Origin of the sequence: Streptomyces sp. NPDC008139 (assembly GCF_042957025.1) — a bacterium.
Taxonomy (GTDB): domain Bacteria; phylum Actinomycetota; class Actinomycetes; order Streptomycetales; family Streptomycetaceae; genus Actinacidiphila.
The window spans coordinates 1-57,671 of sequence record NZ_JBIBHM010000021.1 but is presented as its reverse complement, the minus strand read 5'-3'; the positions used below and the strand labels follow the sequence as shown (position 1 = coordinate 57,671).

The window sequence follows — 57,671 nt, the reverse complement described above, 5'->3', positions numbered from 1 at the left end:
AGGCCCGCCGTCTGCAGCTCCAGTCCAGCATCATCGGAATGCACGGCACGGTTGGCGGTCACGCCGACGAGGCGGTGACCGAGCACGCGGCGATCTACCAGGCGATCCGGGACGGAGACGCCGAGGCCGCGGCCGCGGCCGCCATCGTGCACCTGGACAAGACGCTCGAGGACTACCGGCGTGAGATTCAGCGCCGGGTTTTCGGCTGATCCTTCGGGCGGCCCCTCGGGACCTCTTGCGCACCCTTTGTGGAGCAGGGCCCCAACACCGGAACACCGGTGTTGGGGCGCTGCGGTACATGTTCCCCGGCGACACCGTGGTGCCGTGTCCGGCCGTTCGAGGGCCGGAAACTCAAGGGGGCTCCGGGGTTACGACGCGCTGAGCTTCCAGTGCTGGTTGGCGCCGCCGGTGGAGTCCCAGACCTGGACCTGGGTGCCGTTGGCGGTCTGTCCCCCGGGGGTTTCCAGCGCGCGGCCGGAAGCGACGTTGACCAGGGTGTAGGAGCCATCGCTGTTGCTGGTCGCGCGCCAGTGCTGGTTGGCACCACCGTTGGAGTCCCAGATCTCGATCCGGGTGCCGTTCGCGGTCTGGCCACCGGGCTCGTCCAGCACCCGGCCGCTGACAGCGTTGGTGAAGGTGTAGGTGCCGTCGGAGTTGGCATTGGCGCGCCAGCGCTGGTTGGAACCGCTGTTGGAGTCCCAGATCTCCAGCAGCGTCCCATTGGCGGTCTGGCCACCGGGCTCGTCCAGCACCCGGCCGGTCGCCAGGTTCGACAATGTGTACACCGTGCCCGAGACGATGCCGCCCGAGCTGCTCCCACCGCCACCGAGGGTGTTGAGTGTTGTGGTGTAAGCGGGTTTGGGGTTGCCGTTGGTGTCGAAGAGGAGGGGGTTGTCGCTGCTGCGCCAGGAGTCGCTGTCGCGGATGCCCCATACGGTGATGCCGGTGCAGCGGGCGACGTGCATGCAGGCGTTGACGGTGTTGGCGTAGTTGGTGGGGGATGCCTGGGCGATGTCGAGTTCGGTGAGCTGGACGTCGACGCCGAGGGCGGCGAAGTTGGTCAGTGTGGTCTGGAAGCTGGCGGGCGGGCCGCCGGTGCCGAAGTGGCTCTGGAAGCCCACGCAGTCGATGGGGACGCCGCGGGCTTTGAAGTCCTTGACCATGGTGTAGACGCCCTGGGTCTTGGCGTCGGTCCAGTTCTCGATGTTGTAGTCGTTGTAGCAGAGCTTGGCGGAGGGGTCGGCGGTGCGGGCGGTGCGGAAGGCGTGTTCGATGAAGCCGTTGCCGAGCTTGTCCTGGAACGGGGAGCTGCGGTGCTGGCCGCTGCCGCCGTCGGCGAATGCTTCGTTGACCACGTCCCAGGCGTAGATCTTGCCCTTGAAGTGGGTCATTTCCTGGGTGATGTGGTTGTCCATCGCGGACTGCAGGTCGGACGCGGACAGGTTGGAGACCCAGCCGGGCAGTTGTGAGTGCCATACCAGGGTGTGGCCGCGCATCTTCTGGCCGTGGGCGGTGGCGTGGGAGACGATCTGGTCGGCGGGTCCGAAGTTGAAGTTGCCGCGGGAGGGCTCGGTGGTGTCCCACTTCATCTCGTTCTCCGGGGTGATCATGGTGAACTCCCGGTCGAGGATCGTGGAGTACGTCTGGTCACCGAGCCGGCCCGCGGCCACCGCCGTACCGAAATACCGGCCCGATCCAGCCGCCGCCGCACCCAACGAACCCGCCGCAGACGCGTGAGCGGAGGGGGTCGCGGCGACGGCCGCGGCGAGCAGCGCGCCCGCGGCCACGCCGGCGCACGCCGAGGCTCGGCGGCTGCGCAACTTGTCAATGAGCGAGAACATGAAGGATCGCTCTCCTTGTGTGGGGGGACACGGCGCCGGGTTGAGGACGCCGTGAGGCGGTACAGCGGCGCTATGCGGACTCACCCGGGCGTCACAGGCCGTGGGGGGCCTAGGCCAGGGTCGATCCGCCGATACGCCGGAGCCCCGCAGGTTGATGCGGTGTGTCCGCTCCAGCTCTGTGAGCGGTCACATCACGCCCGATTGTGGCAGCGTGCGCTTGCGTGTCAACCCCTCCCGCCCGCTTGACCGTTCCGCTCCCCAGCCGCGTACGGCTTGAACTCCGCATCGGCCGGAGGTCGTTCGACACCACCGCTCGGCGCCGCGACCGGGAGCAACGCCGTCAATGAATCGATTCGACACACAGCACCATTTCGACATGCTCATCACTGGCAGTCGAGGACAAGATCTCCCGCACTCCGGGGATGAAGGACGGGGCTGACAACTGCCGTGCTCCGCCCGGGATCCCCCGTCCGGCGAAGCGGTGTCACACCCCCACTCGGCCCCACGGATCGCGGTTGCAGCGCGGCGGAACCGGAGGGTGGATGCGAATCGATTCTCTGTCGGCCCGGTCTAGCAGGTCGGCGGCATTCGCAGGATGCCGGAGGTCCGCAACTCGATCCCGCACCCTTGACAGGCGGCGGAGTTGAGAGCAGCGTCTCACCGAAACCTCTCCGCATCCCCCGCGTAACGCAGCCCCCTGAGCCCCAGAAATGTTAGCGATCACATCACAGCAAATGGGCTGCGCGGCCGACATTCAGGGAGATTGTATGCAAAACCGAAGCACATCGGGTGATCAGGCGCCCGGTCACGGCGGCATCCATCGGCTGCTGTCGAGGGTGGGACGCCGCGCCAGGTCGGAGGCCGTACCGGAAGACGCGACGGTCGCGCCGCCCGCCCGCGCATCCCAGGGCCGCCTCAAACTGTTCGTCCGGGCCGGAGCGGCCGCGGTGCTCGTCGCCGGCGCACTCGCGGGCGCCGCAGCCACGGCTGGTTCGGCGGGTGCTGCGGGGTCGGGTCCGTGTGACATATACCAGTCGGGTGGCACGCCGTGTGTGGCCGCGCACAGCACGACGCGCGCGCTGTACTCCTCGTACAACGGACCGCTCTACCAGGTGCGGCGCAGCTCGGACAACACGACGCGCGACATCGGCCTGCTGAGCGCGGGCGGGTACGCCGACGCCTCGGCGCAGGACTCGTTCTGCGCCGGCACGACGTGTGTGATCACGGTGATCTACGACCAGTCCGGCCGGAACAACAACCTCACCCAGGCACCCGGAGGCGGCGCGGCCGGCGGTCCCGACAACCTCGCCAATGCCACCGCGGCGCCGACCACCGTGGGTGGGCACAAGGCGTACGGCGTGTTCGTGGCGCCCGGGACCGGTTACCGCAACAACCACACCAACGGCATCGCCACCGGTGACAACCCCGAGGGCATGTACGCCATCTTCGACGGCACCCACTACAACGGCGGCTGCTGCTTCGACTACGGCAACGCCGAGACCGACAGCAACGACGATGGCAACGGCACGATGGAGGCCATCTACTTCGGCAACATCAAGGTCTGGGGGTACGGCGCCGGCAACGGCCCGTGGATCATGGCGGACCTGGAGAACGGCCTGTTCTCCGGCGTCAACCAGCACTACAACGCCAACGACCCCACGATCAGCTACCGCTACACCACCGCCATCATCAAGGGCGGCCCCAACCACTGGGCCATCCGCGGCGGCAACGCCCAGTCCGGGAATCTGTCCACCTTCTACGACGGTGCAAGGCCCAACGTCTCGGGCTACAACCCCATGCGCAAGCAGGGCGCCATCATCCTCGGTACCGGCGGCGACAACAGCAAGGGCGCACAAGGCACCTTCTACGAAGGCGTCATGACGTCCGGCTATCCGTCGGACGCCACGGAGAACGCGGTCCAGGCGAACATCACCTCTGTCGGCTACGGCTCGGGGAGCAGTAACCCGGGTACCACTGGGGCGCTGCACGCCGTGGGTGCGGGCAAGTGCCTGGACGTGCCGAACTCCTCGACCACCGCAGGAACGCAACTGCAGATCTGGGACTGCAACGGCCAGGGCAACCAGACCTGGACCCGTACCTCCTCCAACCAGCTCACCGTCTACTCCGGCAGCAGCCAACTGTGCCTGGACGCCTACAACAACCAGACCACCGCCGGCACCAAAGTCGTCACCTGGCCGTGCAACGGCGGCGCCAACCAGCAATGGCAGGTGAACTCCAACGGAACCGTCACCAGCGCCCAGTCCGGCCTCTGCCTCGACGTCACCGGAGCCTCCACCACCAACGGCGCCCTGGCCGAGCTCTGGACCTGCAACAACCAGACCAACCAGCAATGGACCCTCAACTGACGTCCGAGGAAGGCAGACGATGACGTCCACCCCTCCCGTGCGCACCGGCCGGGGCCGGCCGGCGCGCACGGCTCTGACCGTGGCTCTGGTCGCGGGCGCGGTCATGGCCGCGCCCGCGGTGACCGCGCACGCCGCGACCATGACCACCCTGTACGTCTCCCCGAGCGGTAGCGGTACGGCCTGCACGTCCTCCCAGCCGTGCGGCCCGGCCCAGGCCAAGTCCTCCGTGGAGGCCATCAACCAGAACATGACCGGCGACATCGTCGTCCAATTGGCCGGCGGCACCTACCGCATGTCGGCCCCGATGGTGCTCGGCGCCGCCGATTCGGGCAGCAACGGTCACAGTGTGATCTGGCAGTCCGCACCCGGTCAGAGCCCGGTCCTGTCGGGCGGTCAGCAAGTGACCGGCTGGTCGGTCCAGGACCAGGCGGCGAACATCTACAGCGCACCGATCCCCACCGGCACCGACTCCCGGCAGTTGTACGTCGACGGCGCGCTCGCGCCCCGGGCGTCGGTCACCATCTCGCGCAGTGATGTCAAGGTCACCACCGGCGGGATGACCATCGTGAATCCGGCGCTGAACTATCTGGCGAGCCTGCCCCAGCAGAACCGCATCGAATTGGAGAGCCAGAACTCCTTCACCGACCGGTACGCCCCGGTGCAGAGCATCAGCGGCAGCACCATCACGATGCAGCAGCCCGCCTGGCAGAACAACAACTGGGGCTACGACACGATCGCCAGCCCCTTCGCCGGGGGACAACTACTGCTGGAGAACTCCTACTCCTTCCTCAAGACCGCCGGGCAGTGGTACCTCGACCCCCAGGCGGGCCGGGTGTATTACAAGGCGCCCTCCGGCTGGAACTCCGCCGCGCACGACATCGAACTGCCGCACCTGAGCTCTCTGTTGCAGATCGGCGGCAGCTACAGCAGCCCCGCTCACGACATCGCCTTCCAGGGCATCGGCTTCCAGCACACCACCTGGCTGGGCCCGAGCTCATCGATCGGTTATGCCGATCAGCAGAGCGGCGCCTTCCTCGGCCGCACCTTCACCCAGCCCGGGGACTACTTGTCCTCCTGCCAGTCCGGGTGCTCGCTGTTCGAGGCGGCGCGCAACTCCTGGAGCCAGGTCCCGGCCGCCGTCCAGGTCTCCGCAGCCAATCACATCACCTTCACCGCGGACACCTTCACCCATCTCGGCCAGGTGGGCCTCGGCATCGGCAACAACCCTGACGCCCACGCCTCCGGCGTCGGCCTGGGCGCCGCGGACATCACCGTCTCCGGCAGCACCTTCTCCGACGACTCCGGCGCGGGCATTGTCATCGGCGGTGTACAGCCCGACGCCCACCATCCGTCCAACACGGCGATGACGAACAAGAACATCACCGTCCAGGGCAATCGGATCACCGGTGTCGCCGAGGACTACAAGGACATGGCCGGCATCCTGTCGACCTATGTCACGCACGCCGTCATCAGCCACAACGAGGTCGCGAACCTGGCCTACGACGGCATCGACGTCGGATGGGGCTGGGGCGCCAACGACGCCGGCGGCAGCCAGGACTACCGCAACCGCGGCCTCTACAACTACCAGCCCGTGTACACCACTCCCACGACGCTGAAGGACACCGTCGTGAGCAACAACCTGATCCACGGCACGAAGAAGGTGTTCCACGACGGCGGCAGCCTGTACAACCTGTCGGCCAACCCCGGCTCGGTCTTCTCGGGCAACTACATCTACGACAACCAGCACACCGTGGGGCTCTACCTGGACGAAGGTTCCCGCTACGTCACGCTCAGGAACAACGTCATCCAGGACTCCGGCGTATGGGCCTTCACCAATGCCGGCGGCACCAACAACACCAATGACAGCACCTTCGACACCAACTGGTACAACTCCGGCGCGACCCAGGTCTCGACGGGCTCTCCGCACAACAACGTCCTGACCGGCAACGTCTCGGTGTCCGGCACCAACTGGCCGTCCGGCGCGCAACAGGTCATCGCCCAGGCGGGCGTGACGAGCGGTTCGTCCGGTTCGAGTGGTGCGTTGCGTGCGGTGGGTGCGGGCAAGTGCCTGGACGTGCCGAACTCCTCGACCACCCCCGGCACCCAGGCCCAGATCTGGGACTGCAACGGCCAGAGCAACCAGACCTGGACCCACACACCCACCGGCCAGCTCACCGTCTACTCCGGCAGCAGCCAACTGTGCCTGGACGCCTACAACAACCAGACCACCCCCGGCACCAAAGTCGTCACCTGGACCTGCAACAACGGCACCAACCAACAGTGGACCCTCAACACCAACGGCACCGTCACCAGCACCCAGTCCGGCCTCTGCCTCGACGTCACCGGAGCCTCCACCACCAACGGCACCCTCGCCGAACTCTGGACCTGCACCGGCGGCACCAACCAACAATGGACCCTCAACTGATGTCCCGCCGTGCGCCTGCCCCCGCCCGGGGTCAGGCGCGCGGCCCGCCTCCGGCTCTGCCGGTGCGGGACACCACACCTCCGGCGCCGCGCATCGGGGCGGCTCCGGTGCTGGAACGGAGGGAAATGGGCGGAGCGAGAAGGATGTGCCGTGGCGGCGTGGCGGGCGCGGCGACGCGTTCGATGAGGAGGGCCACGGCCTGCCCGCCCATGTCGACAGCCGGAACGTCCGCCGCGGTGAGCGGCGGACGGAAATCCTCTGCCCACAGTCGGGCCGCGACGCCGGTGACCGAGAAATCGTACGGCACGGTCAGTCCCGCGTCGGCCAACGCCCGCTGGATGCCGGGCAGGGCGGCCTCGTTGATGGTAGTGACGGCGGTGAGGTCCGGGTGAGAACGCAGAAGTTCCTCGATGCTCTCCTGGCCGGAACGGGCGTCGTCGCCGCAGGCGATTTCCACACCCTCCACATCCCGCTCATTCACGCCCGCCGTGAACCCCTCACGCGCCCTGAGCGCGGGGCCGTAGCCCGCCGCGACCAGCTCCGGCGAGCGGCTGAGCAGTGCCACCTTCCGGTGGCCGAGATCCGCGAGGTGGTGGACCGTGTGGCGAATGAGCCCTGCATAGTCGACGTCGATCCAGCACATCGCCTGGTCGTCGGCCGTGTGCCCGATACCGACGAAGGGAAGTCCCGCGCGCTGGAGTCTGCCCACACGGGAATCCTCCAGCCGGATCTCCATGAGGATCACTCCGTCGACACGGCTTTCGGAAACCAGCCGTTCGAAGGAGCGGTCGTGGTCGCCACCGGAGGGGGACAGCAGGACATCCAGGTCCGCGCGGGCGGCGGCGTCGACCACGCTGGCGACGAAGTCGAGCTGCATATGAGTGAGCCGGTTGCCGGCCGGAGGGATTACCAGGCCGATCGTACGGGTCCGCCCCTCCTTGAGCGCTCGGGCCGTCGCGTTGGGGCGGTAACCCAGCTCGTCAATCACGTCCTGGACACGTTTACGGGTACTGGCCGCGACAGGACGTTTGCCGCTGAGCGCGTACGACACCGTGCTGCGCGACACACCCGCTCGTCGCGCGATCTCACCGATGTTCATACAGCTCCTTATGGGCGTACCACGGCGCCGACCATACTACCTGCGAATCGATTCGCTCTCTTGGGGCCCGGAGACCCGCTCGCGTGCTTGTGCCCCGAGTGTCCGCGGGGCGGATTGTCGTTGGTTGTATTGACGGGCAGCAGCAGCCGTCCTATCGTTTCGAAACGTTCGATCCAGAGTCGGAAACTTGCCTGGTCGAGTGGATGCTGGTCGGCTGGCCATGCGAGCGGGGAGAGGACCCCGGCGCGAGGGCCTGCGGCCCAGGTCACCAGCGAGCGCCGGAAACGGCATGCGGCCCGGAGGTGGCTCATATGTTAGCGCTCACTGAATATGCTGCTGTCCAGAACCATCCAGCTCGCTGTGGCATCTTGCATGAAGGTAGCGGCAGGCTTGCCGAGGCGGTTCGCCGCCCGAACCCCTTCGTGAATGTGCCGCCGACCCTGATGTTAACGCTAACTGCAAGCCCTTGGGGACTCTGTCCCGATGGCCGCGCAGACTGCGGGAACAGCGCGGGCCGGTCAGGCCGACGCTGCGGACCCCGGCTCCCGAAGCTGGGTGTGCCCGGCTCGGCCTCGGTCACCGGTACCGGCACCGCACCGCACCGCACCCATTCGTTCTCCACGGCCCAGCCTGCGACAGACCTGCCGCGGCGTACCCCCCACCCGTCCGAGATCTGACAAGGAATTCATCGATGACCTCACTTTCCAGGCGGCACGCCCTCGCGGTCGCGGCAGCAGCCGGCGCCGGGGCACTGACCGCTCCGGGCGTCGCGAGTGCCGCGTCTCCCTCCCCTCGCTCCCACCGACCCGCGCCGACGATCAGCAGGGAAGTCTTCGGACAGGTCGACGGAGTGGCTGTGTACCGCTACACGCTGACGGCTGTCAGTGGCCTGACCGTCAAAATCCTCACCTACGGCGGCATCGTGCAGTCGGTGCAGGTCCCCGACGGACGTGGCCGCCCGGTCGACATTGCGCTCGGATTCGCCACGCTGGACGACTACGTCGCTCACAACAGCCCCGAGGCCGGCGGCGGTGTGTACTTCGGGGCACTGATCGGCCGGTACGCCAACCGGATCGCCAACGGCACGTTCACTCTCGACGGCGCGACGTACCAAGTGCCGGTGAACAACAATGGCAACGCGCTCCACGGCGGGACCGTCGGCTTCGACAAGAAGATCTGGACACCGACCGTCGAGCACGGCCACGACTCGGTCGGCCTGCGTCTGGAGTACGTCAGCCCGGACGGGGAGATGGGCTTCCCGGGCACGCTGACGACACAGGCCACGTACACACTCGACAACAGCGACCGCCTGACGCTCGCCTTCCGTGCCACCACTGACAAGGCGACCGTCGTCAACCTGACCAACCACACGTACTGGAATCTGGCCGGAGAGTCGTCGGGAGACGTCTACGGGCAATTGCTGCATCTCAACGCCGACCGGTACACCCCGGTTGACGCGACGCAGATCCCCACCGGTGAGCGGCTACCGGTACGGGCCACGCCGATGGACTTCACCCGGCCGACGGCGATCGGGGCGCGGGTGGCGCGGGCCGACCCGCAACTGCTGACCGGTACGGGGTACGACCTGAACTGGGCGGTGAACGGGGGCGGCGGAAAGCCCACCCTCGCGGCCCGCGCGGTCGACCCGCGCAGCGGTCGGACCCTCACCATGTGGACCACCCAGCCCGGTATCCAGTTCTACAGCGGCAACTTCCTGACCGGCGCGCTGGTCGGCACCGGCAACAGCGCCTACCGGCAGGGCTACGGATTCGCGCTGGAGACTCAGAATTTCCCGGACGCCCCGAACCACCCGGACTTCCCGTCCTCCGTCCTGCGTCCGGGGCAGGTCTACCGTCACACCACGGTGTTCGGCCTGGCCACGAGCCGTTTGTGACCACCTTCGCCCGGCTTGTCGGGTCCCACCGCAGCAGGCGGTCGGCCGAGGTTCGGGTCCAGCACCACTCAGTTCTTCTCCAAGGCGCGACCGCTGCCTTGTCCCCCCACACACGAGGAGAATGATCTTCTATGTCCTGGCGCTATACGAAGCCACCCCGGAACCGATTGCTCACGGATTCGGAAGCCCCCGCGCACAAGGGAAGTTCGGGCCGCAGGCAGCTATCCGCGGTACTCGCCGCCGTGGTCGCGGCCATGGTCGTGTTGGCCGCGATGCTCGTCGCCAACACGGCTCAAGCGGCTACCACCGGCGCCCTGCGGGGTGTTGGTTCGGGTCGGTGTCTCGATGTGCCGAACTCCAGTCAGACCGACGGCACCTACCTGCAGATCTACGACTGCTCGGGCGGCTCCAACCAGCAGTGGACATTGACGTCCGGCAACCAGTTGACCGTGTACGGCGGCAAGTGCCTGGATGTTCCGGGCCACGCCACCGCGGCCGGTACCCGGGTGGAGATATGGACCTGCAACGGCGGCACCAATCAACAGTGGCGGGTGAACGCCGACGGCACTGTGGTCAGCCCGGAGTCCGGGCTGTGCCTGGACGTCACAGGTGGCGGTACGTCCAACAGCACGGCGGTGGAAATCTGGACGTGCAACGGCCGCACCAACCAGCAGTGGACCGGCTTGTCGGGGACGACCCCGCCAACGGGCGGGACGTGTTCTCTTCCGTCGACGTACCGGTGGACCTCGACGGGTGCGCTGGCGCAGCCGTCGAACGGGTGGGTTTCGCTGAAGGACTTCTCCAACGTGGTGTACAACGGCAAGCACCTGGTCTACGCGTCGAACGTGTCGGGGTCGGGGTACGGCTCGATGATGTTCAGTCCCTTCACGAACTGGTCGGACATGGCGTCGGCCGGCCAGACCGGGATGAGCCAGTCCACGGTGGCACCCACGCTGTTCTACTTCGCGCCCAAGAACATCTGGGTGCTGGCGTCCCAGTGGGGTGCGTGGCCCTTCTTCTACCGCACGTCGAGTGATCCGACCAACCCCAACGGCTGGTCCTCGCCGCAGGCGCTGTTCACCGGCAGCATCTCCCCCTCCGCCCCGATCGACCAGACCTTGATCGCAGACGGTCAGAACATGTACCTGTTCTTCGCCGGCGACAACGGCAAGATCTACCGGGCGAGCATGCCGATCGGGAACTTCCCCGGCAACTTCGGCTCCTCGTACACCACCGTCATGAGCGACTCGCAGGCCAATCTCTTCGAGGCGGTGCAGGTCTACAAGGTGCAGGACCAGAACCAGTACCTCATGATCGTTGAGGCGATGGGCGCCAATGGGCGCTACTTCCGCTCGTTCACAGCCTCCAGCCTGAGCGGTTCGTGGACCCCGCAGGCCGCCAGCGAGAGCAATCCCTTCGCGGGCAAGGCCAACAGCGGCGCCACTTGGACCAACGACATCAGCCACGGTGACCTGGTCCGCAACAACCCCGACCAGACCATGACCATCGACCCCTGCAACCTGCAGTTCCTCTACCAGGGCAAGTCCCCCAGCGCAGGTGGCCCCTACGACCAACTGCCCTGGCGGCCAGGTGTCCTCACTCTGCAGCACTGACCTCGTGGCGCCACCCTGCTGACGGCGCCCACCGCCCGGAGGAACCCCGGCTATGTGACAGCCGGGGTTCCTCTCGTGCCAGGGTCCGGCGGACGGTATCCGGCCCTGGCACACGCCGTTCCCGTACCCAGACGCTTGACGGTGCACGCGCAAGGGGGAAGCATATGGGAGCGCTCCCACAACGGTCCCGTCGTCAGTCGGTGTCCCTTTCGGCCGCTCCTGTCGGCGCCGCCTTCCCCCCACCGTGTCGATCGCCCTCCCAGGAGGACGCACGTGCCCAGATTCCGTCTTCCGACCGTGGGCGCGCTCGCGCGCGTCCGGTCCCTGGCCGCCACCGCGGTGGCCGTCTCGCTCCCGCTGGTGGTGACGGCCACCGCCGCCGCGCCCGCTGTCCAGGCCGCCGCTCCCGCCGCGGCCTCCTCGTACAACTACGCCGAGGCACTCCAGGACTCGATGCTCTTCTACGAGTCCCAGCGCTCGGGCAAGCTGCCCTCCGACAACCGCGTGTCCTGGCGCGGCGACTCCGACCTCACCGACGGCGCCGACGTCGGCCTGGACCTGACCGGCGGCTACCACGACGCCGGTGACGAGGTGAAGTTCGGCTTCCCGATGGCGTTTTCGATGACCATGCTGGCCTGGGGAGGCATTGACGAGTCGGCCGGCTACACCAAGAGCGGCCAGGACACGTATCTGCTGCGCAATCTGCGGTGGGGCGACGACTGGCTGCTCAAGGCGCATCCGTCGCCCAACGTGCTTTACGGCCAGGTCGGCGACGGTGGCACCGACCACGCCTTCTGGGGGCCGCCCGAGGTCAATCCGTCGCCGCGGCCGTCCTTCAAGATCGACGCCTCCTGCCCCGGCTCGGACCTGGCGGGCGAAGCCGCCGCCGCGCTGGCCTCCTCGTCCATGATCTTCAAGGCCGGTGAGCCGGCGTACGCCGCCACCCTGCTGACCAACGCGAAGCAGTTGTTCACCTTCGCCGACACCTACCGCGGCGCGTACGACAAGTGCATCACGGCGGCCCAGGGCTACTACAACTCCTGGAGCGGTTACTGGGACGAACTGGTCTGGGGCGCGATCTGGCTCTACCGCGCCACCGGCGACAGCGCCTATCTGAACAAGGCGGAGACGTATTACGCGCAGCTCCCGAAGATGCAGCAGACCAGCACGCCGGAGTACAAGTGGACGCTCGCGTGGGACGACAAGTCCTACGGCGACTACGTGCTGCTCGCCGAACTCACCGGCAAGCAGGCGTACGTCGACGATGCGGAGCGCTGGCTCGACTGGTGGACCACTGGCGTGGACGGCCAGAAGGTCACCTACTCCCCCGGCGGTGAAGCCTTTCTCGACACCTGGGGGTCGCTGCGTTACTCGTCCAACACCGCTTACGCGGCGCTACAGTTCGGCGGCTGGCTGAACAGCCGGGGCAAGGACGCTGCCAAGGCGCAGACCTACCACGACTTCGGCGTACGGCAAATCGACTATGTGCTCGGCGACAACCCCGCTCATGAGAGCTACGAGATCGGGTTCACCAACTCGGGTAAGAACAACTCGTGGCCGCAGAATCCGCACAGCAGGGCCGCGCACGGTTCGTGGTCCCAGTCGATGACCGAACCCGCGGCGACCCGGCACCTCGACTACGGGTTGCTGGTCGGCGGTCCCGGCTCGGCCGACGACGGCTTCTCCGACGAGCGCTCCAACTACGGTGAGACCGAAGGCGCTCTCGACTACAACGCGGGCTTCTCCAGCGCCTTGGCCGCGCTCACCGACCAGTACGGCGGCACTCCGCGGGCCGGCTTCCCAGGCAAGGAGACCCCGGACGGCCCCGAGGAGTTCACGCAGGCGGCGGTGAACGCCGCGGGCACGAACTTCTACGAGATCAAGGCCCAGGTGGTCAACAAGTCCGGCTGGCCCGCCCGCCACCTCACACACGGCAGTTTCCGCTATTACTTCACCCTTGACGCCGGCACCAACCCGTCGCAGGTCGTGCTGACCTCGGCGTACAACCAGTGCTCCGCGCCGACCGGCCCGACGCAGTTCTCCGGCAGCGTCTACTACGTGACGATCATCTGCGAGGGCCAGGACATCGCGCCCGCCGGGCAGTCCGCCTTCCACCGCGAGGTGCAGTTCCGGCTGAGCTTCCCCGGCGCGCACGACCCGACGAAGGACTGGTCGTACCAGGGCGTCGCCACCACGCCCGGCTCCACCCCGGTCACGGTCGACAACATCGTGCTCTACGACGGCTCCACACCGGTGTGGGGCAACGCGCCCGGCGGTTCCGGCACGGTCGCTCCGCCGTCCGCGCCCTCGGGGCTGAACGCGACCACCGTCACACAGACCTCGGCGTCCCTGTCGTGGACGGCGTCCACCGCGGGCACCCGGCCGATCTCCGGTTACCAGGTATTCGCCGACTCCGGCTCAGGCCCAGTGACGGCCGGCAACGCCACCGGCACCTCCCTGATGGTCACCGGACTCACGCCCGCGACCGCCTACACCTTCACCGTGAAGGCGGTCGACACCGCCGGCACTGTTTCGGCCGCGTCCGTACCGCTGACGGTCGCCACCAATTCCTCGACCAGCACGGACTGCACGGTCGCCTACACCGTCACCAGTGACTGGGGCGGCGGTTTCCAGGCCAGTGTCAAGATCACCAACACCAGCACCAGCTCTGTCAACGGATGGACCGCGACCTGGGTCTTCGGCGGTGACCAGCGGATCGGCAACGCGTGGAACGGCGTACTGACCCAAAGTGGCCAGACCGTCACGGCACGGGACGCCGGATACAACGCCACCCTGGCACCCGGCGGCACCGTTGACATCGGATTCACCGCCACCTATCGCACAAGCAACGTCGTGCCGCACGGCTTCACTGTCAACGGAACGGTGTGCGCGGCCGCCTGACCTTGTCAGCCGGTGCCGGTACGGCGGGTGCCCGCCGTACCGGCACCGGCTTTGTACGCGCTACCGCAGCAGAGGACGACGACCCATGAAAATGGGTCGTGCGGAGCGACGGAATGTGGAATGGACGGCTGCGGCACGTCCGCAACGCGCTCCCGGTCCACCGCTGCGCCTGGAGGGCGCCGGCAGGGCCGGCCCCCGTCAGACTCAAAGACGCGATCATTACCGCTTTTCCCCGCATGGGGGCTCGCCCAATCGATCGCCCATGCCGGGCGTACTGCGGCGGCCGGCCCGGGAAGATTCCGGGCCGGCCACCGCCGTAGAGCCGATGGTGCGTCAGGATACGGTGCAGGCAGAGCCGTTGAGCGTGAACGCGGTGGGCGAGGCGGTGCCGGAGCCTGTTCCCTGGAAACCAAAGCTGGTGGAGCCGCCCGCGGGGACGGCGCCGTTGTAGCCCAGGTCGGTGGCGGTCACGGTGGCGCCGGACTGGGTGGTCGTGGCGTTCCATGCGCTGGTGATCTTCTGGTCGGCAGGGAAAGTCCACTTGAGCGACCAGCCGTTGATGGCGCTGCCGCCGGTGTTGCGCAGGGTCACGTCCGTGGTGAAGCCGCCCGTCCAGGCGCTGACGATCTTGTAGCTGACGGAGCAGGCCGCACCTGTCGGCGGCGGAGTCGTGGGCGGGGCCGTGGTCGGCGGGGTCGTCGGCGGGGCGGTGGTCGGCGGGGTCGTCGGCGGAACGGGGTCCGAGGTTCCGGCGGATGCCAGCGCGTATGCCACGTCCGGTAGGAAGGTACCTGCGGCGCCGGCGCAGCCATCCGCCTCGCCTGGCGGCTTCACCCAGAGGAACGCGTCGATCGCCGGGTCGCCGGTGTTGGTCGTGGGATAGGCGCCGATCGCCCGGCCGGACGGGTCGCACCATGCCCCGCCGCCGGCCGGACCGTTGCCGTTGCGGCTGGTGTCCACCACGGCGTGCAGATTGGCCGGGTTGCCGAGCGCGGCCAGCACGTTCTTGGCGAAGTTGACCTCATTGGCCGTGGTGTTGAAGTTGGAGACGTTGGTGAAGAGGCCGTCGGCATTCGTCAGGATGCCGGCGCTGCGCAGCCGGTTGGCCTGCTCCGAGGCGCTGTTCCAGGCCGAGTGGCCGCCGTCCAGGTAGACCTTTGCGTTGGGTGCGGCGGCGTGGATGGCAGCTCCCGCCCGGGAGAGCGAGGCGAACCGGTCGGCCTGCTGCTGTGCGGTCAGGCAGGTGGTCAGGGCGATGGAGTCGGGCTCCAGGATGATGATCGACCGGCCGCTGCCCAGCCCCGCGGCGAAGTTGCGCACCCAGGCGTCGTACGAGGCCAGGTCCGGTGCGCCGCCTGCGGACGCGCCGCCGCAGTCACGGTTGGGGATCTCGTACACGGCCAGCACCGGCACCTGTCCGGCGGTGGCCGCGGCCGTGGTGACCAACCGGACGTCACCGGTGACGGTGGAGGGGCGGTAGTTGGAGAACCAGATCGCCTGCGGCTGGCTTGCGATCCGCCGGGCGATGACCGGCTGGCGGGAGTCACCGGGATTGGCGGCAACCCAGCGGACGACCTGGGAGTTGGGGTCCGCGTAGAGCTGGGTCCCGGTGGGCAGGCTGCCCTGCGCCGCGGCGCCTGCGGTGATCTCGGTGCTCAGCACGATGCCGGTGGCGGCGAGACCTGCGGCTACGCCGAGCGCCAGGGCCTTGCGCAGCCGCGACCCGCGCGCGGGCGCCTTGACCGCCTCGGCTGGGCGTGGGGTACCGGTGGGGGGTGTCACAGTTTTCCTCCGTGCTCTCGTGGGGGGAGAGGGCCCTCAGGGAACGAGGGCCAGATGCGACGGGGTATGTGGGAGCGCTCCCACTACTGGATTGAGCCTAGCGAGTACGACGAGGGCCCGTCATCCCCCGCGCGGGACGCACTTTCGGGTCGGCTCACTCTGCCGCGGTCCATCTGGCCTCATCGGCCGGTCGATTCCCTGGCCACCGGAGTGAAGCGGCTGACGATCCCTTCCCGGTCCTTGACCGACGACGCGACCGCCGGGCCAGGAGGCCGACCGCGGACTGTGCCATCGCGTCGTCGTCCGGGTCGATCGTGGACAGCGAGGGGGGCGAGGTGTGCGCTCGTCTCGACGTTGTCGAAGCCGATCAGCCTGACCTCACCGGGCACCCGCACCCCGGAGTCGGCGAGGCCGCGCGGCACGCCCATCGCCACCGTGCCGGTCGCGCAGAAGACACCGCCGAAGTCGAGGCCGTCGTGCGCCGTGTCCCTGGCACGCTGCGCGGCATCGTGCACGGTGAGCCGGTCCACGTGCTGCACGAGAGCCGGGTCCAGCGGCAGTCCGGCGCGGCCCGGCGCCTGCCGGTAGGCCGCCAGGCGGAGGCCGTTCCCGTCGGGTTCGTCCCCCACCGCCCCGCACACGATGGCCACCCTGCGGCTGCCGCGGTCGACGAGGTGGCGGGTGGCGGGTGGCGGGTGGCGGGTGGCGGGTGGCGGCCTACGATGCGTCGACGTTCCCCGCCGCCATTGCACCGCTGCCCTGACCCCCGCACGGGTGGCAGGGACGCGGAACGCGATCACGCGAGGACTGCCTCGACGGTGAGGAAGGAGTGCGGCGGCAGCGTCACGACCAGGCCACGGTCGTTCACGGTCATGGCGTCGAACGGACGCGGGCGGACCGCTGCCGGGACGTCCGCGGTGTTGTGGTCCTGGAGCCGTTCAGCTGTCAGCAGCCGGCCGGCCGGCTCACCGACCGGGCGGCCGCGCAGATCGAGCGTCACCTCGGCGGGCTCTTCCGCGTCCAGATTGGTCAGCGAGACCAGGAGCGTCCCCCCCTTGACGCTCGCCGAGACCGACAGCGTGTCCAGTTCCCTGTCCCCCACCCGGCGGCGCGCGTCGCGGGTCCGCAGGTGGACGGCGACCGAGGCGGCGTCCTGGTGGCCTTTGTTCATCTCGAACACGTGGTAGGTGGGAGTCAGGACCAGTGCGTCGCCATCGGTGAGGATCATCGCCTGGAGGACATTGACGGTCTGCGCGATATTGGCCATGTACAGGCGGTCGGCATGCCGATGGAAGATGTCGAAATGCGTGCTGGCCACCAGCGCGTCGCGCAGCGTGTTCTGCTGGTACAGGAAGCCGGGTTCGGTGCCGAGCTCCACGTCCCACCAGGTGCCCCACTCGTCCAGCACCAAGCCGACCTTCCGGCCGGGATCGTAGCTGTCCATGACCGTGGAATGACCGGTGAGGATACGGTCGATCCTCTGGGCGGAGAGCATCGTCCGGTAGTAGTCGTCGGTGTCGAAGACGGTGGCACTGCCCTTGGCGGACCATGGGCCGGCCAGCGTGTAGTAGTGAACGGAGAGTCCCTGAAAGAAGGTGCGGGGAGTGGCCTCGCAGCCGAAGCAACTGATCTGCTGCATCAGGGTCTCGGTCCACTTGTAATCGGCGTCGGCCGCGCCCGAGGCGATCCGGTAGAGCTTGTTGCCGCCGTGGTCGCGGCAGTACGTGGCGTACTGCCGCGAGATGTCCGCGGAGTATTCAGCGCGCATGTTGCCTCCGCAGCCCCATGTCTCGTTGCCGATGCCCCAGAACTTCACGCGCCAGGGCTCATCGCGGCCGTTGGCCTTGCGCAACCGCACCATGGGGCTGTCCCCGTCGCGCGTCAGGTACTCGACCCACTCGCTCATTTCCTGGACCGTGCCGCTGCCCATGTTGCCGCTGATGTAGGGCTCGGCACCGAGGAGTTCGCACAGGGCCATGAACTCGTGGGTGCCGAAGTGGTTGTTCTCCTCCACGTTGCCCCAGTGGGTGTTGACCATCATGGGGCGGCCGTCCCTGGGCCCGATGCCGTCCTTCCAGTGGTATTCGTCGGCGAAGCAACCGCCGGGCCAGCGCAGGTTGGGGATGTCCAGCGCCCGCAGTGCTTCCACGACATCGAGACGGATGCCGCCCTCGTTGGGGATCGGTGAATCCTCCCCCACCCAGAAGCCGCCGTAGACACAGCGGCCGAGGTGCTCGGCGAAGTGGCCGTAGAGATGACGGCTGATCGTCGGGCCCTCGACATCGACGTTGATGACAGCGGTGGCGATGGACACGGACGGGCTCCAGGAAGGGTGTGTGACGCGTCGGCAGGGCGATACCAGGCCGGCCCAGTCGCGCGGGCCGAGGCCGGCAGGGCGGGCACGGTCCTGTATCGATAAAAAGCTTCCAGTCTGACGCAACCGCGTCAAGCGAAACATAAGACATCGCAAGCGAAAGATTCGCCAGGCGACGTCCGGTGACGCCGGCCGCCTCGACCGTACGGGCGGCACCGGGCTGCCAGCAGGATCTGCCCCGACCGTTCGCGGGTTTGTTCCTGCCGTACTTCCGGCAGGAACAAACCCGCGAACCCGGACGGACTTTTCACAACCCCGCTGCCAGGCGGTAGTACGCCTGGTTCCAGCGGATCTCCTTGGCGAATTCCCGGATGGTGGTGCTGTCGTCGATGAGCAGCAGTTCGGTGCGGAGCATCTCGGCCAGATCGGACAGCTCTTCGCTGCCCACAGCGCTGGACAGCACGGTGTGATGGGGCCCGCCGGCGGTCAGCCACGCCTCGGTGGACGTCCGCAGATCGGGCGCGGGCCGCCACACCGCGCGGGCCACGGGCAGTTTCGGCAGCGGCTCGACCGGCGTCACCACCTCGATCTGGTTGGCGACCAGCCGGAAGCGGTCGCCCATGTCGGCCAGACCGACCACGATCGCGGGCCCTGGCTGTGCGTCGAAGACGAGCCGTACCGGGTCCTCCCGGCCGCCGATCCCCAGCGGATGGATCTCGCACGACGGCTGGTGTTCGGCGATCGAGGGGCAGACCTCCAGCATGTGCGCGCCCAGGATCAGTTCGCTGCCCGGCGTGAGGTGGTAGGTGTAGTCCTCCATGAAGGATGTGCCGCCGGGCAGGCCCCGGCCCATGACCTTGAGGGTGTGGAGCAGGGCCGAGGTCTTCCAGTCGCCCTCGCCACCGAAGCCGTAACCGTCGGCCATGAGGCGTTGTACGGCGAGGCCGGGGAGCTGGCGCAGACCGCCGAGGTCCTCGAAGTTGGTGGTGAAGGCATTGAATCCGCCCTCGGTCAGGAAGGTGCGCAGCCCCAGCTCGATACGGGCGGCGTAGCGCAGGGCCTCGTGCCGCTCGCCGCCGGCGGTGAGTTCGGGTGCCAGGCGGTAGGCATCCGCGTACTCCTTGACGAGTTCGCCGACCGCCGCTTCGTCGGCGGCGTTCACGACCTCGACGAGGTCGTTGACGCCGTAGGTGTTGACCGACACCCCGAATCGCAACTGGGCCTCGACCTTGTCGCCCTCGGTGACTGCCACATCGCGCATGTTGTCACCGAATCGGGCCAGCTTCAGACTGCGCAGCGCGTCGTAGCCGAGTGCGGCCCGCATCCAGGAGTGGATCCTGGCCACCACTTCGGGGTTCGACACGTGCCCGGCAACTGTCTTGCGCGCGACGCGCAGCCTGGACTGTATGTACCCGAACTCCCGGTCGCCGTGGGCGGCCTGGTTGAGGTTCATGAAGTCCATGTCGATGGTGGACCAGGGCAGTTCGACATCGGACTGGGTGTGCAGATGCAGCAGTGGCTTGCGCAGCAGGTCCAGGCCCGCGATCCACATCTTGGCGGGCGAGAAGGTGTGCATCCACGCGATCAGACCCACGCACGACGGGTCGGCGTTGGCGGCCAGCACCGTGGACATGATGGAGGCGGAATCGGTCAGAACCGGCTTCCAGACCAGCTCCGCGGGTGCGCCGGGCACCGCGGCGAGCAGTTCCTGGATCCGGCGGGACTGTCCGGCGACCTGTGCCAGTGTCTCCTCCCCGTACAGCCCTTGGCTCCCGGTGAGGAACCACACCACGGGACGAGTTGACGCGGTCATCGGCTGGCTCCTGGGTCGTTGGTGGCCGCGGACTGGCCGTACACGTTCTGATAACGGTCGTAAAGCCGGTCGATACTGGCCCGTTCGATCGGCAGCGGTTCGCCGAGCTGCCGGGAGATGTGCACGGTACGGGCCACGTCCTCGCACATCACCGCCGCCTTCACCGCCGCGCGAGCGTCCTTGCCGATGGTGAAGACGCCGTGGTTCTGCATCAGGACCGCGGGCGAGCGGTGGCCCTTGAGCGTGTCGACAATGCCGCGGCCGATCGAGTCGTCGCCGATCAGCGCGAAGGGCCCGACCGGGATCTCGGCGCCGAATTCATCGGCCATCGCGGTCAGTACGCACGGCACCGGCTCGCCGCGCGCCGCCCAGGCGCAGGCGTAGGTCGAGTGGGTGTGCACCACCCCGCCGACCTCGGGCAGGTGCCGGTAGACATAGGCGTGCGCCGCGGTGTCGGAGGACGGCGACAGGTCCCCTTCCACCACGCGCCCGTCCAGATCACAGACGATCATGCTGCTGGGGACGAGGAGTTCGTAGCCGACACCGCTGGGCTTGATGACGAACAGGTCCTGCCCGGGCACCCGGGCGGAGACATTGCCGGCCGTCCAGACCACGAGTTCGTAGCGGACCAGTTCATGGTGCAGATCGCTGACCTGCTGGCGCAGTGACGTAACCGTGGCGGGTGGCGTCGGCCGCGCGGGGTTTCGACTCATGTGAGGCGACCTCAAGGATGAGCGAACTCCAGCACTCGGAGGTGAGCGCTAACAGTTCGAAGCTGGCGGAGTGGTCGTGCTGGTGTCGGTACGCAGCGCTCGCAGTCGGTGCATGACGTCGCTGCCGCCGCGGCCGAAGTGGTCGTGCAGCGCGCGGTACTCGGCGTAGACCGGGTCGTACGCGGCTGCTCGCGCCGGATCGGGGGTGTAGGCATGCCGCTCAAGGCGGCCCATCGCGGCCGAGGCGGCGCGGATGTCGGTGTACGCCCCCGCGGCGACGGCCGCGTGGATGGCCGCGCCCAGCGCCGGGCCCTGCTCAGCCGCGAGCACGTTGACCGGCCGGTTCAGGATGTCGCAGTAGGTCTGCATGAGGAAGGTGTTCTTCAGTAGACCGCCGGCGGCCGTGAACTCGGTGACCGGCACCCCCGCCTGCTCGAACGTCTCGATGATCGTGCGGGTGCCGTAGGCGGTGGCTTCGACCAGGGCGCGGTAGATGTCCTCGGGGCGTGTGTCGAGGGTGAGGCCGACGATCAGGCCGGACAGGTGGTGGTCGACCAGGACCGACCGGTTGCCGCTGTGCCAGTCCAGTGCGAGCAGTCCGTGGCCGCCCACCGGTTGCGCGGCGGCCTTCTCGCTGAGCAGTTCGTGCACGGAGATGCCGCGCCTGCGGGCCTCGACGGCGTACTCGTGCGGAGCGGCGGTCCGTACCGCCCAGGCCAAGATGTCCCCGACCCCGCTCTGCCCGGCCTCGTACCCCCACAGTCCCGGCACGATGCCGTCACGCACCACACCGCACATGCCCGGTACCTCGGCCAGGACATCGGAGTTCATGACGTGACAGGTCGAGGTGCCCATGATGGCGAGCATGTGCCCCGGATCGAGCGCCCGGGCGGCGGCACTGGTGACGTGCGCGTCAACGTTTCCGACGGCCACGACGGTTCCCGCACGCAGTCCGGTCAGTTCGGCGGCCGCCGGGCTGAGCTTCCCGGCCGGGCTGCCGAGCGAGGACAGCGGATGCTCAATCTTGGCGGTGAAATCCGCGAAATCCGGGTGCAGGGAGGCCAGGAACGCCGCATCCGGATAGGCGTCGTCCTGGTAGACGCCCTTGTAGCCCGCGGTGCACGGGTTGCGGGTCTCCTCCCCCGTCAGCTGCCAGACGATCCAGTCGGCCGCCTCGATCCAGCGGTCGGACGCGGCGTACACCTCCGAATCCTCGAGCAGCACTTGGAGCGCTTTGGCGTGCTGCCATTCGCTGGATATCTTCCCGCCGTAGCGGGCCAGCCACCGCTGGCCCGACTCCTCGGCCCGCCGTACGATCAGGTCCGCCTCCGGCTGGGCCGCGTGGTGGCGCCACAACTTCGGGTAGGCGTGCGGGCGTGCGGCGAACCGTGGCAGCTCACACAGAGGGGTGCCGTCCCAGGTGGTGGGCAGAACGGTGCAAGCGGTGAAGTCGGTGGCGATGCCGATCACCTGCGAGGACCGCACGCCGGCGTCGGCCAGCGCGCTCGGCACGGCGAAGCGCAGCACGTCCCGCCAGTCCTGCGGGATCTGCAGTGCCCAGTCGGCGGGCAACTTGAGACCGCCACCAGGCAGTGTGCGGTCCACCACGGCGTGGGTGTACTCGTGCACCGCGCTGCCCAGTTCCCTGCCGTCTTCGACATCCAGAACAAGGGCGCGGCCGGACAGGGTCCCGAAATCGACCCCAACGGTGACGGCAGGCGTATCGGTCGTCATGGTTCTCTCCAGATGTGCGACAGGTACCGGCCCGTCGTCGGAACCTCCTGCACGCGGGTACGTGTCAGGTTGGAGTCGTACTGCTGCGGACGATCAGCCGCGGTTCGATCACCGCGCGCTCGTCACCACCGGCGGTGCCCGACTCCAACTGGCTGACCAGCAGCCGGATGCTGGCCTGCCCGACCGCGGCGAAGTCCTGCCGGACCGTGGTCAGCGGCGGGGCGAAGAACTCCGCCTCCGGGATGTCGTCGAATCCGGCGATGGCCACCCGCGTCGGCACCGACAGACCGGCCTCGCGGAGCGCCCGCATGACCCCGAGCGCCATCTGGTCGTTGGCCACGAACACCGCGGAGACATCGAGGGAGCGGCGTCGTGCCGCGCTCGCTGCCACCCGGCCTGCGAGTTCCTGCCCCGCCCGGTAGCCGGACAGCGGGGTCCAATCCCCGATCAGCGGCTCAGGCACCTCGGCGCCCGCCTCCTCCAAGGTGGCCCGCCAGCCCTTCACCCGGGCCTCGGCCTCCAGCCAGTCGGACGGGCCGGCCACATGCCACACCGTACGGTGCCCGGCCGCCAGCAGGTGACCGGTCACCAGCCGGGCGCCCAGCTCCTGGTCCACCGACACTCCCGGTATGGGCAGCGAGTGCCCGCCCTCGACGGTCACTACCGGGAAGGGCAGCCGCAGTTCGGCAAGCGCCGCCACGGCCGCGCGGTGCGGGACCATCACGACGATCCCCTCCACCCCCCAGTCGCTGAGATGGTCGATCGCCTCGGCGAGCGCCTTGGCCGTGTACCGGCGCAGCGTCACCGCGGAGGCCATGTACCCCTCGTCACGGGCCGCCTCCTCCAGACCGAACAACATGCTCGCAGGCCCGAACAGCGTCGGGTTGCACGCGACCACACCGAGCGTGAGGGTGCGACGGGTCACCAGTGCCCGCGCAGAGGAATTGCGCCGGTAGCCCAGCTCCTCGATGGCCCGCTGCACTTCGGCCCGTGTGGTGTCGCGGACGCTGGGGTGGTTGCTCAGGACCCGCGACACGGTCTGGTGCGACACCCCCGCGACCTGGGCGACGTCGGCCATAGTGGGGGCCCGGCGGGGGCCGGCGCTCTCCCTGGTCTGCGACATGGTTCTCCGATCCCGTGATCCACCTCATTGTTAGCGCTCACAGACATAGTCGTCAAGAGTGGCGCGTATACGGCACGGGCAACCGGGTCAGCCGACCCGTCCGGGCGTCACGCTGTCCGGTACTCGGCGTGGACCAGTTCCAGCAGTTCGCCGACGGAGGTCTCCTTCGACAGACGGTCGAAAGTGATCTCCCCGTGCTGGAGCAGGTTCACCCGGTCGCAGATGTCGACGACCTGAGCATAGTTGTGCGCGATGAGGATGATCGCTATGTCGCCGCGTTCCTTGAGCCGGCTCAGCAGCCGTAGAATCTGACCCCCCTCTTTGGCTCCCATGGCGGCCAGTGGCTCATCGAGCAGCAGGAGCTTCGTCGTGTCCGAGTACACCGACCGGGCCACGGCGATGGCCTGACGCTGACCGCCGGAGAGCTGGCCGACCTCGGTGTCGACCGAGGGGATGCGGATACCGATGGAGTCCAGAGCCTCGCGGGCCCGGCGGCGCATCTCCGAGCGCTTGAGGAAGGGCAGCGGACGATGCGTCAGTTCGCGGTTGAGGAAGAGATTGAGGTAGACGGGCAGGTCGTTGATCATCGCGAGGTCCTGGAAGACGGTCTCGACGCCCAGCGACCTGGCGTGGATGACCGATCGCAGTACGGTATCCTGCCCCTCGAAGAACAAGACGCCCTCGTCGGGCCGGTGGAACCCGGTCAGCGTCTTGATGAGGGTCGACTTACCCGCTCCATTGTCGCCGATGAGCCCCAGGATCTCGCCGCGACGGACGTGCAGGTTGATGTCCCTGAGCGCGGTGACCGCCCCGAATTTCTTGCTGATGTGTTCGACCCGGATCACATCGGGCGCGCTGCCGGAGGACACAGTTTCGGGGGCGGCCCCAGGAGCCGGGATCGGGATGGCGCCCTCTTCGTGGGTGGTCATCGGCCGACCCTTCTGCGCAGCGTGCCGAGATAGACGTTCAACAGCATGGCGGCGATGATCGCGATGCCCAACACCACGTCGAAGGCATTGGCGTTGACACCGGTGAGGTTGAAGCCGTCGTAGACAATGCCGAGCAGCAGGGCGCCCAGCAGGGCTCCGATGATGGTGCCGGAGCCGCCGAGGAGGGCGGTTCCGCCGATCACCGCCGAGGCGACGGCGAGGAACATCGTCTCGTTGCCGCCGTTGGTCGGGTCGAAGGAGCCGACCCGTATGCCGTCCAGAATGCCGCCGAAGCCGGCCAGGCCGCTGCACAGCGCGAAGTTTACGATCTTGATCCGGTTGATCCGGATGCCCGATTCGGCCGCGCCGGTCGGATTGCTGCCGACGGCTTGGGTGTTGACCCCGAATTTGGTCGTGGTCAGCAGTGCTTGCATCACCGCGACGATCAGCAGCGCCCAGATCAGCTCGGACCAGCGTGCGAGTCCGAACCAGTGCGGCACCCAGCCGCTGGCGGGCGCGGCCTCCGGCTGTGCGTCGGAGGCGATCAGCGACATGCCCTCCAGGAAGAAGGCCATGCCGAGGGTGACGATGAAAGAGGCCAGGTTGAACACGGTGTGGATCAGCCCGTTCACGACCCCGACGAGCGAACTGACCAGCACCGCGCAGATGATGGCGAGCAGCAGCGGCATCCCGTCGTCGGTGAACGAGGTCAGGATGAACGGTGTCAGGGTGAACACGAAGCCCGCCGACAGGTCGATCTGACCGCAGATCAGCAGCATCACCTCGCCGACGCCGATGATGATCCACGGCGCCACGTACTGAGCGATGGTGTGGAAGTTGTCGGTGCTGGTGAAGCCCGATCCGGTGACCGCGAAATAGATGCCGGCCGCGATACACACCACGAGGATGCTCAGTTCGCGGCGGAGTATCAGCCCGCGGCCGACGGCGGCCGCGAGTTCCTTTCCTGGCATGTCCGTCCTCACAGGGTGACGGCCGTGGCCGGCGGCAGCGCGATGGCGGGGGGCATGGTGATCAGGCTCTTGCTCTTTCCGCCCTCGAAGCGGCTGTTGGCGGACACGTAGAGTCCAGCGTTCGCCTTGGTGACGAAGGTGAGTCCGGTGTCGGTACTCGGCGGCACCACAAGCGTGCCCGACAGCCGGTACAGGTAGAGGTAGAGCACGGGAAGGAAGCCCTGGAGGTAGGCGGACTGGTCGATGGTGAAGTCCAGGGCCCCCGATTTCACCCCGTTGACGGTGTCGGTGAGGGTGTCGTAACCGCCTGCGTGGATCTTCCCCTTCAATCCACGACGGGTGATCAACTGGGCGATCGACGCCGTGCTGCCCGCGTCCACCGCGTACAGGCCCTTGGCGTCCGTGTGGCCGGTGTACGCGGCGGTCATCGCGTTCAGCTCACCGGCCTGCGCCGCACCGGTGTTGACCGACGTCACCTTCACCGAGGGTGCCGACTCCTTGAGCGCGGCCTTGAGGCCGTCCAGGCGGGGCTGCACATTGTTGCCACCCGGCTGGGAGATGCCGACGAGGATCTCGCCCGACGTCACGTCCTGCGCGATGCGCTTCCCCATCTGGAAGCCGGACTGGTAGAGGTCCTGTCCGACGTACGTGAGCGGGTAGTTGCCCGGGGCGGTCGCGTTGTACGCGATGACCGGGATGCCCTTCGCCAGCGCCCTCTTCGTCGGTGCGACGAACGCGTTGTTGTCGGTCAGCGCGATGGCGATGCCGTCGGCGCCGCTGTTGATGGCGGTGTCCATGGCGCTGACCATTTGTGACACACCGCCGGTCTCCGAGCCCGTCCACTGCGGCGTGGGCAACCCCAGGGTGGCCGCGGCGTCGGCCAGGCCGTAGCGGGTCGGGGTGAAGAACGAATTGGTGGTGACGTGGTTGACGAAGACGAACTTCCACTTCGGGGTCGAGGGGAAGTTCCCGACCCCGCCGCTGCCCGATTTGCTGCCGGAGTCACTGCTGCTCGTGCAGGCGGTCAGCAGTGAGCCGGCCGCGAGCAGCCCGCCTCCCGTACCCACCCAGCTCAGTGCCCGGCGCCTGGACACTCCACCGTCCGGTGCTGTCGGCTCACCGGCCGGGCCTGCCGCGGTGCCGTCATGGAGAGCGCTCATGGTGTGGCTCCGTATCTCTCGCTACGTGACTGCCAAGTGGTGATCTACGCGCCGTGCACTGGTATGAGCGCTAACATCCGACCCCCCGCGCAAGACGGACCGTCAGGGGCCGTCGCCGATGCGCCGATCGGGTCTGCCCGTGGATGCCCAGACTTTCTGTTAGCGTTAACTTCCTGGTGGAAAGCAATGCGTGTGCCGACCGCCGAGGTATTGCCAGATCCTCCCCGCGCCGCCGGGGCCACGTCAAGGGATCTGTCCGAGACAGCAGGGACTGGCCCGCGCTCCCACTTTCCCTGGGGGCAGAGTTGCCACCTGGCGGCGATAGCGCTCACAGAGCGCACGACGAACGCTTTCGCGGCCCGCCGTCAGGCTTCACCGCGCGTTCCCCCAGGCGGGTCTCCCGCGCTGACATCGCGCTTTGAGAGTCCCGCTGAGCGTTAACGCTCACTTGGGCCGTCCCGGGCACCACCATGACGAGGACATCAAGCGGTGCGTCGACCGTTCGGTTCCGTCGGGTGTCACTTCGTGGGAGGTAGCGGGTCTCCAACCCCCGGCGCGGTAAGCGCACTTCTGCGACTGGAAGGCTCTGACCGAACAGGCGGAACTTCCCATGACGGCCGGCTCCCTCACGCCACCAGACACGGCCGGGACGCGATGCGCGTTCGCCACCGCGCACCGGGTCGCCGAGCACCCGCTCCCGCCACTTCCTTCGTGAACGCTGTGTGTCCAGTGCCTGGAACCCTTGGAGGTGGACTCGTTGACCGCTTAACGTATCCACAACGCGGATCGGGTAGACGTTCTAACTTCATCCGTGTCCACTCGGGACTTCACGCGAAGGGAGAGCCATGGCCACCGCGATGCCGACCGAACCGCTGCTCGACATCGTCGGGCTCTCGGTTCGGTTCCCGCTGGCAGACAGGCACGACGAAGGGCACATCGAGGCGCTCAGGGGCATCGCGCTGACGGTCAGCGCCGGGGAGACGGTCGCGGTTGTGGGCGAGTCGGGCTCCGGCAAGTCGACACTGACCAGAGCGATCCTGGGCATTCTGCCGGACGGCGCCGAGGTCGAGGCCGATCGGCTGCGCTACGACGGGCGGGACCTGCTCGGCATGCCCGAGCACGAGGCGGCCCGACTGCGCGGCTCGCGGATGGGCCTGGTGCCGCAGGACCCGCTGGCCGGCCTCGACCCGCTGATCCGGGTGGGCCACCAGGTCACCGAGGCGCCGCTTTACCACGGCCTGATCCGGCGCGGGCAGCGCCGGGCAACCGCGGTCGACGCACTGCGGAAGGCGGGCCTGCCGCGGCCGGCGGAAAGCGCCCGCCGGTATCCGGTCGAACTGTCCGGCGGCATGCGCCAGCGCGTGCAGATCGCCGCGGCGATGGCCACCGGGCCGCGCTTGCTCATCGCCGACGAGCCGACGTCGGCCCTGGACGTGACCGTGCAACGCCGGGTCCTCGACCTCCTCCAGTCGCTGGTGGACGAGGACGGTGTGGCGCTGCTGTTCGTCACCCATGACCTGGCTCTGGCGGCCGAGCGAGCCCACCGCGTCCTGGTCCTGTACCGCGGCCTGTTGGTGGAGGAGGGCACCTCCCGGCAGGTGCTGGGCGACCCGCGGCACGAGTACACCCGCCGCCTGGTGGCCGCGGCCGCCCGCACCGGAACGCGGCGCCCGAGCGGGTCGGGCGAGCCGAGCGAGCCCGGCAGTCCGAGCCGGCCCGGCGGTCCGAGCGAGTCGGCGGAGCCCGGCGGTCCGAGCGGTTCGCCTGAGCCCGGCTCCCCCGCGCAGATCGAGCTGCGTGACGTCAGCAAGGCGTACCGCGGCCGGGACGAGGGCGGCCGCCGGGTGAGCCGCAAGGCCGTCGACGCGCTGTCGGTGTCCGTCGCGCGCGGCGAGACGCTCGGCGTCGTCGGGGAGTCCGGCAGCGGAAAGACCACCCTGGCACGTACATTGCTGCGGCTGGCCCGCCCGGATTCCGGCACGATCCACTACGCGGGACGTGACGTCAGCCGTATCCGCGGCGCCGAACTGCGCCGCTACCGCCGCCTGATCCAGCCGGTGTTCCAGGACCCCTCGGCATCGCTCAACCCGCGGTTCTCCGTGTTCGACGCGATCGCCGAGCCGCTGGTCATCCACCGCATCGGCGACGAGGGCGGGCGCCGCGACCGGGTCGCCGCGCTGCTGGAGCAGGTCGGCCTGCCCGCCGGGAGCATCGACCGCCCCTCCGGCGAGATGTCCGGCGGCCAGAAGCAGCGCGTGGCCATCGCCCGGGCGCTCGCCGCCGGGCCGGAGACGCTGGTGCTCGACGAGGTGGTCTCCGCCCTCGACGTGCTGGTCCAGGCGCAGATCCTCGACCTGCTCGTGGATCTCCAGCGGGAGCTGGCACTGACGTACGTGTTCATCTCCCACGACCTGTCGGTGATCCGGCAGATCGCGAACCATCTGCTGGTCATGCGGGACGGCTGTGCCGTCGAGTACGGGCCAACCGACGCGACGTTCGCCGCACCCCAACACCCGTACACCCGACAGCTCCTGTCCGCCGTCCCGGTCGCCGATTTCGCGCCGGACCCCAGCCGGACATGAACCCGCTCGCCCCCGGCCCGACACCCGTACCCGAACCAGTGCCCGAGCCGGCACCCGGCCCGCCCAGCCCTCATCCGGGCTCCGGGCCCCCATCCGACCCCAAGCCCGCACCGAACGAACCGAACGAGACGAGAAGGACCATGGACACCACGCTACGGACCAGAGCGACCACAGGACTCGTCATGGCGACGGCCCTGGTGTGCCTGGCCGCGTGCACCGCCAACCGCACCAACTCCCCCTCGGACGGCGGCAGTTCCGCGGCGACCGGCTCCGTGTTCACCATGCCGTTGGGCAACTCGGTGTCCGCGGACCCGGTGCAGAGCACCAGCATCGGCAATCTCAAGGTCATCCGGGCCGCGTACGAGGGCCTCGTCAACGAGCGGGCGGGCGGCTACGACGTGCAGCCGGGTCTGGCCACGAAATGGACCACGACCGACCAGAAGACGTGGACCTTCACCCTGCGCCAGGGCGTGCGCTTCTCCGACGGCACCGCCTTCACCGCCGATGCCGTGATCGCCAACTTCGCCCGGTACAAGAAGCTCGGCGGCCAGGTCGGCAGTCTGCTCGACGGCATCTCCTCGGTCACCGCGCCGAATGCGGGCACCGTGACGATCACGCTGTCCGCCCCGAACAGGGGCTTCATCGACTACCTGCCGATGGCGGTGATCGTCTCGCCCAAGGCGCTGACCACACACGCGTCCGACGACGCGAAGTCGTGGCTCTCGGCGAACACCGACGGCACCGGCCCGTACCAGACCGCCGCACCACTGACCGGCTCCACCCGCACGCTGGTGCGCAACCCCCACTATTGGGGCGGCTGGCAGGGCAGCCACATATCGAAGATCGTCTTCACCGCGCCGGCCGACAACGCCACCGCACTCCAGGAGTTGCGGCGCGGCGACATCGACCGGGTGGAGAACATCCCGCTCGCCCCGTACCTCAAGCAGTTGCAGGACAACAAGAACATCTCGGTGTATCAGGCCGCAGGCACCCAGATCGACGAGATCCAGATGAACACCCAGCACGGCCCGCTGGCGAACAAGCTGCTGCGCCAGGCCGTCACCTACGCGTACGACTACCAGGCGGCGATCAAGGCGGCCTACGACGGCGCGGCCACCGTACCGGCCGGCGGTCTCCCGGTCGGCTTCTCCGGCTTCGACTCCTCGCTGACGCCCTACAAGCAGGACCTGGCGAAGGCCAGGCAACTGCTGGCGCAGTCCGGTCTGAAGGACGTCACGCTGACGGTGTGGTGGGACGAGGCGGACAACGTCGCCTTCGAGAAGGCCGAGGCCCTCGTGCTGAAGTCGTCCCTGGCCGCCATCGGCATCAAGGTGAACATCGTCGGCACGACCTTCCAGGCGATGTCGAAGGCCGCGGCCTCGCCGGCCGGCTCCCCCGACTTCAACTTCCTGTGGCACGGGGCGATCACCGCCGACCCGGTGGAGTACCTCGGCGGCTACTTCCAATCGAAGTACATCGGCGGCTACAACTGGTCGTTCTACAAGAACGCGGCCTTCGACTCGGCGCTGTCCGAGGCGAGCGCGGCCGCCTCGACCGCGGCGCGCGACGCCAAGCTGGCCCAGGCGCAGAAGATCCTCCAGGACGACGCGCCCGCGCTGTTCGTGGCGACGCCGAAGAAGATCGAGGTCGTCAACTCCGGCTTCACCGGCTTCGCGATCCACCCGATCGACTACGGCTACGACATCGACTTCTACGCCCTGCGCGTCAAGTCCTGACCGCCGATGGACTCCGTGCTCCTGATCGTCAGACGCGTGGCCGGGCTCGTGTCCGTGATGCTGGGCATCGCCGTGGTCACGTTCGTGGTGACCCGCATGGTGCCGTCCGACCCGGCCGCCCAGATAGCCGGCCTCGGCGCGTCCCCGCGGGCGATCCAGCAGGTACGGGTCCACCTCGGCCTGGACCGGCCGGTGTTGTCCCAGTTCTGGTCCTACCTCGACGGCCTGGTCCACCTGGACTTCGGCACGTCGTACGTCACCAACCACTCGGTGCTGTCCGACATCGGCGACCGGCTGCCCGCGACGCTGGAACTGGCCTTCGTCGGGGTGCTGTTCTACGTCGTGATCGCCGTGGCGCTCGGCACGTGGGCGGCCGCAACCCGTTCGCGGTGGCAGCAGGACACCATCCGGATCGCCACCCTGGCGGGTTCCTCGATCCCTCCGTACTGGCTGGCCCTGGTGCTCCAGGTGGTGTTCTACTCCTTCCTCGGCTGGCTGCCGCCCGGCGGCCGGCTGCCGGTCGGGACGCTCCCGGACGCCCGGGTCACCGGCTTCTACCTGATCGACTCCGCGATCGCGCTGGACTCGGCGACGTTCTGGAACGCCGCCCAGTGCCTGGCGCTGCCTGCCGCGAGCCTCGTGCTGATCAACGTCGGCAGCCTGACCCGGCTGGTGCGCGTCCAGGTCCTCCAGGAGCGCGCGGCGGACTACGTGTCGGTGCTGCGGGCACGCGGCATCGGCCGCCGCCGGATCATGGCCCGGCACGTGCTGCCGAACGCGATCAACCCGGCCGTCACCGTGACCGGGATGCAGATCGGCTTCCTGATCGGCGGCACGATCTACATCGAGAAGATCTTCCAGTGGCCCGGCCTCGGGTCGTACGCCTGGGACGCGATCGTGGCGGGCGACTATCCCGCGGTCAGCGCGGTGGCGATCGTGCTCTCGGGCGTCTTCGTCCTGATCACCCTCGTGGTCGACGTCCTCCAGTACCTCCTCGACCCGCGCGCGAGATTGGCCCGCATCTGATGCGTCCCGCACTCCGGCCGCAGCGCCGAATCCCCGACCTCCGGACACGTGAAACCCGCATACGCGAACCCCGGACACCCGGCCGCCCAACACCCGACCGCCGAAGCTCCGGCCGCCGGATCTCGTACCGCCGACTGTTCTTCGGCAACGCGGCGACCGGTGTGGGCACCGTGTGCGGGCTGGTCGTCCTGCTGTTCGTGATCGTCGTCCCGGTCGTGTCACCGTACGACCCGACCCGGCTGGACGCGTCGAACCGGCTTCTCGCACCGTCCTGGTCGCACTGGCTGGGCACCGACGACCTGGGCCGTGACGTCCTGGTCCGGCTCGCCGAGGGCGGACGGCTGTCGCTGGTGTGCGCGATCACCGCGGTGGCCTGCGCGACAGCCCTCGGGGCGGTGCTTGGGGCGCTCTGCGGGTATCTGGGCGGCGTGGTCGACGCCGTGCTGATGCGGGTCGCGGACGCGCTCCAGGGCTTCCCCCAGGTGCTGCTCGCCCTGCTGATCGCCGCGTCGCTGGGCCGCGGCATGACCTCCGCGACGGCGGCGACCGCGGTGGCGTACTGGCCGTACTTCGCCAAGATCACCCGCGGGCTGGTCCGGCAGATGCGCGGCGCGCTGTACGTGCAGGCCGCGGTCGCCCAGGGCGCCGGCGTGCTCTACGTGCTGCGCCGCCACCTGCTGCCGCAGACTGCCGCCGCCCTGTTCACACAGGCGACGATGGCGATCGGCGAGGCGATCATCTTCATCTCCGGCCTCTCACTGCTCGGCCTGGGCGCGCAGGAGCCGACCCCGGAGTGGGGGCTGATCATCGCGCAGAGCGCCGGCTTCGTGCTCCAGGCATGGTGGTACCCCACCTTCGCCGGCCTCGCCCTGTCGCTGGCCGCGCTGTCTTCGAATCTGCTCGGGGACTCGCTGCGCGAGAACCTCGGCCTGGCCCTGCGGTCCGGCTTCCGCCGCGTCCGCGCCCGGCCGCTCGGCAAGACGCCGGACCCGGCGGTCGCGGACGAGACACCGTGAACGCACACGTCGGGGCCGAGGTCGGGGGTGGGGCCGGGGCAGACGCCGATGTCCCCTTCGATGTCGATGTCGATGTCGATGTCGCCTTCGTCGGCGGGGGGCCGCGCGCGGTGTCGGCGCTGGAACGCCTGCTGGCCCTGCACCGCGCCACGGGCCCTTCGCCCGCACTGCGTGTGACGATGATCGACCCGTATCCGGCCGGCCGCGGGCGCACCTGGCGGGCCGACCAGTCCCCGCTGCTGCTGAGCAACACCAGCGTCGCGGCCACCACGATGTACCCGGCCGCCTCGGCAGAGGGGCCCGATTTCCCCACCTGGATCCGTACGGAGGTCGACGGGCGGTTCCCCGCGTGGGTCCGCCGTGACGCCGAGGGCCTGACGCCGTGGGCCCAGCACACCCGGCGGCTACAAGGCGAGTACCAGCGCTGGGTGTTCCGCCGGCTGGCGGCCGCCGCGCCGCCGCACGCGGTGGTCACCGAGATCAGGGACAGCGCCGTGGACCTGGTGACCGGCGGGCACGGCCGCAGCGAGCTGGTCCTGCGCGGCGGCCGACGGGTGCGGGCGGACGTGGTCGTGCTCGCGCAGGGCTTCCTTCCGCACCGCCCCTCCGGTGAGATACGGGAGCTGGGCGAGGCCGCAGCCGCGGCCGGGCTGCGGCATCTGCCGCCGGGCGCCGCCGCCGAGACCGACTGGGACCTCGTCCCGCCCGGCGCCGACGTACTGGTCCGCGGCCTCGGACCCACCTTCTTCGACATCCTGGGCCTGCTGTTCGAGGGCCGGGGCGGGCGGTACACGGGCAGCGGGCGCCGGATGCGGTACGTGCCAACCGGCCGTGAACCGCGGCTGCTCGTCGGCTCGCGGGCCGGTCTGCCCAAGCCCGCCCAGCACCCGGCGCAGGTGCCGGAGCCACCGCTGACCCACCTGGACGCGAGCCGCACGGCCGAACTACTCGCCGCCCACCGGGGTCGCCGTACCCTGCCCTTCGCCGCGCTCCGGCCGAGCGTCCTGCGGGACATCGGTGCCGCCTTCGGCGCGGCGCCCTGGACCTGGACGGATCTGCACGCGCCCACCGCGGGGCGGCAGTTCGCCTCGGCCGCCCACTGGCAGGCGTTCGTCGACCGCTGGGCGGAGCGCGAGTCGCCGGGCGCGCTCGACGGACGCCCCAGCCCATGGCTGGACGCGCGGGCGGCGGTCCTCGGCGTCCGCACGGTGCTCGACGAGTTGGACGCCGCCGGCTGCTTCGCCGATCCGGCCTCCGGCCCCGGGCCGCTGGCCGCCTTCCACCGGGAAGCCGGCCGGGTGACCAGCGGACCGCCCGCCGTCCGCTTCGCCCAACTGCTGGCGCTGCGCCGCCAGGGACTGGTCGTGCTCACCGGGCCCGGCCAGCGCCTGGATGTCGTCGACGGGCGGTTCCGCGGCCGATCGGACGCCGTCCCTGGCGCCGTGTGGCACGCCGATGTCGCGGTCGAGGCGTATCTCGCCTTCGGCGCGCTGGAGACGGCCGACGACCCGCTCATGGCCGCGCTGCTGCGGGACGGCCGGGTCCGGCCGCACCGTGATGCGCCGTCAGCCGACACCGCGTCCGTCGGCACGGCGCCCGATGGCATGCCGTCGTCCGCCGACGCGGCCACGGCCCGGCCCGCCACCAGCCTGGACATCGACCCGCACGGCTGGACGGCGGTCCGCAGGGACGGGACGGCCGACCCACGGCTGATCGTGCTCGGCATGCCGGGCTCCGCACACCAGCGGTCGGTGGGTCGGGCCGGGCTGCCGCAGGCCGGTGACCGCTTCTTCGCCGAGACCGAGCAGGCCGCGCGGTCCGTACTCCGTGCCCTGCCCGCGGCGGCCGGAAAGGCGAGGGCGTCCTGACCGAGACCCAGCCACCTGACCGGCCGTCACCCGGCCGAAGCGCCTCTCGCGTGCCTGACAAGACCAGCCGCCCCGCCGGGGCCCGGCCGGAATCCCTACCCACGGATTAGGAACCATGTCTGCCCCGCCGCCCGTCCCACTGCCGGCCACACCGCCGGTCCCGCCCCCTGTCGCGTCGGCGTCCCCGCCGTCAACCACACCGCCGGTCGCACCGCCCGTCGCGTCGGCGGCCCCGTCGCCCGTCCCACCGTCAGCCCCGCCGCCTGTTCCGCCACTCGTCCCGCCGCCGTCACGCCTCACCGCGCGGCTTCAGGCGCTTCAGTCGGCCCTGCGCCGCGCCGTGGTCGACGCCGCGTTCATCGGCGCAGGCGCCGATCTCCTCTACTTCACCGGGCTCGACCTGCCGCTGACCAGGCGCCTGGTGCTCCTCACGGTCCCCGCGCACGGGGTGCCCACGCTCGTCCTTCCGCACTTCGAGGCGGTGGGCGCCGATGTCGCGGGCGTACGGGTGCGCCGGGTCGCGGACGGCGAGGACGCGATGGCGGCAGCGCTTGACGCCCTGCCGGACGGGCCGGACCTGGTGGTGGCCGCCGCGGGCGACCTGCCGGTCCGGGTGCTGCTGGAAGCGGACCGCCGTGCGCAGGTCGGACGGTGGCGGGACGCCGGCGAATTCACGGGGCCGTTGCGGCTGGTCAAGGACGCCGCGGAGTTGGCGGCGCTCGCCGAGGCGGCCGAGCGGGCGGACGCGGCGATCTCCGAGGCATTGGCCCCGGGCATCGCCGGGCGCAGCGAGCGCGACATCGCCCGGCTCGTCGAGGAGCGGTTGCGGGCGGGCGGCTTCGACCCGGCCTCGGTGACGACACTGGTCGCCGCCGGGGCGCACGCCGCCGACCTGCGGCACCGGATGGGCGCGGAGCCCATCGCGGTCGGCGTGCCCGTACTGGTGGATGTGACCGCCCGGTGGCAGGGCTACTACGCCGACGTCAGCCGCACCGCGCACACCGGTGCGCCGTCCGGGGAGGTCGCCGCGGCCTTCCAGTGCGTACGGCGGGTCCTCGACGAATCCCTGGCACTGATCAGGCCGGGGACCGCAGCAGCCGAGGTCGAGCGACGGGCCAGGGCGGCGTTCGCCGCCGCGGGGTTCGGCGGGCACGTCAAGCACCGCATCGGACACGGCGTCGGCCTCGAATTGCACGAGGGCCCGCAGCTGGACGCCGACAGCGACACGCTGCTCGCCGAGGGCATGGTCTTCAGCCTCCAGCCCGGCGTCTACGTCGACGGCGGTTTCGGCGTGCGCACGGAGGCCGTCGCGGTCGTCACCGCTACGGGCTGCCGGCTGCTCAACACGGTGGCCGCACATCCGGGAACCGTGGCATGAGGCGCCCGGCCGCGCGGCGGTGGCACGCGTCAGTCGGGCTGCTTCGCGGCACGCGGCTTCCTTCTGGACCGGGGTGCGGCAGGAGCCTCGTCGCCGCCTTCCTGTTCCTCCATCAGCGACAGGATGCGCAGGTCGCGCACGCGGTTGAGGTGCGCCCGCATGCGCTCCCCCGCGGCGGTGGCGTCGCAGGCGGCGATCGCCTCGACGATCCGCTCGTGCTCGGACTGCGTGATCGCGGCGCCCTCCGCGCGGCGGCGGGCGTAGGGGCCGTGGACGGTGACCTGGGCGTCCAGCCGTTCCAGCACCTCGGCGATCACGTCATTGTGCGCGGCCGCCTGCAACGTATGGTGAAAATCCGTGTCATTGAGCCACAGCGCCTCGGGATCGTCGGTGGACTGGGCCCGGGCGAGGACGCTGCGCAGCTTGGCGAGGTCGAGCGGGGTGTGCCGCACGGCGGCGGTGGCCGCGGCGTGCGATTCGAGGATGATGCGCGCCTCGTAGATGTCGAGCACCTCGGTCGCGCTGCGATGCCGCACCCGGTAGCCGCGCGGCGCCCGGGCGAGCAGGCCGTCCTGCTCCAGTCGGGCCAGGGCCTCGCGGACGGGGGTGCGGGAGATGCTGGCCTTCGCGCTCAGCGTCGTCTCCTGGAGCAGCGTCCCCGGCGGATAGTTCCCCACCAGCAACTCGTGGCGGATCAGCGTGTATTGCTCGGCGGCGGTGTCGCGCGGAGTGGATTCACGCTCGCTCGCCGGTCCGGTCTGCATGGTGGGCGACCCCCTCGTGGCCATCACTGTCGCACATGCCCCGGTTGCCTAGGAAGCCGGAGGAAACGGATGCGCTTACCTGTCTAGCGGATACGTCTATCACGCAGCGTATCCGTTACTCGGAGGATGACCAAAGCACGGATCGAAAAGGAGTCTCCCTTTGTCTCGTTCACACCACATGCGACTGATGTTGCTGCTGCGACCCGGGGGTTACCACCGGGCGTCCTGGCGGATGCCGGACAGCCCCGCCGAGCGGGCGGCCGACCTGGAGGTCTACGTCGAGATGGCGCGCGCCGCCGAGCGCGCGAAATTCGACGCCGTCTTCATGGCTGACTCGCCCATGCTGCTCAGCGACCCGTGGGACTACCTGGCCCAGCCCTTGGAGCCGCTGACCCTGCTGTCCGCGGTCGCCGCGCTGACCGAGCGGATCGGGCTGCTGGCGACCGTCTCCACCACCTACTACGAACCGCTCAATCTGGCCCGGCTGCTGGCGTCCCTCGACCGGATCAGCAAGGGCAGGGCCGGCTGGAATGTGGTGACCACCGCGGACCCGCGCGCCCCGCGGCTGTTCGGCGGCACCACCCAGGTCGACCACGCGCTGCGCTACCGGCGGGCGGCCGAATTCGTCGAGACCGTCTGCGAATTGTGGGACGGCTGGGAGGACGGAGCGGTCGTGGTCGACCGGGCGGCCGGCGTGCTGACCGACCCCGGCAAGATCCACCGGATCGAGCACCACGGGCGGTTCTTCGACGTGTCGGGACCGTTCAACATCCCGCGGTCGGTCCAGGGCAGGCCGGTGCTCGCGCACGCGGGCCAGTCCCCCGACGGGCTCAGTGTCGCCCCGCACTACGCCGAGGTGCTGTTCGGCGTCGCCCACGATCTCGCCGACGCCCAACGCGTCTACGCCGACGTGAAGACACGGGTGCGGTCGGTCGGGCGCGATCCCGACCACCTCAGCGTGCTGCCGGGCCTGCTCCCGGTCATCGGCAGCACCGACGAGGAGGCCAGACGCCTGGACGAGGAGCTTCGGCAGTTGGGCCAGGCGGACACCATCGCCGACGACCTCGCGCACCAACTCGGCCTCGACCCGGCCTCGATCGACCCCGCCGCGCCCATCGACGTCGCGGCGGTCAACCACCCGGACACCCTCAACGGCCCGCAGAGCTGGTACCGCCAGATCTACGCCGACGTGGAACGGGGCGCGAGCTTCGCGGACTTGGTGGCGAAGTACTCCCGGATCGGCCGCTCCGGCCATCTCCAGGTCATCGGCAGCCCGGAGACCGTCGCCGACGTGCTGGAGGAGTGGTTCACCGCGCGCGGCTGCGACGGCTTCGTGGTGCAGGGCACCACCGTGCCCGGCAGCACCGACGCGTTCATGGAGCACGTCGTCCCGCTGCTGCGCCGACGCGGGCTGTTCCGCACCGAGTACGAGGGCAGCACCCTGCGCGACCACCTCGGCCTGCCCCGGCCGGTCAACCGCTTCGCGGACGCGCCCAACCCCGTCACGCACGAGTCCGCCTTCCAGCCCTCCGCGCCGCCGCGGCAGGCCGCCCGATGAGCCCTACGAGCCCTACGAGCCTCACCAGCCCGCCGAACGTCACAAGCGTCACGAGCCTTACGAGGGAGACACCATGAGTATCAGCGGGACCGCGGCGGAGCCGGAGGTCGAGCGCCTGCGCGCGAGTCGCCCCGAGATCTCCGCCCTGGTCGACCGCCTCGACGGACTGCTCTTCGCGCCCGCCGACGACCTCGGCGTCACGCGGGTGGAACGGCTCACGCTGGCCGTCTACGTGGCGGCGCTGCATTCGGCCGAAGCCGACGGGTCCAGCGGGTCCGACGGGTCCGACCGGTCCGACGGGCCCGACGACCACTATGCCCGCCGCCTGCGCGAGGCGGGCGCGTCCGACGCGTACGCAACCGGTGTCCAGCGCGTCGCCGACCGTGATGTGGCGCCGGGCCCGTACGGCGTGTACATCGGCGGCGGCGCCCTGGCCGCCGAGTCCCGGCCCGGCCCGTCCCTCACCGTGACGCCGGAGCTGGCCGCGCTGGTCGGGGCCAGGACCGCCCAGGCGCTGCGGTACGCGCATCTGCTGGTCCTGCACCCACGCGATGCCCGCCCCGGCGACCTCCAGGAAATGTTCGACGCCGGGTGGACGCAGCGCCAACTCATCGTGATCGCCCAACTGGTGTCCGCCCTGACCCTGCTCCTGCGGGTGCGTCGGGGAGCCGCAGCGACCGCGGCCTGGCAGCGTACGAACGGAGTCCGGACATGACCGACGAGGAGCCGGAGCACGGAACCGACCCTGCCACCGGCCAGGTGATCGACCCTGGACCGATCGAGCGGCCCGACCGGTTCGCCCGCGGCTACGGCGGCTGGATCGCCTGGCTGGGCGAGGAGCCCGACGACGGCTTCGACTGGGCCGCCCCTTTCAACGAGAAGCGGGCAGCCCGGCCCACATTCCGGCTCACCGCTGGCGACCGCGCGGTCGCCGCCACGATGGCCGCGATAGAGGACGGCATCTTCGAACACGTGTCAGACGACCAAGGCGAGGAACTACCCCGCCACTACCGCGAATTCGCAGCGTTCGTCACCTCGCGGACCAACGGGTGCCTGTACTGCACGGCCGTGCACGCCCTGCGCTTCGGACAGTACAGCGGAGACCGCACCTCGGCCCTGCGGGTCCTCGACCACGGCGTCGGCGCCCAACTTCCCGAGAACCTCGGGGTACTCGCCGACTGCGCGGCCGCCCTCACCGCGACCCCGGCCGCCTTCGGCCCTGAACACGCCGCCGCCCTGGCCGAACAGGGCCTGGATGCCGCCGCGATACTCGACTTCGTCCACAGCGTCGCCTACTTCAGCTACGCCAACCGCATGGTCCTCACCGTGGGTGAACCCACCGCAGCCCCGGCCGCGCTTCCCACGTAGAACGCCCTACCTGGCGACGCCCACGGCGGTCGTTCCCAGGGCGTCGACAAAGACTTCCCACCGAGTGCCCAGACCAGGCAGTGGAACGTATTCCCGACCCGCTGCGCCACAACTACACGTCGGGGCAGCCGAGTTGATCTCCAGTGGTGCGAGCACGTACAACTCCGAACATAAGGCGTCCATCTCCGATCCCGTCGCCGTCCCGTGTGCGCTTTCGCAGCTCGCGGAGCCCTCGCACCGCTGGCCACGCTCTACACCCAGTACCGCCCGGAGAGCTTCCGGTGCCGAGGGAGGCCGCGCCGCAGCCGAACTTGAGGTTGCGGTGGGTCGCGTATAGCGGTGCCGCCGCCCTCGGTCACTGCCAGGAGAGCCGTCCACCTGCCCAGCCTCGTGAAAGCGCGCGCGTGAGCCCCGTGACCAGCAGGCCCACCTGATCCACAGTCTCAGCGGCCGCTCGCGGGGGATAACCCCACCGCACTCGCTGGTCCCAGCACCACCACCAATAGACATGTCAGCCGGATCGTGCGAGCTGCCGGGATCTCGCACGATTGGGCAAACACGGCGCACCCTCTGCTCTCGAAGGATCACTCATGTCCCGCACCCCCCGCAGGCACCGGTCCATATACCGCGTGCTGTCGTCTCTCGCCGTGCTGACCCTGGCTGCCGGCGCCGCCACGGCGTGCAGCAGCAACGACTCCTCGTCCAGCTCCTCGGCCTCTACGTCCGCCATCCCGTCCGCCTCTGGGGGGACCGGCAATGCGGCCGAGGCGAAGCTGCACATGGTCGACAACGACGGTCACCGCCTGGCCTTCTACGCCATACAAGGCAGCGGTTCCACCATCGTCCTGGACTCGGGCGGCGGCGAGGACTCCTCGCAGTGGAAGGACATCGCCCCCAAGGTTCACGCGGCCACCGGCGCCACCGTCATCACCTACGACCGGGCCGGCCTCGGCAAGAGCGACGTGGTGCCCGGCGCGTGGAAGGTCCAGAGCGCCGTCAGTGACCTCAAGGCGGGACTCAAGCAGTTGGGCATCACCAAGGACGTCACCCTGGTGGCCCACTCCCAGGCCGGCGAGATCGCGAACAACCTCGCCCAGGACGATCCGGCGATGCTCTCCGGCGCGGTCCTGGTCGACGCCAACCTCCCTCAGTTCTTCACCGACGAGGAAATCCCCCGCCTCGTCGCCGCGACCCAGCCGGACGTCGACGCAGCGAAGAAGGACCCCGAGAAGCCGGCCAACCGCCAGCTCATCTCTACCGCGGAGGGCTTCGCCGAAGCGCACCAGGCCTTCCACAAGGTGGTGTGGCCCACCTCAGTGCCCGCAACGGTCATGGTCTCGGAGAAGACCCCGTTCGCAGGCTCTCCCCCGGACGCCCAGCACTGGCGTGATGCGGCCGCCTCATTCGTCAAGGAAGCACCCAACCGGACGCTTGTCACCGCCAAGGGCACCTCCCACGAGGTGCCGACGGAACGCCCCGACCTCGTACTCAAGGCGATCGAAGACAGGTTCGCCGCACAGCACTGACCCCAAGGACGCCGGCGGACTCGCAGACCAGGTGCGGACCGCCCGGTACCGAGCAAGCAAGTTGCTGGTTGGACGGCAGTACGCCGTCCAACCAGCGGGCACAGTGCGCCAGCGGTGAGGCTGCGGCGGCCGAGCGGGTTTCGGTCAGGTCCTGGAAGTCGTGGGTCTCGGTCATCGTGTCTCCGTGGTTGCTCGGCCGGCGGTGTCCGCCGGGGTGCGGGGTCGGGGCACGGTGGCGGCCGACAACAGGTCGAGCCGCTTGTCCATGTCCAGGCGGAAGGTCCCGTACGGGTTGACGTTGGACCAGAACAGCGCGGTCAGCCCACGCCGGTCCTCATCACTCAGCCTCGATGCCCGGGCTGGTTCGGCCAGGACCTGCTGCACCAGCAAGGTGTTGACATGCACGAGCGCGGACTGGAGCAGGTGCAGGGCGAGCATCGAGGTCTCGGCGTGCTCCTTGTCCGGGCCGGTCAGGGCTCCGTCCTTGCCGTAGTGCAGCACGGTGTCCCGCGGCTACGAACACCTGCGCCGCCACGACCTGCGCCACACCGGCTTGACCGGGATGGCGGACGCCGGAGTCCCCCTGCACGTCCTGCGGTTGATCGCCGGCCACGGCTCCCCGCAGACCACCCAGCGCTACCTCAACCCTCGGGAGTTGCATCAGACGGGCGAGAAGTCGCAGGTCGGCAGCTCACGGAACGAGCGCGAGGCTCCCCGAAGGTACTACGCACTGGCGATCTGACCAGGCATGTTGCCGAGCTGATCCCTTCTGATGCATGATTTGCCCTCCAGAAGGGATGGTCTGGAGTGGTGCATCAGCGCAAGGTTGACCTGGCCGGGTCAGCACATCTGGAACTCGTCTCCGGCGTGGTCCAACTGCGCCCCGAGGACGCGATGTTCGACGCGATGCTGCGAGGTTGGCGGGCCCAACAGAAGGCTCGTGGGCTTCAGGACGAGACGGTCGAGGACCGGGAACGGCTGATTCGCCGGTTCCACGAGTTCGCGAACGACTACCCGTGGCAGTGGACGCCGGCCCACATGGACGAGTGGTCGGTGTGCCTGACCGGCGAGAAGCACTTGGCGCCGTCGACGATCCGCGGCTACCAGGGTATCGTCCGCCTGTTCAGCGAGTTCGTCATCGACAGCCGGTACGGCTGGGTGCCGGCCTGTCAGGAAGCCTTCGGCGTCTTCCCCGTGGCGGTCTGCCACGAGTGGAACACCATCCCGCACCTGCAGGACTACGAAGGCAGTCCGGAGGCCCGGCCGTTCACGCGGGAAGAGCTGCAGCGTTTCCTGGACTACGCCGACGACCAGGTCGACCGCGCGGTGCGCGCGAAGCGCAAGGGCGCCCTGGCCGCCTACCGCGACGCCACCCTCTTCAAGGCCGTCTACGGCTGGGGGCTGCGGCGGACCGAGACGTCCAAACTCGACGTCGTCGACTTCGGACGCAACCCGCAGGCCCCGCAGTTCGGCCGATACGGCACCCTCAACGTCCGCTACGGCAAGGCGAAGAGGGGTCAGCAGCCCCGGCGCCGGAACGTGCTGTCGGTGATGGACTGGGCCGTCGAGGCGGTCGCGGACTACGTCGAGAACGTCCGGCCGCGGTTCGGGTTCCCCGACCATCCGGCTCTGTGGATCACCGAGCGCGGTGGACGCCTCCAGCCCGGCTCCATCAACGACCGCTTCGAGGCATACCGCGACGCCCTAAAACTCCCAAAAGACCTAGTTCCGCACTCAATGAGACATTCATACGTCACCCACCTGACCGAGGACGGAGTGGACCGGCGGTTCATCCAGCAGCAGGTCGGCCACGAGTGCGACAGCTCAACGGCGATCTACACCCACGTCAGCGACGACTTCATGAACACTGCCCTGCACAAGGCACTGGCCCCGGCGTTCGCCGGGGTCTGACGGAAGGACCTGACGATGACCGCCAAGCTCGACTACCGCTGGCACCTGCGCAAGGTGATGGCGGACCGCGGGATGTTCTCCACCACCGACCTCATCCCGCCGCTCGCCGAACGGGGCATCACCTTGTCCACGAGCCAGGTCTACCGGCTCGCCGTCGAGCGCCCCGAACGGCTGAGCCTGAAGATCCTCATGGCCCTGCTCGACATCCTGGACTGCAGCATGGACGACCTCATCGAGCCGATCGCCTCGGCCACTGCGGTGAAGAGGCAGAAGAAGGCCGCCGCCGCTGGCGCCGCGCCGCCGGCAGCGGACGGGCTCGGTGACCTGCGGCCCAAGCGGGCCCGGATCAGGGGCGTCGACCTGCCGTGACCACCACCGACCAGCCGGCCCGCGCGGTCACAGACCCTGTCGGCCTGATCACGGACCTGATCAGCCACGTCGAGGAGGACCTCGACCCCGCAGCCGTCCGGGCCGTGGTCCTCGGCGTCGCCGGTGGCCGCGCGAAGTCGCGACGGCTCGCCGAAGCCCTGGCGGCCCGGCCCAAGGTCCTGTCCGACGGCCGCTCTCCCGCGCCCCGGGCTATCGGCGACCTGCTGATCGCCCTCCGCAAGGCCGGAGCCACGACGATCTCGCCGCCGGTCTGCCGCGACTGCGGCAAGCACCTGCGGACCTTCCAGCGCCGAGGCCAGGACTGGTACTGCGGGGTCTGCAACCAAGACACCACCGAGTGCGCCGGCTGCGGAGCCACCCGTCGCCTCCACTCGCGTGATCGGGCCGGCCGACCGCGCTGTTCGATGTGTCCGGACGTCGACCCACGTGATCCGCTCGAAGTCATCCACGAGGTGATCACCACGATCAATCCGGCCGCCGATCGCGAGATCACCGCCGACGCGGTCCGCCGATCCACTCCCCGCCCCTCCTACCAGCAGAAACTGGCCTGGGCCCTGGAGGACAACCCCCGTCTGCTGACCGGCGAGGGGCACCTGGCTCCCCTTCGCGCGATCCCACGGTTCATCGATCTGCTGCACGCCGCCGATGTCGCCGGCATCATCCTGCCGGCCTGCCCCCGCTGCCGACGCGTCGTCCGGATCGACAAGCCCCTCGACGGGCAGCGGGTCTGCCGCAACTGCATCGCCAAGTCCCGCATCGAGGAGTGCTCACGCTGCGGCGCCCGGCGCGAACCCGCCACGCGCGACGCCCAAGGCCAGCCGCTGTGTCCGAAGTGCCTGATCACGGACCCCGCCAACCTGGAGTCTTGCATCCTCTGCGGCAAGCGGCGCATGGTCAGCACCCGGACTCCCGGCGGGCCGATCTGCCCCAACTGCCGTCCCCTACCCACGCTGGTCTGCTCGATCTGCGGCCGCACCGCACCCTGCATGCTCTCGAGGCTGACAGGGCAGCCCCGCTGCGGCCGTTGCGATCAGCGAGAAGTGCACTGCACCGTCTGCGGACGCTTCCGAGACATCCACTCCGGCACCGTCGACGCCCCCGTCTGCGGCCCATGCACGAAGCCGGACGCCGAACTCTGGCGCCCCTGCCCGACCTGTGGTGAGGCCGAACGGCTGACCACACCCGGTCCTTGCCGTCGCTGCACGCTCAAGCAGCGGCTCGACGACCTCCTCGCCGACAACACGGGCACAGTCCCGCCGAAGCTCCAAGCCCTCCACGACGCCCTGGCCGGCACCCAACGGACGGCGACCGCCATGAGCTGGCTGTCGAAAGGCATCGTCTCCACCGTCCTGTCCGACCTGGCCTCCGGCCGACGTCCCCTGACCCACGAGGCCCTGGACGAACTCCCCGACAGCAAGGTCGTCGAACACATCCGCAGCGTCCTCGTGGCCGCCGACGCACTGCCGCACCGCGACGAGCAGATGGTCCGCCTCGAACGGCACGTGAAGGACCTCGTCGCCTCCCACGCCACCCCCGAAGGTCGGCAGATCCTGCACCGCTACGCGACCTGGCACCTGATCCGCCGGCTTCGCCGCCGAAGCCGCGGCAACGACATCACGCACACCCAGCACAACGTCGTACGCGTGCACCTGAGGGCCGCCGTCTATCTCCTGGACTGGCTCACGGACCAGGACCTGACCATGGCCAGCTGCCAGCAGAGCGACCTCGAACGCTGGATGACCCGCGACGAGACTCAACTCCAAAGGGAAGCAGGCCACTTCGTGCGCTGGGCCCTCAACCAGAGGATCACCCGCGACCTCAGTTTCCCCGCCGTGAAGTGGAACGGCCCCTCCCAGGCCATGGACGACGACGCCCGCTGGCCCACCGCCCACCGCCTGCTGAACGACGACACCATCCGGACCGAAGACCGATTGGCTGGCCTGCTGTTGCTCCTCTATGCCCAGTGGCCAGCGGCGATCTCACGGTTGACCACCGCCCATATCGAGGAGACGAACGCGACAGTCCGGATCCGCCTCGGCGACGTCGCGGTTACCTTGCCCGGTCCCATCGCCGAGCTGGCCCTGGAGCAAGTCGCTGCCCGTCGCAGCCACGCGGTCCTCGCCCAGACCGACTCTCCCTGGCTCTTCCCCGGCGGCCAGCCCGGCCGACCGATCAGTGCTTGGGCGATGGGTGAACGACTCCGCAAGCTCGGCATCCGGCTCGCGGCCACCCGCTCCACCGCGCTGTTCCAGCTCGCCACCGAGCTGCCCGCCGCGATCCTCGCTCGCACCCTTGGCATCCACATCACCGTCGCCGTCAAGTGGCAGCGAGCCGCCGCCGGCGACTGGGGCGCCTACGCCGCCCAGGTCAGCCACCGCATCAACCATCCCCACCGACACGGAGACGACGACCATGCCCCTCGATGACCAGCACATCTGGGCTCTGCTGAAGAACCTCGACGATCCCGACAACATGGAGTTCCCTCAGAACTACGACCACGCCGCGACCCGAGCCCGATTCGACCAGCTCGCAGCCAGGCTGGATCAGCGGTTCCGCTGCACCTGCACCGTCGATCGAGGCGTCCAGGACGCGAACCACCACGGGTCCATCGTCATCCCCACCAGCGCAACGGCCAGCGGAGACCACGTCACCATCACGGTCAGCAACTACGGCAACCTCGTCGCCGTGACGCTGGGGAACCCCGGCAGTTACGACGAGGAAGAAGAGAGCGTCCTCTTCGAGACCGCCGACCGTCGCCCCATCGACGACGAACTCGACGCACTCGGCTACATCGCCGTCTCCGAGCACCTGCTCTGGACCCGATACGACGGCGTCAGCAACCTCGGTACATGCTTCGAGCCGCGAACCTGGTGGGACCGCTTCTTCGACTACATCTGAGCTGCCCCAAGCGGCACTGCACCGCAGGCATTCGGACAGTTCCAATACCCGACTCCACCATTACACCCCGACCTGCGGCCCGTGATCCACGCCGGCCACAACCTCAGCACCCACCTCACCAGCGTCCGCACCCCTCCCCCGCCGTCGCCAGCCCTGTCCGCAACGCTGCGACGGTTGTAGGGAAGCCACAATCCCCTCACGAACACGACGATCTTGGTCCCCAGAAAAACGCACGCCGACCTGCGGGTTTTCTTGAGTTACCAGCCCCGATCGGCCCCCAGGTACTGACGCGTCATCACATGAACATCGTTCCCGAAAACAAAGAGAGACCCGCTGACCTGGCTCAATGCCAGTCCAGCGGGCCTTCGTGCACCGTCGGGAGGACAGGATTTGAACCTGCGACCCCTTGACCCCCAGTCGCGAAGATCAAGGGGATTTCCCGGCTATTCGGGACCAATCTCCCGCGTATCACGCGTAGTAATGCCACTATCGTCCACCAACGCGCACCGCGTGTGGTCCCCACCGGGTCCCTGGCAACCTGGGTCAGTACATCACGAGACGTCTCTCATTCAGTCTGCCTCGCCGGTCGGCATCTGACAATCGAACACCGGGACAGCGAAATCTTCCTCAAGCGTTGTCGGCGACGGATGAAATGTCGGACGAAGGCGAGAGTGCGGCGGGCTCATGGGTGCAGTGCGGGGGGCGAGATCACCGCGTGCTGCTCTCCGCGCGAGCGAAGGTGACCCGTCCAGGGCGCGGACGTTGACGGGCAGGGGCGTGCTCTCCGCGCGAGCGGAGGAGGTACGTCCGGCGTCGAGGGCCGGGCCTGCACAATCAGCCCGTGGCAGTTACGCACGAGGGTACGAACGTGCACCTCCTTGGCGGAAAGGGTGACGGCAGTCGACCCGGAGTGCCGCTCGGCGGCCGATGCGGCCGCATCGAGCCCCGGCACCCGCTGTGGGGGCGCACGAAATCGGACCCGCCCACTAACCTCGCGCTTTCATGAAGCGGGCTGTCCGACGGGTGGTCAGGTAAGCTAAAAGTGCCTCTGAACAGCAAGAACGAGGATTGTCGAGGTCCTTGTTCCTGCCACCGTCGGAGGCACTTCCCAGGTGAAGAAGCGTATCGGGTCCTACCCACGTGTCCGCGTCGAGGGCGGTGGCCGTGGGGTGGCGTCCCAGGCCGGAGCCGTGCTGCTGGTCGAGACGGTCCCCAAGACCGGGCTGGACCAGGCGATATCGGCGGCGCTGGCGCCGTGGCGACGGCCGCGGGCGGTGCACGATCCAGGGAAGATCCTGCTGGACGTGGCCCTCGCGGTCGCGCTGGGCGGGGACTGCCTCGCGGATGTCGGGACCCTGCGGGCCGAGCCCGGCGTGTTCGGGCCGGTGGCCTCCGACCCGATGGTCTCCCGGCTCGTCGACGCCCTCGCCGTGGCCGGGCCGAAGGCCCTGTCCGCGATCAGGGCCGCTCGGGCCGAAGCGCGTGAGCGCGTCCGGAAGCTGGCCGGCACTGCGGCGCCGCATGCCGCGGGGCAGGTGATCGTGGACCTGGACGGGGTGCTCGTGCTGGCCCACTCCGAGAAGCAGGACGCCACCGCGACCTGGAAGAAGACCTTCGGACACCATCCCCTGACGGCGTTCGTCGACCACGGAGGCGGCGGGAGCGGGGAACCGGTGGCCGGCCTGCTCAGGCCAGGCAACGCAGGCAGCAACACCGCCGCCGACCACATCACAACCGCACAACTCGCCCTGGCCCCAATGCCGAAGAGGTACCGGCGCGGACGCCAGGCGCTGATCCGAACCGACTCCGCAGGCGGCACCCACGATTTCGTCGCCTGGCCCGCCCAACGCGGCCGGTGGCTGTCGTACTCGGTCGGCATGACCATTACCGAGCAGATCCACCAGGCCATACTCAAGGTCCCCGCCACGGCCTGGACGGCAGCGATCGAGCCCGGCGGCGAGATCCGGGACGGAGCCTGGGTCGCCGAGATCACCGGCGACCGCCTCAAAGACTGGCCGAAGGGAATGCGGCTGATCGTCCGCATTCATGCATGTGATGTTAGCCACACTCTAACGCGTTTGGGGTTCAACATGTCGACCTTGCGGGTCGATTGACTATCTGTTTGGGATATCTTATACCGTTCTTGTGTCGGTGGAGTCGTCGATTCCCCCTAACCGCCCCTTGGCTCCCCTTTAGCTCTCGTTGGGTATTTCTTTTGATCCGTTCCTTTTCGTGTGGCGGATGTGTGAAGATCCATCAGTTTTCCGGTTGCGGGGGCAACTTCGCACTCGGGTCTGACGAGGGAGGGGCCAGTGGGGATGTACTGGGGGGGGTGTTCGGCGTTACGCGCCGGGCAGTCTGATACGCACGCGTTCGGCGTGGTTGCGTCGGGTGTCGGTGCTTGTGGTGATCGCGCTGGCCGTTGAGGCGGCGACGGTCGCGGCGGATTCGGGGGTGGCGTTCGCCGCACCCGGGTCCGAGCGGGAAGGGACCGTCGGGTCGGCGCCGTCGTACGGGGTGGCGGAGGCGCAGGATGTGCTGTCGGCGCGGTTGATGGCACGGTTGCAGGGCCGGCGGATCGAGGCGTTGAGCGAGCGTACGGATGCTTCGCAGACGTTCGTGAACGCCGACGGAACGGTGACGTACACCGCGTTCGCGGAGCCGAAGTGGACCCAGCGCGGCGGCTCGTGGGTGAATCTGGACCCGACGCTTCAGCTCGGAGCCGACGGCAGTGTCGTGCCGGTGGCGGCCGAGACGGATCTGGTGCTGTCCGGCGGTGGTTCGGGGCCGTTGGCATCGTTGGCGGTCGACGGCAAGAACCTGTCGCTGACGTGGCCGACGGCGTTGCCGATGCCGGTGCTGTCCGGCGCGAAGGCGACGTACGCGAACGTGCTGAAGGACGTGGACCTTGAGTTGACCGCTTCGCTGAAGGGCGGGGTGGAGGAGACGCTGGTGGTCAAGTCCGCCGAGGCGGCCTCCGGCCCAGGGCTGTCGGATCTGGTGCAGAGCGTGTCGACCAGCAACGGCGTCACCGCGGCGACGGACGCGGGCGGGAATCTGACGGTGACCGACGGCACCGGCCGTCTGCTGGTGAACTCTCCGGCGCCGGTGATGTGGGACTCGGCGACCAGTGCCGAACCCGCTGCGGCGGGCGGCGGGAACAGCACCGCCGGGCTCGCGCCCGCGGAGGCGGACAAGGCGAAGCCCCGCGCGGGCACCCGTTCCACCGCCCAGGGGCCGGGTTCCCACGCCCACCATGCGGCGGTGAAGACCACGTTGAAGGGCCGCAAGCTCCATCTGACGGCCGACCGTGGGCTGTTGACGGCGAAGAGCACCGTCTTCCCGGTTTACATCGACCCCGCCTATGTGCCGCACCCGGCCAGTGGCAGCCGCCTGCACTGGAACGAGGTGCAGCAGGCGTATCCGAACACGTCGAACTACGACTCCAGCCCGTCCAACGGCAACGGCGTGGGCTACCAGGGCTTTTCCTCGCCGAAGGGAATCGAGCGGACCTACTACCAGGTCGGCATCCCCACGGCGATCTGGGGCGGCACCGTGCTCAGCGCCGACATGAAGATGACGGAGAGCTACTCCGCGTCGTGCGGCACCACGTCCTACGGCGTCCAGGCGTGGTCCACCAGCCCGTTCAGCGCCTCCACGAACTGGAGCAACGCGCCGTCGAAGGTTGCCCAGCAGAGCTCGGTGAACTTCGGCCCCGCCTGTAGCTCCAGCCCGTCGGGGACCTTCAGCTTCATGAACCAGGTCACCAACGCCGCCGCGAACCACTGGTCGAACATCACCTTCGTGCTGGTCAGCAGCAGTGAGACCAACGAGGTGCAGTTCAAGCGGTTCTCCAGCGCCGCATCACTGTCGATCACGTACAACACCCCGCCGACGAACCCGACCGGCCTGGCTGTCTCGCCGTCGGAGACGGTCGGCTACGCGGCCAGCGGAACGCCGACATTCTCAGCGAAGGCCACCGACGCCAACAGCGACACCGTCCGGCTGGAGTACCAGGTGCTGTCCGGCACCACGGTCAAGGCATCCGGCAGCTCTCCGTATGTCGCTTCCGGTGCGGCCGGTACGTGGAAGGTGTCCACCGCGCTGGCGGACGGCTCGTACACGTGGAAGGTCCGCGCCTACGACGGGCACGACTACTCGGCGTGGACCGCGAACCAGGCGCTGATCATCGACACCACGGCACCGGCCAACACTTCGGTGGCCTCCACCGCCTTCCCGGCGGGGGCATGGTCCGGGACACCTGACGCGTCGGGGAACTTCACCGGCTCCTTCACCTTCACCCCGCCGACCACGGATGTGGGCGAGGTCGCATGGCAGTTGGACAGCGAGGCGTGGAACCACACCGCCACGACCGGCACCGCGTTCACGAAGTCGCTGACGTTCAGGGCCGGCAAGCACACGCTGATCGCCAAGACCCACGACAAGGCGGGCAATGTCGCCTCGGGTACCTACTACGTCTTCTACGCCGGCTCCGGCGCCGCACTGCTGACCCCCGGGCAGGGTGACCGCCCTGCCCGCCGCGTGTCCCTGACCGCGGAGGGCAAGCCGTCCGCGACCGGAGTGACGTACCAGTACCGCATCGGGGAGACCGACACCTGGCACAACGTGCCCACCGCCCATGTCACCGTCGGTACCTCCGGGGCGCCGGTCGCGTCCTGGCCCTTCACCGCAACCGGCGGGACGCCGGCCGCGCTGACCTGGACCATCACCGACACCCTCACGCAGGACGGACCGGTCGACCTGCGCGCGGTCTTCACCGACGGCACCCTGTCCGACAACTCCCCGCCGAACACGGTCACCGTGGACCGTAACGCCGGTTCCGCGCCGTCGCTGTCCGCCGGGCCAGCGTCGGTCAACGCGCTCACCGGTGACGCGAGCGTCAGCGCCACCGACGCCTCCGGCTTCGATCTGACCGTCACCCGTAGCGCCTCCTCCCGTCGTCCGGCCAACGGGGCGGCGCAGGAGGGACAGGCGGCGATCTTCGGTCCGCAGTGGACGGCGGGCACCACCGCCGAGATCACCGGCTCGGACTGGTCCTACATCCGTAAGGCGTCGGACAAGTCTCTGGCGCTGGTCAATGTGGACGGTGACCCGACCGGGTTCACCGCCACCTCCGGCGGCGGGTGGAAGCCCGAACCGGGCGCGGAGGACCTGACACTGACCGGCTCCCTCACCGGCACCTTCACGTTGAAGGACACCGAGGGGACGACCACCACGTTCGCCAAGGTCGATCCCTCGGCCACGACATGGCAGGTCACCTCGACGTTCCTGCCGACCACCAACTCCACCACCCAGGTCGTCTCGGAGAAGATCCCGGTCGGCAATACGTTCCTGGCCCGCCCCAAGTACGTCGTCGCACCCACGTCCGCCGTCACGCAGGCCACCTGCTCCACCACGCCCGCGACCAAGGGCTGCCGCGTACTGGAATACGTCTACGCCAACGCCACCACCGCGACCGCCTCGGTGTTCGGGAACTACGCCGATCAGGTCTCCCAGGTCAGGCTGTGGTCGACCGAGCCCGGCGCGTCGGCCGCCACCGCCGTCACCGTCGCCCAGTACGCGTACGACACGACCGGGCGTCTGCGCCAGCAGTGGGATCCGCGCGTCAGCCCCGCGCTGAAGACGGGTTACGACTACGACAGCGCGGGCCGTATCACCACGCTGACCCCGCCCGGTGAACTGCCGTGGACCTTCACCTACGGCAGCGTCGGCAACACGGCCACAGCCAGCGACGGCATGCTGCTGACCGCGTCCCGGCCCACCCTCACTCCGGGCAGCGCGGACCAGACCAACGGCACCGCGACGACCAGCCTCGTCTACAACGTCCCGCTCAACGGCGCCGCCGCCCCGTACAAGATGAGCGGTAGCGACGTGGCCGCCTGGGGTCAGGGCGACGCACCCTCGGACGCCACCGCCGTCTTCCCCGCCGACGCCATTCCGTCCTCGCACAACGGCGCGTCGCTGGCGTCCAACGCCTACCGCCGCGCGGTTGTCACCTACACCAACCCCTCGGGCCGTCAGGTCAACACCGCCGGCCCCGGCGCGCACATCACCACCACCGAATACGACCGCTACGGTCATACGGTCAGAGAACTGACGGCCGCCAACCGTGAACTGGCCCTGGCCACTGGCGGCGACGGTCTCGCCGAGCAGCGGCAACTGGGCATCGACACGCTCACACCGGCCGAGCGGGCGCAGGCGCTGTCCATCGTCTCGGTCTACAACACCAGCAGCGTCGCTGCGGACGCGGGCACCGGCAAGGACACCGACCCCGCCAACGTCGGCCAGCGGGAACTGGAGAAGCTCGGCCCGCTGCACATGGTCACCCTCGCCGGCACCCTCAACGCGGGTACCGGAGGCATCAATCTGCCCGCGGGATCCTGGGTTCCGGCCCGGCAGCACACGGTGACCGCCTACGACCAGAGCCGTCCCACCGACGGCACCGCGACCGTGGCCAACCAACCGACCACCGTCACCATCGGCGCGCGCGTGAGCGGCTACCCGGCAGACGCCGACACCCGTACGAGCACCACCGGATACGACTGGGCCAAGGGCCTGCCCACCCGGACCGTCACCGACCCCGCCGGGCTGAATCTAGTCGATACCGCCGACTACGACGCCCAGGGCCGCGTCATCAAGACCACCCTGCCCAAGTCCACCGGCACGGACGCGGGCGCCACCGTGACAACCTACTGGTCGGCCAGTGGCACCGGTGCCTGCAACGGCCGCCCCGAATGGGCCGACCTCGTCTGCTCCACCGGCCCGGCCGGTGCGATCACGGGCGGCGGCACCAACCCGTCCCAACTGCCCACCAAGACCACGACCTACGACAGGTGGGGCAGCGCCGCCGCGGTCACCGACACCGCGGGGAGCAGCACCCGCACCACCACCACGGCCTTCGACGCCGCAGGACGTGTAACCGGCACGTCCCTCACCGGCGGTGTGGGGACGGCGGTCCCGGCCGCCACGACCACGTACGACCCTGCCACCGGCCAGGTCGCCACCACCGTCGCCGCGGGCAAGACCATTACCAGCGCCTACGACGCACTGGGACGGCTGATCTCCTACAGCGACGGCGCGGGCAACACCGCCACCACGTGGTACGACCCCCTCAACCGGCCCGTCAAGGTGACCGACTCGGCGCCGTCGACCACCACTTACTCCTACGACACGACCAGTGACCCGCGAGGTCTGGAGACCTCCCGCACCGACTCCGTCGCAGGCACCTTCACCGCCACCTACGACGCGGACGGCAGCCTCGCCACCCAGTCGCTGCCGGGCGGCTATACGCTCACCGCCGCCCAGGACGAGACCGGCGCGACCGTTTCTCGCACCTATACGCGTGACAGCGACGGCCTGACCGTGACCGGGGACACCGCGAGCACCACGGTCCAGGGGCAGTGGACCACCCACTCGTCCGACACGGCCGAGCAGACATACTCCTACGACGCTGCCGGACGCCTCACCAACGTTGACGATACTCAGGACAGCGTCACCACCCACCGCTCCTACGCCTTCGACAACAACACCAACCGCACCAGCCTGACCACCGTCACCGACAATCCCGACGGAACTTCGGGAACCCCTGCCACGACCACGTACACCTACGACAGCGCCGACCGCCTCACCACCCCGGGAACTGTCTACGACGCCTTCGGCCGCACCACCACCCAAGCCACCGGCGCCACCATCGGCTACTACACCAACGACCTTGTCCGTCAGCAGACCTCCGCCGACGGGACCAGCCGCCAGACCTGGACTCTGGATGCGGCTCAACGCCTGGCCTCCTGGACAACCGAAACCAACACGAACGGCGTCTGGACCAACACCGGTGCCAAGTCCGGCCACTACGGCTGTGGTTGCGACAGCCCGACATGGATAGCCGAAGACGCTGCCGGGACGATCACCCGAAACATCCACGGAATTGACGGCGATCTGGACGTCATCACGGGCTCTTCCGGCTCCGCCGTACTGCAACTGACTAATCTGCACAGCGACGTCACCGTACAACTCCCACTGGACACGACCGTCTCCCCCACGGCTAAGTCCTACGACGAGTATGGAAACTCGCAATATAACCCTGCCGCCGTTCGCTATGGCTGGCTCGGGGGCGAACAACGTTCCGCAGAAGCACTCGACAACCTCACGTTGATGGGCGTACGCCTCTACGATCCGACATCTGGACGATTCCTGCAGAATGATCCGGTCGCCGACGGCTCGCCGAATCGTTACGGATATCCTGCCGACCCGCTGACGATGTATGATCTCAACGGGCAGTCCTGGCTGGGAAAAATGCGCAAAGCTTGGAAGATCCTAAAGTGCGCCAGCGCCATTGGCCTTGTCGTAGCATCACTGTGGCTGCCCGCCGCAAAGATCCTGAAAATCAAGCGTGCGATTCGGGGGCTGGGGGGTGTTAAAAATGCCGCACGCCTCATCCTCGGAGCAACAAGCATCGGCGAGAAGTTGAGTTCGATCGCTAAAATCGGAATCACATTCGGGGTAAGCATCACGGGTGTCGATTCGATTCTGAGCAACTGCAAGTAGCGGCACTTACCGGGCGGGTGCAGAAGAGACCGCACCCGCCCGACTATCGGAATTCACCAAACGAGGTGGAAATATCATTCTCAACAATAAAAATTTTACCGTAATTGACAACTCGATCCTGATTTTGACTATGATCGACGGGCTCATTGCTGCTGCAGATGATGGCGACCGTCCGGGGCTCGAAAAGGCCGCTGCGGCAATCAGAGGGTTTGTGGCCGCCGCTGGTGACCCCCAAGTAAAGTGGGCCAGGCAAGCGCTAGCGAATTCTGGGATAGAAGCGACGAATCAAATCGACGCCGTCCGCGAGCTGCGCTCACAAGCCGCTGGATTGGGCGTCCTGGATGCAGGGATCCTCCTCAAGAAGGTCATCGAAAACGACAGAGAAATAATGAAATGAAAGAGTGATCTCCTGCGGGAGTCCCCTCCGGGTATTGCACGTGACTCGGCGTGCCATTCGGCATTTTTTGATCTCTGGAGGAGTATTTCTAATGGGTACCGATATAGCGGAACCGCCCGAGCGCGTCGGGCGGCGGCGAGATCACCGGCTCCTACGGCCAGCCCGTGCTTACGCTCCCCCAGCACTTTCCACGGTGGCCTGACCCAGTCGTTCTGGGCGGTGAGTGCCTCAAACCCGCTGGAACGCAGCAGCCGGGCCAGAACCACCTACAGAAGATATCCGCGTAACACAGGAACCCCGATTATGCGGCGGTCCTAGTAACACCCCGGGCCAACTGCCGCGAACCCGCCGACGCGTCGGCGTCAGGGTTACGGCTTACGAGTTGGTGCGTGATAGCGGGTGAGGCGTCGCTCCGGGCAGGTGTCATGATCCGAGTGTGGTGATCATGGTTAATCGGCCGGTGCTGGCGCATCGCCTGTTCACGGGGATCTCTCGTCAGCATCTCGCCTGCCTGGTCGAGGAGTTGGCGTTGCTGTGGGAGGCCGGCGTCGAGGGTGGACGTCATGCTGCGCGGGGTGGGGCGAGGAAGCGGGCCGCGGGTGCCGGCGCTCGTCACCGGTTGGTGTTCGTCGACCGGCTGGTGGCCACGCTGATCCATCTGCGGCGTGACCTGCCGCACTCGGTACTGGGGCTGCTGTTCGGTGTCGACCGATCCACCATCACCCGCGCGATCGGAGAAATACGTCCGCTCCTGGCGGAGCGGGGATGCGCGGTTCCCGACACCCCTGGCCTGCGTCTTCGGACGCTGCCGGATGTGTTCGCCTACGCCCAGGCCGAGGGCAGCGAATTACGGCTGGATGCCACGGAGATCCAGGTCCGCCGGCCACCGCCCAGCCGCGGCGGACGACGGGCATTCGTGTCGGGCAAGAAGAAGCAGAACACCATGAAGGCCACCGTGATCGCTGACTGGCGGGGCCGCACGTTATGGACCGATGCCCTGCGACCTGGACGTATGCACGATGCCACGGCCGCCCGCAACGAAGGCATCGCCATCTGTTTCCAGCACTTCCCCGACGTCGAAGTCCTCCTGGACGACGGTTACCTCGGCCTGAGCCGTGATCACCGCGGGCAAGCGATCACACCGCCCAGAAAACCGCGGCCGGGAGCACTGCCCGGCAGAGTCGAGCAGTGGGAACGCGACCGCCACGATCACTCATCCGACCGCATCACCGTCGAACACGCCCTTGCCGACCACAAACGCTGGAAACAACTGACGCGCTGGACCCACCGACGCGACCGCCTGCCCGACACCTACCGGGCCATCGCCGGTCTCGTCTCCGACCGCACCATCACCGCCTGAAAAACAGGCCACGACCAGGCCAGGCCAAACACGCCTCACCCGCTATCACGCACCAACTCGTAAGAAGCCATCTCATTTGGGTGGCTCGGTGTTCTGTGAATCATGGTGGGGATCGTTGAGCGGTTGGTGCCGGACGATTTGTGGGAGTTGTTCCAGCGGGTGGTGCCCCCGACCGGGCGATCGGCGGTCGGCGCACGATGCATGGCCCAACGCGGGCGGGCTGCTGCAGGTTCGCTCACCGATTAGGAAGCCCATCGCCTGTGCGGGAGGCCGTAGGGTCTTGCTCCGTGCGGCGACTTGAGATCTCGGATCTGATCACTGCGGTGGACTCGCGGAGCGGTGGCCGGGTTCCGGTGCGGCGTGCGGAGGTGATTCGACGGCTCCGGGAGAGTGGTGATGAGCCCGCGGCCAGGATCGTCGCCGGGCTGCCTGCGGATCAGGACGGCGTACTCGACCCGCACGCCGTGGACAGTCTGCTCATCACCGTGCACACGGAACTCCAGCGGTTGAGCGAGGAACTGCGGATCGGCGAGCACCTGGTGCATGTGCTCGGCCTGAGGGGCCCCGAAGTTTCCGGACAGGCACCCAATAGGGTTGTCCTGAACAAGGAAACGAGGAAGAAGTGGCGCCACCCAGTAAGTACTCGCCGG

Annotated in this window: 37 protein-coding genes, 1 tRNA gene and 3 pseudogenes (1 of these 41 running past the window's edge); 26 read left to right on the top strand and 15 right to left on the bottom strand. The window is 68.7% G+C overall.

Annotated features, from left to right (window positions below):
- Positions 1-209, top strand: partial view of an FCD domain-containing protein gene (locus ACFZBB_RS32625; RefSeq protein ID WP_391130176.1) — the final stretch only. Its footprint begins 565 nt before the window's first position; the window shows 209 of its 774 coding nt (coding positions 566-774); the start codon falls outside the window, past its left edge; it ends in the stop codon at positions 207-209.
- A 159-nt stretch (positions 210-368) separates the two neighbouring features.
- On the opposite strand, the gene ACFZBB_RS32620 is transcribed toward ACFZBB_RS32625, so the two are convergent.
- Positions 369-1,841: an endo-1,4-beta-xylanase gene (locus ACFZBB_RS32620; RefSeq protein WP_391130173.1), complete on the bottom strand. Its 1,473-nt coding sequence runs from the start codon at positions 1,839-1,841 to the stop codon at positions 369-371.
- A gap of 920 nt (positions 1,842-2,761) precedes the next feature.
- Between ACFZBB_RS32620 and ACFZBB_RS32615 the strand changes: the two genes are divergently transcribed.
- Both ACFZBB_RS32615 and ACFZBB_RS32610 read left to right on the top strand, forming a co-directional pair.
- Positions 2,762-4,207: an arabinofuranosidase catalytic domain-containing protein gene (locus ACFZBB_RS32615; RefSeq protein ID WP_391130234.1), complete on the top strand. Its 1,446-nt coding sequence runs from the start codon at positions 2,762-2,764 to the stop codon at positions 4,205-4,207.
- Between the two features lie 19 nt (positions 4,208-4,226).
- Positions 4,227-6,632, top strand: coding sequence for a ricin-type beta-trefoil lectin domain protein (locus ACFZBB_RS32610; RefSeq protein ID WP_391130169.1), 2,406 nt, complete (start codon positions 4,227-4,229; stop codon positions 6,630-6,632).
- A gap of 31 nt (positions 6,633-6,663) precedes the next feature.
- Here the strand turns inward: ACFZBB_RS32610 and ACFZBB_RS32605 are convergent, their stop codons facing one another.
- Positions 6,664-7,731 (bottom strand): substrate-binding domain-containing protein, encoded by a 1,068-nt coding sequence (locus tag ACFZBB_RS32605; RefSeq protein WP_391130166.1) that lies wholly within the window; start codon positions 7,729-7,731, stop codon positions 6,664-6,666.
- A gap of 691 nt (positions 7,732-8,422) precedes the next feature.
- Between ACFZBB_RS32605 and ACFZBB_RS32600 the strand changes: the two genes are divergently transcribed.
- The 3 genes from ACFZBB_RS32600 (at position 8,423) to ACFZBB_RS32590 (ending at position 14,139) form a co-directional block, all read left to right on the top strand.
- Complete coding sequence (locus tag ACFZBB_RS32600; protein ID WP_391130163.1) at positions 8,423-9,625, top strand: galactose-1-epimerase; 1,203 nt, start codon at positions 8,423-8,425, stop codon at positions 9,623-9,625.
- 254 nt (positions 9,626-9,879) lie between these two features.
- Positions 9,880-11,238, top strand: a complete 1,359-nt coding sequence (locus tag ACFZBB_RS32595; protein WP_391130161.1) for a non-reducing end alpha-L-arabinofuranosidase family hydrolase — start codon at positions 9,880-9,882, stop codon at positions 11,236-11,238.
- Between the two features lie 273 nt (positions 11,239-11,511).
- Positions 11,512-14,139 carry a glycoside hydrolase family 9 protein gene (locus ACFZBB_RS32590; protein WP_391130158.1) on the top strand — a complete coding sequence of 876 codons (2,628 nt, stop codon included), beginning with the start codon at positions 11,512-11,514 and terminating at the stop codon, positions 14,137-14,139.
- A gap of 333 nt (positions 14,140-14,472) precedes the next feature.
- Here ACFZBB_RS32590 and ACFZBB_RS32585 read toward each other — a convergent pair whose 3' ends face one another.
- From ACFZBB_RS32585 to ACFZBB_RS32540, 10 genes are all read right to left on the bottom strand, one after another.
- Entirely contained in the window at positions 14,473-15,921 is a 1,449-nt protein-coding gene (locus ACFZBB_RS32585) for a glycoside hydrolase family 6 protein (protein ID WP_391130155.1), read from the bottom strand.
- A 179-nt stretch (positions 15,922-16,100) separates the two neighbouring features.
- A complete protein-coding gene (locus ACFZBB_RS32580; protein ID WP_391130231.1) occupies positions 16,101-16,673 on the bottom strand; it encodes a substrate-binding domain-containing protein in 573 nt (190 codons plus the stop codon).
- Between the two features lie 44 nt (positions 16,674-16,717).
- Positions 16,718-18,235: an alpha-L-arabinofuranosidase C-terminal domain-containing protein gene (locus ACFZBB_RS32575; RefSeq protein WP_391130152.1), complete on the bottom strand. Its 1,518-nt coding sequence runs from the start codon at positions 18,233-18,235 to the stop codon at positions 16,718-16,720.
- 307 nt (positions 18,236-18,542) lie between these two features.
- A complete protein-coding gene (gene araA, locus ACFZBB_RS32570) occupies positions 18,543-20,048 on the bottom strand; it encodes an L-arabinose isomerase (RefSeq protein WP_391130149.1) in 1,506 nt (501 codons plus the stop codon).
- The gene (locus ACFZBB_RS32565) at positions 20,045-20,761 is read right to left on the bottom strand and encodes an L-ribulose-5-phosphate 4-epimerase (RefSeq protein ID WP_391130146.1); all 717 of its coding nucleotides are present in this window, start codon (positions 20,759-20,761) and stop codon (positions 20,045-20,047) included. The genes araA and ACFZBB_RS32565 overlap by 4 nt, the downstream gene beginning before the upstream one ends.
- Positions 20,762-20,809: 48 nt before the next feature.
- Positions 20,810-22,495 (bottom strand): ribulokinase, encoded by a 1,686-nt coding sequence (gene araB, locus ACFZBB_RS32560; RefSeq protein ID WP_391130142.1) that lies wholly within the window; start codon positions 22,493-22,495, stop codon positions 20,810-20,812.
- Between the two features lie 64 nt (positions 22,496-22,559).
- Complete coding sequence (locus tag ACFZBB_RS32555; RefSeq protein WP_391130140.1) at positions 22,560-23,618, bottom strand: substrate-binding domain-containing protein; 1,059 nt, start codon at positions 23,616-23,618, stop codon at positions 22,560-22,562.
- A gap of 107 nt (positions 23,619-23,725) precedes the next feature.
- On the bottom strand, positions 23,726-24,547 hold the full coding sequence (locus ACFZBB_RS32550) for an ATP-binding cassette domain-containing protein (RefSeq protein WP_391130137.1): 822 nt from the start codon (positions 24,545-24,547) through the stop codon (positions 23,726-23,728).
- Positions 24,544-25,518: an ABC transporter permease gene (locus tag ACFZBB_RS32545; RefSeq protein WP_391130133.1), complete on the bottom strand. Its 975-nt coding sequence runs from the start codon at positions 25,516-25,518 to the stop codon at positions 24,544-24,546. The genes ACFZBB_RS32550 and ACFZBB_RS32545 overlap by 4 nt, the downstream gene beginning before the upstream one ends.
- Positions 25,519-25,526: 8 nt before the next feature.
- Positions 25,527-26,678: a substrate-binding domain-containing protein gene (locus tag ACFZBB_RS32540; protein ID WP_391130130.1), complete on the bottom strand. Its 1,152-nt coding sequence runs from the start codon at positions 26,676-26,678 to the stop codon at positions 25,527-25,529.
- Positions 26,679-27,523: 845 nt separating this feature from the next.
- Here ACFZBB_RS32540 and ACFZBB_RS32535 point away from each other — a divergent pair.
- The 6 genes from ACFZBB_RS32535 to ACFZBB_RS32510 all read left to right on the top strand — a co-directional run bounded on the left by ACFZBB_RS32535 (position 27,524) and on the right by ACFZBB_RS32510 (position 36,284).
- Positions 27,524-29,260 (top strand): dipeptide ABC transporter ATP-binding protein, encoded by a 1,737-nt coding sequence (locus tag ACFZBB_RS32535; protein WP_391130128.1) that lies wholly within the window; start codon positions 27,524-27,526, stop codon positions 29,258-29,260.
- A gap of 140 nt (positions 29,261-29,400) precedes the next feature.
- A complete protein-coding gene (locus ACFZBB_RS32530; protein ID WP_391130125.1) occupies positions 29,401-30,996 on the top strand; it encodes an ABC transporter substrate-binding protein in 1,596 nt (531 codons plus the stop codon).
- 6 nt (positions 30,997-31,002) lie between these two features.
- The gene (locus ACFZBB_RS32525) at positions 31,003-32,022 is read left to right on the top strand and encodes an ABC transporter permease subunit (protein WP_391130122.1); all 1,020 of its coding nucleotides are present in this window, start codon (positions 31,003-31,005) and stop codon (positions 32,020-32,022) included.
- Between the two features lie 161 nt (positions 32,023-32,183).
- Entirely contained in the window at positions 32,184-33,038 is an 855-nt protein-coding gene (locus tag ACFZBB_RS32520; protein WP_391130119.1) for an ABC transporter permease subunit, read from the top strand.
- On the top strand, positions 33,035-34,906 hold the full coding sequence (locus ACFZBB_RS32515) for an FAD/NAD(P)-binding protein (RefSeq protein WP_391130116.1): 1,872 nt from the start codon (positions 33,035-33,037) through the stop codon (positions 34,904-34,906). Before ACFZBB_RS32520 ends, ACFZBB_RS32515 begins: the two co-directional genes overlap by 4 nt.
- A gap of 115 nt (positions 34,907-35,021) precedes the next feature.
- Positions 35,022-36,284 (top strand): M24 family metallopeptidase, encoded by a 1,263-nt coding sequence (locus ACFZBB_RS32510; protein ID WP_391130113.1) that lies wholly within the window; start codon positions 35,022-35,024, stop codon positions 36,282-36,284.
- A 29-nt stretch (positions 36,285-36,313) separates the two neighbouring features.
- On the opposite strand, the gene ACFZBB_RS32505 is transcribed toward ACFZBB_RS32510, so the two are convergent.
- Positions 36,314-37,048: an FCD domain-containing protein gene (locus ACFZBB_RS32505; RefSeq protein ID WP_391130110.1), complete on the bottom strand. Its 735-nt coding sequence runs from the start codon at positions 37,046-37,048 to the stop codon at positions 36,314-36,316.
- A gap of 187 nt (positions 37,049-37,235) precedes the next feature.
- On the opposite strand from ACFZBB_RS32505, the gene ACFZBB_RS32500 reads away from it, so the two are divergent.
- The 4 genes from ACFZBB_RS32500 to ACFZBB_RS32485 all read left to right on the top strand — a co-directional run bounded on the left by ACFZBB_RS32500 (position 37,236) and on the right by ACFZBB_RS32485 (position 41,500).
- Positions 37,236-38,606, top strand: coding sequence for an NtaA/DmoA family FMN-dependent monooxygenase (locus tag ACFZBB_RS32500; protein WP_391130107.1), 1,371 nt, complete (start codon positions 37,236-37,238; stop codon positions 38,604-38,606).
- A gap of 73 nt (positions 38,607-38,679) precedes the next feature.
- On the top strand, positions 38,680-39,321 hold the full coding sequence (locus tag ACFZBB_RS32495) for a hypothetical protein (protein WP_391130103.1): 642 nt from the start codon (positions 38,680-38,682) through the stop codon (positions 39,319-39,321).
- A complete protein-coding gene (locus tag ACFZBB_RS32490; RefSeq protein WP_391130100.1) occupies positions 39,318-39,974 on the top strand; it encodes a peroxidase-related enzyme in 657 nt (218 codons plus the stop codon). Before ACFZBB_RS32495 ends, ACFZBB_RS32490 begins: the two co-directional genes overlap by 4 nt.
- A 590-nt stretch (positions 39,975-40,564) precedes the next feature.
- Positions 40,565-41,500 carry an alpha/beta fold hydrolase gene (locus tag ACFZBB_RS32485; protein ID WP_391130097.1) on the top strand — a complete coding sequence of 312 codons (936 nt, stop codon included), beginning with the start codon at positions 40,565-40,567 and terminating at the stop codon, positions 41,498-41,500.
- A gap of 171 nt (positions 41,501-41,671) precedes the next feature.
- Here the strand turns inward: ACFZBB_RS32485 and ACFZBB_RS32480 are convergent, their stop codons facing one another.
- Positions 41,672-42,001, bottom strand: a complete 330-nt coding sequence (locus tag ACFZBB_RS32480) for a Tn3 family transposase (protein ID WP_391130094.1) — start codon at positions 41,999-42,001, stop codon at positions 41,672-41,674.
- Between the two features lie 10 nt (positions 42,002-42,011).
- Here ACFZBB_RS32480 and ACFZBB_RS32475 point away from each other — a divergent pair.
- The 5 genes and pseudogenes from ACFZBB_RS32475 to ACFZBB_RS32455 form a co-directional block, all read left to right on the top strand.
- Positions 42,012-42,150 (top strand): annotated as a pseudogene (locus ACFZBB_RS32475) (tyrosine-type recombinase/integrase); the annotation flags it as partial.
- Between the two features lie 157 nt (positions 42,151-42,307).
- Positions 42,308-43,411, top strand: a complete 1,104-nt coding sequence (locus ACFZBB_RS32470) for a tyrosine-type recombinase/integrase (protein ID WP_391130091.1) — start codon at positions 42,308-42,310, stop codon at positions 43,409-43,411.
- Positions 43,412-43,426: 15 nt separating this feature from the next.
- Positions 43,427-43,780: a helix-turn-helix domain-containing protein gene (locus tag ACFZBB_RS32465; protein WP_391130088.1), complete on the top strand. Its 354-nt coding sequence runs from the start codon at positions 43,427-43,429 to the stop codon at positions 43,778-43,780.
- Positions 43,777-46,227, top strand: a complete 2,451-nt coding sequence (locus ACFZBB_RS32460; RefSeq protein WP_391130085.1) for a site-specific integrase — start codon at positions 43,777-43,779, stop codon at positions 46,225-46,227. The genes ACFZBB_RS32465 and ACFZBB_RS32460 overlap by 4 nt, the downstream gene beginning before the upstream one ends.
- A complete protein-coding gene (locus ACFZBB_RS32455) occupies positions 46,214-46,699 on the top strand; it encodes a hypothetical protein (RefSeq protein ID WP_391130082.1) in 486 nt (161 codons plus the stop codon). The genes ACFZBB_RS32460 and ACFZBB_RS32455 overlap by 14 nt, the downstream gene beginning before the upstream one ends.
- A 375-nt stretch (positions 46,700-47,074) precedes the next feature.
- Here the strand turns inward: ACFZBB_RS32455 and ACFZBB_RS32450 are convergent.
- Positions 47,075-47,163 (bottom strand) — tRNA-OTHER (locus tag ACFZBB_RS32450).
- Positions 47,164-47,811: 648 nt separating this feature from the next.
- On the opposite strand from ACFZBB_RS32450, the pseudogene ACFZBB_RS32445 reads away from it, so the two are divergent.
- The 5 genes and pseudogenes from ACFZBB_RS32445 to ACFZBB_RS32425 all read left to right on the top strand — a co-directional run.
- Positions 47,812-48,741 (top strand): annotated as a pseudogene (locus ACFZBB_RS32445) (IS1380 family transposase); the annotation flags it as partial.
- A gap of 349 nt (positions 48,742-49,090) precedes the next feature.
- Complete coding sequence (locus tag ACFZBB_RS32440; RefSeq protein WP_391130079.1) at positions 49,091-55,264, top strand: RHS repeat-associated core domain-containing protein; 6,174 nt, start codon at positions 49,091-49,093, stop codon at positions 55,262-55,264.
- Between the two features lie 130 nt (positions 55,265-55,394).
- On the top strand, positions 55,395-55,661 hold the full coding sequence (locus tag ACFZBB_RS32435; RefSeq protein ID WP_391130076.1) for a hypothetical protein: 267 nt from the start codon (positions 55,395-55,397) through the stop codon (positions 55,659-55,661).
- 445 nt (positions 55,662-56,106) lie between these two features.
- Positions 56,107-57,021, top strand: a complete 915-nt coding sequence (locus ACFZBB_RS32430; protein ID WP_391130228.1) for a transposase family protein — start codon at positions 56,107-56,109, stop codon at positions 57,019-57,021.
- A gap of 287 nt (positions 57,022-57,308) precedes the next feature.
- Positions 57,309-57,671: pseudogene (locus ACFZBB_RS32425) on the top strand (hypothetical protein); the annotation flags it as partial.

Bases quoted from the DNA above. Each gene is read 5' to 3' on its own strand.
- ACFZBB_RS32535 (WP_391130128.1), top strand. From the start codon at position 27,524: ATGGCCACCGCGATGCCGACCGAACCGCTGCTCGACATCGTCGGGCTC.
- ACFZBB_RS32435 (WP_391130076.1), top strand. From the start codon at position 55,395: ATGATCGACGGGCTCATTGCTGCTGCAGATGATGGCGACCGTCCGGGG.
- ACFZBB_RS32610 (WP_391130169.1), top strand. From the start codon at position 4,227: ATGACGTCCACCCCTCCCGTGCGCACCGGCCGGGGCCGGCCGGCGCGC.
- ACFZBB_RS32555 (WP_391130140.1), bottom strand. From the start codon at position 23,618: ATGTCGCAGACCAGGGAGAGCGCCGGCCCCCGCCGGGCCCCCACTATG.
- ACFZBB_RS32595 (WP_391130161.1), top strand. From the start codon at position 9,880: ATGGTCGTGTTGGCCGCGATGCTCGTCGCCAACACGGCTCAAGCGGCT.
- ACFZBB_RS32495 (WP_391130103.1), top strand. From the start codon at position 38,680: ATGAGTATCAGCGGGACCGCGGCGGAGCCGGAGGTCGAGCGCCTGCGC.
- ACFZBB_RS32505 (WP_391130110.1), bottom strand. From the start codon at position 37,048: ATGCAGACCGGACCGGCGAGCGAGCGTGAATCCACTCCGCGCGACACC.
- ACFZBB_RS32525 (WP_391130122.1), top strand. From the start codon at position 31,003: ATGGACTCCGTGCTCCTGATCGTCAGACGCGTGGCCGGGCTCGTGTCC.
- ACFZBB_RS32490 (WP_391130100.1), top strand. From the start codon at position 39,318: ATGACCGACGAGGAGCCGGAGCACGGAACCGACCCTGCCACCGGCCAG.
- ACFZBB_RS32510 (WP_391130113.1), top strand. From the start codon at position 35,022: ATGTCTGCCCCGCCGCCCGTCCCACTGCCGGCCACACCGCCGGTCCCG.
- ACFZBB_RS32500 (WP_391130107.1), top strand. From the start codon at position 37,236: ATGTTGCTGCTGCGACCCGGGGGTTACCACCGGGCGTCCTGGCGGATG.
- ACFZBB_RS32605 (WP_391130166.1), bottom strand. From the start codon at position 7,731: ATGAACATCGGTGAGATCGCGCGACGAGCGGGTGTGTCGCGCAGCACG.
- ACFZBB_RS32620 (WP_391130173.1), bottom strand. From the start codon at position 1,841: ATGTTCTCGCTCATTGACAAGTTGCGCAGCCGCCGAGCCTCGGCGTGC.
- ACFZBB_RS32545 (WP_391130133.1), bottom strand. From the start codon at position 25,518: ATGCCAGGAAAGGAACTCGCGGCCGCCGTCGGCCGCGGGCTGATACTC.
- ACFZBB_RS32530 (WP_391130125.1), top strand. From the start codon at position 29,401: ATGGACACCACGCTACGGACCAGAGCGACCACAGGACTCGTCATGGCG.
- ACFZBB_RS32565 (WP_391130146.1), bottom strand. From the start codon at position 20,761: ATGAGTCGAAACCCCGCGCGGCCGACGCCACCCGCCACGGTTACGTCA.
- ACFZBB_RS32485 (WP_391130097.1), top strand. From the start codon at position 40,565: ATGTCCCGCACCCCCCGCAGGCACCGGTCCATATACCGCGTGCTGTCG.
- ACFZBB_RS32600 (WP_391130163.1), top strand. From the start codon at position 8,423: ATGACCTCACTTTCCAGGCGGCACGCCCTCGCGGTCGCGGCAGCAGCC.
- ACFZBB_RS32540 (WP_391130130.1), bottom strand. From the start codon at position 26,678: ATGAGCGCTCTCCATGACGGCACCGCGGCAGGCCCGGCCGGTGAGCCG.
- araA (WP_391130149.1), bottom strand. From the start codon at position 20,048: ATGACCGCGTCAACTCGTCCCGTGGTGTGGTTCCTCACCGGGAGCCAA.
- ACFZBB_RS32455 (WP_391130082.1), top strand. From the start codon at position 46,214: ATGCCCCTCGATGACCAGCACATCTGGGCTCTGCTGAAGAACCTCGAC.
- ACFZBB_RS32465 (WP_391130088.1), top strand. From the start codon at position 43,427: ATGACCGCCAAGCTCGACTACCGCTGGCACCTGCGCAAGGTGATGGCG.
- ACFZBB_RS32550 (WP_391130137.1), bottom strand. From the start codon at position 24,547: ATGACCACCCACGAAGAGGGCGCCATCCCGATCCCGGCTCCTGGGGCC.
- ACFZBB_RS32430 (WP_391130228.1), top strand. From the start codon at position 56,107: ATGGTTAATCGGCCGGTGCTGGCGCATCGCCTGTTCACGGGGATCTCT.
- araB (WP_391130142.1), bottom strand. From the start codon at position 22,495: ATGACGACCGATACGCCTGCCGTCACCGTTGGGGTCGATTTCGGGACC.